54 protein-coding genes, 1 tRNA gene and 2 rRNA genes (2 of these 57 only partly in view) are annotated in these 55015 nt (G+C 64.6%); 29 read left to right on the plus strand and 28 right to left on the minus strand.

Annotated features, from left to right (window positions below; all coding sequences use genetic code 11):
* From J2X38_RS02515 to J2X38_RS02525, 3 genes are all read left to right on the plus strand, one after another.
* Nucleotides 1-2146, plus strand: a 23S ribosomal RNA gene (locus tag J2X38_RS02515) (it extends 647 nt beyond the left edge of the window).
* A 117-nt stretch (nucleotides 2147-2263) separates the two neighbouring features.
* Nucleotides 2264-2378: ribosomal RNA gene (gene rrf, locus J2X38_RS02520) — 5S ribosomal RNA — on the plus strand.
* 114 nt (nucleotides 2379-2492) lie between these two features.
* Nucleotides 2493-2569, plus strand: a tRNA-Met gene (locus J2X38_RS02525).
* Between the two features lie 245 nt (nucleotides 2570-2814).
* Here J2X38_RS02525 and J2X38_RS02530 read toward each other — a convergent pair.
* A complete protein-coding gene (locus tag J2X38_RS02530) occupies nucleotides 2815-4107 on the minus strand; it encodes an Hsp70 family protein (RefSeq protein WP_310250954.1) in 1293 nt (430 codons plus the stop codon).
* Between the two features lie 84 nt (nucleotides 4108-4191).
* A complete protein-coding gene (locus tag J2X38_RS02535) occupies nucleotides 4192-4824 on the minus strand; it encodes a TetR/AcrR family transcriptional regulator (RefSeq protein WP_231732677.1) in 633 nt (210 codons plus the stop codon).
* Nucleotides 4825-4889: 65 nt separating this feature from the next.
* Here J2X38_RS02535 and J2X38_RS02540 point away from each other — a divergent pair, with 65 nt between their 5' ends.
* From J2X38_RS02540 to J2X38_RS02550, 3 genes are read left to right on the plus strand one after another with little or no spacing between them, the layout of a single operon-like run.
* Nucleotides 4890-6317 carry an efflux transporter outer membrane subunit gene (locus J2X38_RS02540; RefSeq protein ID WP_310250957.1) on the plus strand — a complete coding sequence of 476 codons (1428 nt, stop codon included), beginning with the start codon at nucleotides 4890-4892 and terminating at the stop codon, nucleotides 6315-6317.
* Nucleotides 6314-7474, plus strand: a complete 1161-nt coding sequence (locus J2X38_RS02545) for an HlyD family efflux transporter periplasmic adaptor subunit (RefSeq protein ID WP_310250961.1) — start codon at nucleotides 6314-6316, stop codon at nucleotides 7472-7474. Before J2X38_RS02540 ends, J2X38_RS02545 begins: the two co-directional genes overlap by 4 nt.
* Nucleotides 7475-7477: 3 nt before the next feature.
* Nucleotides 7478-9028 carry a DHA2 family efflux MFS transporter permease subunit gene (locus J2X38_RS02550; RefSeq protein WP_058538856.1) on the plus strand — a complete coding sequence of 517 codons (1551 nt, stop codon included), beginning with the start codon at nucleotides 7478-7480 and terminating at the stop codon, nucleotides 9026-9028.
* A 2-nt stretch (nucleotides 9029-9030) separates the two neighbouring features.
* Here J2X38_RS02550 and J2X38_RS02555 read toward each other — a convergent pair whose 3' ends face one another.
* Nucleotides 9031-9453 (minus strand): VOC family protein, encoded by a 423-nt coding sequence (locus tag J2X38_RS02555; RefSeq protein ID WP_310250964.1) that lies wholly within the window; start codon nucleotides 9451-9453, stop codon nucleotides 9031-9033.
* Nucleotides 9454-9533: 80 nt separating this feature from the next.
* Between J2X38_RS02555 and J2X38_RS02560 the strand changes: the two genes are divergently transcribed.
* The 3 genes from J2X38_RS02560 (at nucleotide 9534) to J2X38_RS02570 (ending at nucleotide 13211) form a co-directional block, all read left to right on the plus strand.
* On the plus strand, nucleotides 9534-11408 hold the full coding sequence (locus J2X38_RS02560) for an ABC-F family ATP-binding cassette domain-containing protein (RefSeq protein ID WP_310250967.1): 1875 nt from the start codon (nucleotides 9534-9536) through the stop codon (nucleotides 11406-11408).
* 172 nt (nucleotides 11409-11580) lie between these two features.
* Complete coding sequence (gene hppD, locus J2X38_RS02565) at nucleotides 11581-12669, plus strand: 4-hydroxyphenylpyruvate dioxygenase (RefSeq protein WP_310250970.1); 1089 nt, start codon at nucleotides 11581-11583, stop codon at nucleotides 12667-12669.
* Nucleotides 12666-13211 (plus strand): VOC family protein, encoded by a 546-nt coding sequence (locus J2X38_RS02570; protein ID WP_310250972.1) that lies wholly within the window; start codon nucleotides 12666-12668, stop codon nucleotides 13209-13211. The genes hppD and J2X38_RS02570 overlap by 4 nt, the downstream gene beginning before the upstream one ends.
* A gap of 128 nt (nucleotides 13212-13339) precedes the next feature.
* Here the strand turns inward: J2X38_RS02570 and J2X38_RS02575 are convergent, their stop codons facing one another.
* Nucleotides 13340-13993 (minus strand): YqaA family protein, encoded by a 654-nt coding sequence (locus J2X38_RS02575; protein WP_248458645.1) that lies wholly within the window; start codon nucleotides 13991-13993, stop codon nucleotides 13340-13342.
* Between the two features lie 205 nt (nucleotides 13994-14198).
* Complete coding sequence (locus tag J2X38_RS02580; RefSeq protein ID WP_082639605.1) at nucleotides 14199-14627, minus strand: UrcA family protein; 429 nt, start codon at nucleotides 14625-14627, stop codon at nucleotides 14199-14201.
* Between the two features lie 153 nt (nucleotides 14628-14780).
* Here J2X38_RS02580 and J2X38_RS02585 point away from each other — a divergent pair, with 153 nt between their 5' ends.
* The gene (locus tag J2X38_RS02585; protein ID WP_310250976.1) at nucleotides 14781-17156 is read left to right on the plus strand and encodes a BTAD domain-containing putative transcriptional regulator; all 2376 of its coding nucleotides are present in this window, start codon (nucleotides 14781-14783) and stop codon (nucleotides 17154-17156) included.
* Here J2X38_RS02585 and purH read toward each other — a convergent pair.
* Both purH and J2X38_RS02595 read right to left on the minus strand, forming a co-directional pair.
* Nucleotides 17128-18720, minus strand: a complete 1593-nt coding sequence (gene purH, locus J2X38_RS02590; protein WP_310250979.1) for a bifunctional phosphoribosylaminoimidazolecarboxamide formyltransferase/IMP cyclohydrolase — start codon at nucleotides 18718-18720, stop codon at nucleotides 17128-17130. The genes J2X38_RS02585 and purH overlap by 29 nt on opposite strands.
* Nucleotides 18721-18875: 155 nt before the next feature.
* Complete coding sequence (locus J2X38_RS02595) at nucleotides 18876-19898, minus strand: phytase (protein WP_310250982.1); 1023 nt, start codon at nucleotides 19896-19898, stop codon at nucleotides 18876-18878.
* 184 nt (nucleotides 19899-20082) lie between these two features.
* On the opposite strand from J2X38_RS02595, the gene J2X38_RS02600 reads away from it, so the two are divergent.
* On the plus strand, nucleotides 20083-22431 hold the full coding sequence (locus J2X38_RS02600; RefSeq protein WP_310250985.1) for a TonB-dependent receptor domain-containing protein: 2349 nt from the start codon (nucleotides 20083-20085) through the stop codon (nucleotides 22429-22431).
* 42 nt (nucleotides 22432-22473) lie between these two features.
* Here J2X38_RS02600 and J2X38_RS02605 read toward each other — a convergent pair whose 3' ends face one another.
* The 5 genes from J2X38_RS02605 to J2X38_RS02625 all read right to left on the minus strand — a co-directional run bounded on the left by J2X38_RS02605 (nucleotide 22474) and on the right by J2X38_RS02625 (nucleotide 26464).
* Nucleotides 22474-24240, minus strand: coding sequence for a heparinase II/III family protein (locus tag J2X38_RS02605; RefSeq protein WP_310250989.1), 1767 nt, complete (start codon nucleotides 24238-24240; stop codon nucleotides 22474-22476).
* A 2-nt stretch (nucleotides 24241-24242) separates the two neighbouring features.
* Nucleotides 24243-24917 (minus strand): ribulose-phosphate 3-epimerase, encoded by a 675-nt coding sequence (rpe, locus tag J2X38_RS02610; protein ID WP_037516851.1) that lies wholly within the window; start codon nucleotides 24915-24917, stop codon nucleotides 24243-24245.
* An 87-nt stretch (nucleotides 24918-25004) separates the two neighbouring features.
* A complete protein-coding gene (locus J2X38_RS02615; protein ID WP_137889060.1) occupies nucleotides 25005-25247 on the minus strand; it encodes a hypothetical protein in 243 nt (80 codons plus the stop codon).
* 2 nt (nucleotides 25248-25249) lie between these two features.
* Nucleotides 25250-25453: a hypothetical protein gene (locus J2X38_RS02620; RefSeq protein WP_058538868.1), complete on the minus strand. Its 204-nt coding sequence runs from the start codon at nucleotides 25451-25453 to the stop codon at nucleotides 25250-25252.
* 108 nt (nucleotides 25454-25561) lie between these two features.
* Nucleotides 25562-26464, minus strand: coding sequence for an SPFH domain-containing protein (locus J2X38_RS02625; protein WP_310251000.1), 903 nt, complete (start codon nucleotides 26462-26464; stop codon nucleotides 25562-25564).
* Between the two features lie 263 nt (nucleotides 26465-26727).
* On the opposite strand from J2X38_RS02625, the gene J2X38_RS02630 reads away from it, so the two are divergent.
* On the plus strand, nucleotides 26728-27498 hold the full coding sequence (locus J2X38_RS02630; RefSeq protein ID WP_310251002.1) for a class I SAM-dependent methyltransferase: 771 nt from the start codon (nucleotides 26728-26730) through the stop codon (nucleotides 27496-27498).
* A 51-nt stretch (nucleotides 27499-27549) separates the two neighbouring features.
* Here the strand turns inward: J2X38_RS02630 and J2X38_RS02635 are convergent, their stop codons facing one another.
* Both J2X38_RS02635 and J2X38_RS02640 read right to left on the minus strand, forming a co-directional pair.
* Nucleotides 27550-29739 carry a M3 family metallopeptidase gene (locus J2X38_RS02635; RefSeq protein WP_310251003.1) on the minus strand — a complete coding sequence of 730 codons (2190 nt, stop codon included), beginning with the start codon at nucleotides 29737-29739 and terminating at the stop codon, nucleotides 27550-27552.
* Nucleotides 29740-29825: 86 nt separating this feature from the next.
* Complete coding sequence (locus J2X38_RS02640) at nucleotides 29826-30695, minus strand: SMP-30/gluconolactonase/LRE family protein (RefSeq protein ID WP_310251004.1); 870 nt, start codon at nucleotides 30693-30695, stop codon at nucleotides 29826-29828.
* Between the two features lie 239 nt (nucleotides 30696-30934).
* On the opposite strand from J2X38_RS02640, the gene J2X38_RS02645 reads away from it, so the two are divergent.
* From J2X38_RS02645 to J2X38_RS02660, 4 genes are all read left to right on the plus strand, one after another.
* Complete coding sequence (locus J2X38_RS02645) at nucleotides 30935-32089, plus strand: acyl-CoA dehydrogenase family protein (RefSeq protein WP_058538873.1); 1155 nt, start codon at nucleotides 30935-30937, stop codon at nucleotides 32087-32089.
* 189 nt (nucleotides 32090-32278) lie between these two features.
* On the plus strand, nucleotides 32279-33448 hold the full coding sequence (locus tag J2X38_RS02650; protein WP_310251007.1) for an acetyl-CoA C-acetyltransferase: 1170 nt from the start codon (nucleotides 32279-32281) through the stop codon (nucleotides 33446-33448).
* A gap of 107 nt (nucleotides 33449-33555) precedes the next feature.
* The gene (locus J2X38_RS02655) at nucleotides 33556-34338 is read left to right on the plus strand and encodes an SDR family NAD(P)-dependent oxidoreductase (protein WP_037516562.1); all 783 of its coding nucleotides are present in this window, start codon (nucleotides 33556-33558) and stop codon (nucleotides 34336-34338) included.
* A 1-nt stretch (nucleotide 34339) separates the two neighbouring features.
* A complete protein-coding gene (locus tag J2X38_RS02660; protein WP_310251011.1) occupies nucleotides 34340-34777 on the plus strand; it encodes an acyl-CoA thioesterase in 438 nt (145 codons plus the stop codon).
* Nucleotides 34778-34890: 113 nt separating this feature from the next.
* Here the strand turns inward: J2X38_RS02660 and gmk are convergent, their stop codons facing one another.
* Nucleotides 34891-35553, minus strand: a complete 663-nt coding sequence (gmk, locus tag J2X38_RS02665) for a guanylate kinase (RefSeq protein WP_310251014.1) — start codon at nucleotides 35551-35553, stop codon at nucleotides 34891-34893.
* Between the two features lie 80 nt (nucleotides 35554-35633).
* Between gmk and J2X38_RS02670 the strand changes: the two genes are divergently transcribed.
* Nucleotides 35634-36197, plus strand: coding sequence for a DUF2585 domain-containing protein (locus J2X38_RS02670; RefSeq protein ID WP_310251017.1), 564 nt, complete (start codon nucleotides 35634-35636; stop codon nucleotides 36195-36197).
* Nucleotides 36198-36302: 105 nt separating this feature from the next.
* On the opposite strand, the gene J2X38_RS02675 is transcribed toward J2X38_RS02670, so the two are convergent.
* Genes J2X38_RS02675 through J2X38_RS02690 form a run of 4 tightly spaced genes read right to left on the minus strand, consistent with a single transcriptional unit; the run spans nucleotide 36303 to nucleotide 38900 of the window.
* Nucleotides 36303-36671, minus strand: a complete 369-nt coding sequence (locus J2X38_RS02675) for a hypothetical protein (RefSeq protein ID WP_310251021.1) — start codon at nucleotides 36669-36671, stop codon at nucleotides 36303-36305.
* 39 nt (nucleotides 36672-36710) lie between these two features.
* Entirely contained in the window at nucleotides 36711-38105 is a 1395-nt protein-coding gene (gene fumC / locus J2X38_RS02680) for a class II fumarate hydratase (protein WP_310251023.1), read from the minus strand.
* The gene (locus J2X38_RS02685) at nucleotides 38102-38416 is read right to left on the minus strand and encodes a hypothetical protein (RefSeq protein WP_310251026.1); all 315 of its coding nucleotides are present in this window, start codon (nucleotides 38414-38416) and stop codon (nucleotides 38102-38104) included. Before J2X38_RS02685 ends, fumC begins: the two co-directional genes overlap by 4 nt.
* 1 nt (nucleotide 38417) lies before the next feature.
* Nucleotides 38418-38900: an SspB family protein gene (locus tag J2X38_RS02690; RefSeq protein WP_037516578.1), complete on the minus strand. Its 483-nt coding sequence runs from the start codon at nucleotides 38898-38900 to the stop codon at nucleotides 38418-38420.
* Between the two features lie 86 nt (nucleotides 38901-38986).
* Between J2X38_RS02690 and hisB the strand changes: the two genes are divergently transcribed.
* The 5 genes from hisB to J2X38_RS02715 all read left to right on the plus strand — a co-directional run bounded on the left by hisB (nucleotide 38987) and on the right by J2X38_RS02715 (nucleotide 42913).
* The gene (hisB, locus tag J2X38_RS02695) at nucleotides 38987-39574 is read left to right on the plus strand and encodes an imidazoleglycerol-phosphate dehydratase HisB (protein ID WP_310251036.1); all 588 of its coding nucleotides are present in this window, start codon (nucleotides 38987-38989) and stop codon (nucleotides 39572-39574) included.
* A gap of 9 nt (nucleotides 39575-39583) precedes the next feature.
* Nucleotides 39584-40192 carry an imidazole glycerol phosphate synthase subunit HisH gene (gene hisH / locus J2X38_RS02700; RefSeq protein WP_310251040.1) on the plus strand — a complete coding sequence of 203 codons (609 nt, stop codon included), beginning with the start codon at nucleotides 39584-39586 and terminating at the stop codon, nucleotides 40190-40192.
* Entirely contained in the window at nucleotides 40180-40935 is a 756-nt protein-coding gene (gene hisA / locus J2X38_RS02705) for a 1-(5-phosphoribosyl)-5-[(5-phosphoribosylamino)methylideneamino]imidazole-4-carboxamide isomerase (RefSeq protein ID WP_310251044.1), read from the plus strand. The genes hisH and hisA overlap by 13 nt, the downstream gene beginning before the upstream one ends.
* A 76-nt stretch (nucleotides 40936-41011) precedes the next feature.
* Complete coding sequence (hisF, locus tag J2X38_RS02710) at nucleotides 41012-41776, plus strand: imidazole glycerol phosphate synthase subunit HisF (protein ID WP_058538883.1); 765 nt, start codon at nucleotides 41012-41014, stop codon at nucleotides 41774-41776.
* A gap of 48 nt (nucleotides 41777-41824) precedes the next feature.
* On the plus strand, nucleotides 41825-42913 hold the full coding sequence (locus J2X38_RS02715; protein ID WP_310251048.1) for an ionic transporter y4hA: 1089 nt from the start codon (nucleotides 41825-41827) through the stop codon (nucleotides 42911-42913).
* On the opposite strand, the gene J2X38_RS02720 is transcribed toward J2X38_RS02715, so the two are convergent.
* Entirely contained in the window at nucleotides 42910-44046 is a 1137-nt protein-coding gene (locus J2X38_RS02720; RefSeq protein WP_310251051.1) for a beta-ketoacyl-ACP synthase III, read from the minus strand. The two genes, J2X38_RS02715 and J2X38_RS02720, sit on opposite strands and share 4 nt — an antisense overlap.
* Before the next feature lie 190 nt (nucleotides 44047-44236).
* Here J2X38_RS02720 and J2X38_RS02725 point away from each other — a divergent pair, with 190 nt between their 5' ends.
* Nucleotides 44237-44788: a hypothetical protein gene (locus J2X38_RS02725; RefSeq protein WP_058538886.1), complete on the plus strand. Its 552-nt coding sequence runs from the start codon at nucleotides 44237-44239 to the stop codon at nucleotides 44786-44788.
* Between the two features lie 35 nt (nucleotides 44789-44823).
* On the opposite strand, the gene J2X38_RS02730 is transcribed toward J2X38_RS02725, so the two are convergent.
* Together J2X38_RS02730 and J2X38_RS02735 are read right to left on the minus strand one after the other, a co-directional pair.
* Nucleotides 44824-45591: a sulfite exporter TauE/SafE family protein gene (locus J2X38_RS02730; protein WP_058538887.1), complete on the minus strand. Its 768-nt coding sequence runs from the start codon at nucleotides 45589-45591 to the stop codon at nucleotides 44824-44826.
* A gap of 124 nt (nucleotides 45592-45715) precedes the next feature.
* Nucleotides 45716-46642, minus strand: a complete 927-nt coding sequence (locus J2X38_RS02735) for a LysR family transcriptional regulator (protein WP_310251058.1) — start codon at nucleotides 46640-46642, stop codon at nucleotides 45716-45718.
* 83 nt (nucleotides 46643-46725) lie between these two features.
* On the opposite strand from J2X38_RS02735, the gene J2X38_RS02740 reads away from it, so the two are divergent.
* Together J2X38_RS02740 and J2X38_RS02745 are read left to right on the plus strand one after the other, a co-directional pair.
* Nucleotides 46726-47061 carry a hypothetical protein gene (locus J2X38_RS02740; RefSeq protein ID WP_058538889.1) on the plus strand — a complete coding sequence of 112 codons (336 nt, stop codon included), beginning with the start codon at nucleotides 46726-46728 and terminating at the stop codon, nucleotides 47059-47061.
* A 120-nt stretch (nucleotides 47062-47181) separates the two neighbouring features.
* The gene (locus J2X38_RS02745) at nucleotides 47182-47337 is read left to right on the plus strand and encodes a hypothetical protein (RefSeq protein WP_310251062.1); all 156 of its coding nucleotides are present in this window, start codon (nucleotides 47182-47184) and stop codon (nucleotides 47335-47337) included.
* Between the two features lie 12 nt (nucleotides 47338-47349).
* Here the strand turns inward: J2X38_RS02745 and J2X38_RS02750 are convergent, their stop codons facing one another.
* From J2X38_RS02750 to napE, 6 genes are read right to left on the minus strand one after another with little or no spacing between them, the layout of a single operon-like run.
* The gene (locus tag J2X38_RS02750) at nucleotides 47350-47973 is read right to left on the minus strand and encodes a NapC/NirT family cytochrome c (protein WP_310251065.1); all 624 of its coding nucleotides are present in this window, start codon (nucleotides 47971-47973) and stop codon (nucleotides 47350-47352) included.
* A complete protein-coding gene (locus J2X38_RS02755) occupies nucleotides 47970-48485 on the minus strand; it encodes a nitrate reductase cytochrome c-type subunit (protein WP_310251068.1) in 516 nt (171 codons plus the stop codon). Before J2X38_RS02755 ends, J2X38_RS02750 begins: the two co-directional genes overlap by 4 nt.
* Nucleotides 48482-50974 (minus strand): periplasmic nitrate reductase subunit alpha, encoded by a 2493-nt coding sequence (gene napA, locus J2X38_RS02760; protein ID WP_310251071.1) that lies wholly within the window; start codon nucleotides 50972-50974, stop codon nucleotides 48482-48484. Before napA ends, J2X38_RS02755 begins: the two co-directional genes overlap by 4 nt.
* On the minus strand, nucleotides 50971-51264 hold the full coding sequence (locus J2X38_RS02765) for a chaperone NapD (RefSeq protein ID WP_310251073.1): 294 nt from the start codon (nucleotides 51262-51264) through the stop codon (nucleotides 50971-50973). The genes napA and J2X38_RS02765 overlap by 4 nt, the downstream gene beginning before the upstream one ends.
* Nucleotides 51257-51763, minus strand: coding sequence for a ferredoxin-type protein NapF (gene napF / locus J2X38_RS02770; protein WP_310251076.1), 507 nt, complete (start codon nucleotides 51761-51763; stop codon nucleotides 51257-51259). The genes J2X38_RS02765 and napF overlap by 8 nt, the downstream gene beginning before the upstream one ends.
* Entirely contained in the window at nucleotides 51760-51918 is a 159-nt protein-coding gene (gene napE, locus J2X38_RS02775; protein WP_082639611.1) for a periplasmic nitrate reductase, NapE protein, read from the minus strand. Before napE ends, napF begins: the two co-directional genes overlap by 4 nt.
* A 334-nt stretch (nucleotides 51919-52252) precedes the next feature.
* On the opposite strand from napE, the gene J2X38_RS02780 reads away from it, so the two are divergent.
* From J2X38_RS02780 to J2X38_RS02795, 4 genes are all read left to right on the plus strand, one after another.
* Nucleotides 52253-52651, plus strand: a complete 399-nt coding sequence (locus J2X38_RS02780) for a hypothetical protein (RefSeq protein WP_310251079.1) — start codon at nucleotides 52253-52255, stop codon at nucleotides 52649-52651.
* A gap of 216 nt (nucleotides 52652-52867) precedes the next feature.
* Nucleotides 52868-53002 carry a hypothetical protein gene (locus J2X38_RS02785; RefSeq protein WP_310251081.1) on the plus strand — a complete coding sequence of 45 codons (135 nt, stop codon included), beginning with the start codon at nucleotides 52868-52870 and terminating at the stop codon, nucleotides 53000-53002.
* Nucleotides 52999-53601, plus strand: coding sequence for a hypothetical protein (locus J2X38_RS02790; protein ID WP_310251083.1), 603 nt, complete (start codon nucleotides 52999-53001; stop codon nucleotides 53599-53601). The genes J2X38_RS02785 and J2X38_RS02790 overlap by 4 nt, the downstream gene beginning before the upstream one ends.
* Nucleotides 53602-53947: 346 nt before the next feature.
* Nucleotides 53948-55015 carry the 5' portion of a TonB-dependent siderophore receptor gene (locus tag J2X38_RS02795; RefSeq protein WP_310251085.1) on the plus strand. 954 nt of this gene lie beyond the right edge of the window, so 1068 of the gene's 2022 nt are visible here — the first part of the coding sequence; it begins with the start codon at nucleotides 53948-53950; its stop codon lies off the right edge, out of view.

Here is a 55015-nt window from a genome sequence, read left to right on the forward strand (position 1 = left end):
TGTAGGCGCAGCGAAAGCGAGTCTGAATAGGGCGAATGAGTTTGTTGCATTAGACCCGAAACCCGGTGATCTAGGCATGACCAGGCTGAAGGTGCGGTAACACGCACTGGAGGGCCGAACCGTTCAATGTTGAAAAATTGTCGGATGAGTTGTGTTTAGGGGTGAAAGGCCAATCAAACCGGGAAATAGCTGGTTCTCCGCGAAATCTATTGAGGTAGAGCGTCAGACGAATACCATGGGGGGTAGAGCACTGGATGGATGCGGGGGTCGCGAGATCTACCAATTCTAACCAAACTCCGAATACCCATGAGTAATATCTGGCAGACAGACGGCGGGTGCTAAGGTCCGTCGTCAAAAGGGAAACAGCCCTGACCTACAGCTAAGGTCCCCAAGTCACGTCTAAGTGGTAAAGCATGTGGGAATCCCAAAACAACCAGGAGGTTGGCTTAGAAGCAGCCATCCTTTAAAGAAAGCGTAACAGCTCACTGGTCTAAATAAGGGTTCCTGCGGCGAAAATGTAACGGGGCTCAAGACGTGCACCGAAGCTTAGGGTGTGTAGTTTACTACACGCGGTAGCGGAGCGTTCCGTAGGCTGATGAAGCGATCTGGTAATGGGTCGTGGAGGTATCGGAAGTGCGAATGCTGACATGAGTAGCGATAAACAGGGTGAGATGCCCTGTCGCCGAAATCCCAAGGGTTCCTGCTTAAAGCTAATCTGAGCAGGGTAAGCCGGCCCCTAAGACGAGCCCGAAGGGGGTAGTCGATGGGAACCACGTTAATATTCGTGGGCCTGGAGGTGTGTGACGGATCTCGTAAATTGTCTGCTCTTATTGGATTGAGCAGGCTTTGAAGAGGTTCCAGGAAATAGCCCCTCCATTATAGACCGTACCCTAAACCGACACAGGTGGGATGGTAGAGTATACCAAGGCGCTTGAGAGAAGTCTCCTGAAGGAACTCGGCAAATTGCCTCCGTACCTTCGGAAGAAGGAGGCCCTCATTCCGGGCAACCGGTTTGAGGGGGCACAGGCCAGGGGGTAGCGACTGTTTAGCAAAAACACAGGGCTCTGCTAAGTCGGCTTCAAGACGACGTATAGGGCCTGACGCCTGCCCGGTGCCTGAAGGTTAAGTGGAGTGGTGCAAGCTGCGAAATGAAGCCCAGGTAAACGGCGGCCGTAACTATAACGGTCCTAAGGTAGCGAAATTCCTTGTCGGGTAAGTTCCGACCTGCACGAATGGCGTAACGACTTCCCCACTGTCTCCAGGAGATGCTCAGCGAAATTGAATTCTCCGTGAAGATGCGGAGTACCCGCGGTTAGACGGAAAGACCCCGTGCACCTTTACTGCAGCTTCAGAGTGGCATTAGGAAAGAACTGTGTAGCATAGGTGGGAGGCTTTGAAGCATCGGCGCCAGCTGATGTGGAGCCATAGGTGAAATACCACCCTGTTGTTTTCTGATGTCTAACCTCGATCCATGAAACTGGATCAGGGACCCTCTGTGGCGGGTAGTTTGACTGGGGCGGTCGCCTCCTAAAGAGTAACGGAGGCGCGCGATGGTAGGCTCAGGACGGTTGGAAACCGTCTGCAAGAGTGCAATGGCATAAGCCTGCCTGACTGCGAGACTGACGAGTCGAGCAGAGACGAAAGTCGGTCATAGTGATCCGGTGGTCCCGAGTGGAAGGGCCATCGCTCAACGGATAAAAGGTACGCCGGGGATAACAGGCTGATGATTCCCAAGAGCTCATATCGACGGAATCGTTTGGCACCTCGATGTCGGCTCATCACATCCTGGGGCTGGAGCAGGTCCCAAGGGTTTGGCTGTTCGCCAATTAAAGTGGTACGTGAGCTGGGTTCAGAACGTCGTGAGACAGTTTGGTCCCTATCTGCCGTGGGCGTCGAAATTTGAGAGGAGTTGACCCTAGTACGAGAGGACCGGGTTGAACATACCTCTGGTGTACCTGTCGTGGCGCCAGCCGCGCAGCAGGGTAGCTATGTATGGACGGGATAACCGCTGAAAGCATCTAAGCGGGAAGCCTCCCTCAAGATAAGATTTCTTAGAGCCGTGGAAGACCACCACGTTGATAGATCGGATGTAGAAGCGCGGTAACGCGTGGAGCTAACCGATACTAATTGCTCTATTCGCACTTAAGAGTCCCGCCATCAACGACAAGCCTGACTGGTTTGTCCGCGATATGTGGATGATTGATCAGACAAATATTGCACGGACATCGATTGAAACCCTTTTTGACCCACGCCGGCTTCATTGCTTGGTGACCATGGCGTCAGTGACCCACCCGATCCCATCTCGAACTCGGCCGTGAAACCTGACAGCGCCGATGGTACTGTGACTTAAGTCCCGGAAGAGTAGGACGTCGCCAGGCATTGTAGTCGGCGTAAGGTCGAAAAGAGGAAAACCCATTCACAAAGTTAAAGGCCGGCAGCGATGCCGGCCTTTTGCTGTTTTGCCGGTCCCCAGGGACCCGCAAGCTGGTTGACGCGGGATGGAGCAGCCCGGTAGCTCGTCAGGCTCATAACCTGAAGGTCGTAGGTTCAAATCCTACTCCCGCAACCATCAAAAAGCCCGCCTTCCTTCTGGGATGGCGGGCTTTTTGCGTTTTGGCGCGTGCGGGCGTCGGCGAGGCGGACAAGCGGATTCGTCGCTCGACGATCGTGCTTCGGTCGTCCTGCAGTGGACCTCGACGACGACGGTCCTCGCGGCCAGCAGCGCATAGGGCGCGAGGACCGCCACATTCGCGAGGATGATACCGCTCGCCAGTCCAGGTATGACCACCCACCCGTCCGTGTTCGATCTCCCGATCAGGCAGCCCATTCGGCCGGGTCGGATTCCTCGCCGATCAGCGCGAGGCCGTGCGCGATCGAGGTGAGCTCGCCGCCGGTCGCAATGCGATTTTCGCCGAAACGGCGGTCGAACATCGCGCGGATCGCCGGGATCAACGACGAGCCGCCGGTGAGGAAGACGCGATCGATCGCCGCGGGCACGACGCCCGCGCGGGCGAGCGCCTGATCCATCGCCGCCTCGATGCGGCGAAGATCGTCGGCGATCCATTGCTCGAAATCGGCGCGCCGCACGTCGGCCCCGATCTCGATCCCGCCGCCGGCGAAATGAAATTCAGCGTGATCGTTGCTGGAAAGCGCACGCTTGAGCTTGCCCACCGCATCATAGAGCGGGAAGCCCTGCTCATGCTCGATCAGCGCGATCATGCGGCCGATCAGGTCGGGCCGCTCGGCGTCGCGTTGCAGGCGGCGGATTTCCTCGATCGTGCGGCGGTTGCGCATCATCGCGAGCCGCGACCAGTCGCCGAAATCGGCGAAATAGCCGCCGGGGATTTCGAGCAGCTTGTCGAACGAGCGATATTGGCTGCCCTTGCCGAGCAGCGGCAGCACCAGCCGATCAACGATACGGTAATCGAAACGGTCGCCCGCGATACCGATCCCCGACGAGGCGAGCGGCACGCAGCGACGCGGGCTCCCGGGCTCGGCGACGCGGACGATCGAAAAGTCGGTGGTGCCGCCGCCGAAGTCGGCGACGAGGATTGTCGCGGGCTCGGTCAGGCGCGAGGCATAGCTGTGCGCGGCGCCGAGCGGTTCGTGGACATAATAGATTTCGGTGCCGAACGCCGCGAGCATCGCGTCGTAACGCTGGCGCGCGAGTTCGGGATCGGGGCGCGCGCCAGCATATTCGACCGGACGGCCGACGATGATGCGGCGTGGCCGTTCGTCGAGCGCGCCGCCGGCATGCGCGACAAGGCGCTGGAGGAACAGGCGCCCCATATCCTCGAAGCGGAACGGCTTGTTGAAGATCATCGCGCGCTCGAACAACGGGCTCGCGGCGACGCTCTTGAACGACTGGATGAACCGGCTGTCGAGCGGCGACTGGAGATATTCGTCGATCGCCCACGGGCCCGCCTCGTGCGCGATGCCGTTCCAGCCGCGTTCCTCTTCCCAGAAGCAGAGCGCCGAGCGGAACACCGCATCGCCCGCGTCGCCGAACGCGACCAGCTCGGTGCCGCCCTGGCCATCGGCGAGCGCGACGACGCTGTTCGTCGTGCCGAAATCGAGGCCGAGCGCGCTCGCGGCCGCCTTGTCCATACATGCTCCTGTAGCTGGGGATTCCCGGTTGGGGGCGGCGCCTATTGCACAGGAGGGTGGGGGGAGCAAGTTTCCGCGGGGAGCTCAGTCGTCGGAGCTCCACGCGCGACAGAAGGTGTCGACCGCGGCGTCGACATCGTCCCGAAGGCGATCGAGGTCGCGGCTTTCGGGAAGGTTGAGCATCGCGAATTGATAGATGCCTGATTGGCAAAGGCCGGTGAATTGCTGCACCGCGCGCATCGGGTCGCCCATCCGGATCTCGCCGCGCACCATTTTTTCGCCCACCCAGACGGCGGCGCGCGCCTTTCCTCGGCGCGGGCCGCGCTCGTAAAATGTCTCGGCGAGGTGCGGGAAACGCTCGGCTTCGCCGACGACGAGGCGAAAGAGCGACAGGATCGGCGTCGCGGTCAGCTTGGTCATCAGCAGATTGCCGAATACCCGCAAGACATCGGGCACCGGCTCGTCAAGCGGCAGGTCGATCGCGAGCGCGTCGCCATATTGCGCGACGATGTCGTCGACGACCGCGGCGAAAAGCTCCTCCTTCGACGGGAAATAGGTCCAGAGCGTCGTCTTCGATCCGCCGACTTTGCTCGCGATCGACGACATCGTCGTCCCGGCATAGCCATTCGCAAAGAACAGCTCGCGCGCGGCATCGACAAACGCCTTGCGGCGTATCGCCGCGGCGTCGTCGAGGGCAGGCGTACTATCTGGTATCATTTCGATTGACAACGCTTCCTCCGAAGTTCATCTGCGCATGATACCAGCTAGTATCGTTGGAAGCCATGCCCCGGACAATTTTTCTCTCCACCGCTGTTTTCGGCCTGCTCGCGGGCTGCGCGAGCGTTCCCGACCTTGGACCCAAGCCCGTTCCGGCGGCGGCCGAGTCGCTGGAATCGCACGCGACATTCGCCCGCGCTGAGGGCGAGTGGCCCGCCGAAGGCTGGTGGCAGGGCTTGGGCGACGTCCAACTCAATACGCTGATCGCAGAGGGTTTGAAGGGCTCGCCCGACGTTGCGATCGCCGCCGCGCGTGTCCGCGCGGCCGAGGCGATGGCGCAGCAGGCGGGTGCTGCCCTTCTGCCGCGGATCGGCGCCGAGGCGAGCGCGGGCGGTGTCCAGCAAAGCCAGAACATGGGCATCCCGCCTGGCTTCGTGCCCGACGGCATTCAGGACACCGGTCATATCGCCGCGACCTTCAGCTTCGACCTCGACCTGTGGGGCCGTAACCGTGCGGCGCTCGCCGCCGCGACGTCGGAGGCCGAGGCGGCGCGCGTCGACGCGGCGCAGGCGCGGCTGATGCTCACCACCGGGATCGCCGCCGCCTACGCCGATCTAGCCGGCTATTATCACGCAATCGACGTCGCCAATGACGCTGTGCGCGTCCGCACCGCGAGCGCCGACCTGTCGGGCGAGCGCGCGCGTGCGGGGATCGAAAATCAGGCGAGCCAGCGGCAGGCCGAAAGCCGCGCCGCGTCGGCACGTGCCGACGTCGTCGCGCTCGAAGAAGCGATCGCGACGACGCGTAACCGGATCGCCGCGCTGATCGGTGGCGGACCCGACCGCGGCCTGTCGATCGCGCGCCCCCAGATGGCGCGCCCGTCGCGCGGACTGCCGGGCAATGCGGGGATCGACCTGATCGGGCGGCGTCCCGATATCGTCGCGGCGCGGCTGCGGTCCGAAGCCGCCGCAAAACGCATCGATGTCGCGCGCGCCGATTTCTATCCGAATATCAGCCTGTCGGCGCTCGTCGGGCTCCAGTCGCTCGGCCTCTCCAACCTGTTCAAATCGGGGTCCGAATATGGCAATGGCGGCGCCGCGATCAGCCTGCCGATCTTCGAGGGCGGGCGCCTCCAAGGGCGTTATCGTGGATCGCGCGCCGATTATGATGTGGCGGTCGCGACCTATGACCGCACGCTGATCGGTGCGCTGCGCGATGTCGCCGATATCGTCGCGAGCCGCGTCGCAACCGAACGCCAGCTCGTCGGTAGGCGCGAAGCGCTGACCGCCGCCGCCGAAGCGTCAAAGCTCGCCGAACTGCGCTATCGCGCCGGCCTCTCGAACCAGATCGTCCAGCTCACCGCCGAGGACAGCATGGTCGCCTTGAGCCGCGCCGTCGCCGACCTCGAAGCGCGCCAGCTCTCGCTCGACATCGCCCTGATCCGCGCGCTTGGCGGCGGATATCGGGCCGCTAATTCAACAGGAGACGAATGATGGCCGACGAAACGGCTGCAGCCGCAAACCCCGCTCCCGAGACTCCCGAAGCCCCCCCCGAAGCCAATGGCGCCAAGCGGAAGAAGCTCTTGCGCATCCTCGCGATCGTCGTCGTGACGGTCGCGATCCTGTGGGGCCTCTGGTATTTTCTGACGCAGGCCGGACGCGTTCATACCGATAACGCCTATGTCGGTGCCGACTCGGCGCAGGTGACCGCGCTCGTCTCGGGACCCGTCAAGGAAGTCCGCGTCAGCGGCACGCAGGCGGTGAAGAAGGGCGACATCCTCGTGATCCTCGACGACGCCGACCAGCGCATCGCGGTTGCCGATGCCGAAGCGGCGCTGCGCCTCGCGCGCCAGCGCTATGGACAGGCCGACGCGACCGCCGATGCGGCGCGGGCGCGCGTCGCGGCGCGCGGCGCCGATATCGCGCAGGCCCGCGCGCGGCTGCGCGACGCCAATGCGACGGTCGAGCGCGCACGCGCCGAACTCGCGCGGCGCGAAAGCATTGCCGGCACCGGCGCCGTGTCGGGCGAAGAGCTGACTTCGGCGCGCGCGGCGCTCGCTTCGGCTTCGGCGGCGCGCGATCTCGCTGCGGCGGGCATCGCCTCGGCCGAGGCGACGCGCGGCTCGGCGAGCGGCGATTTGGGCGCCGCCGAGGCCGTGGTGCGCGGGACGACGATCGACACCGCGCCCGACGTCGCGGCCGCCGAAGCGCGGCTCGAAAAGGCGCGTCTCGACCTCGCGCGCACCGTGCTGCGCGCGCCGGTCGACGGCATCGTCACCAACCGGCAGGTGCAGGTGGGGCAGCGGATCGCCGCGGGCGCGCCGATCATGGTGCTCGTCCCCATCAGCACCGCCTATGTCGACGCCAATTTCAAGGAAAGCCAGTTTGAGGATATCCGCATCGGCCAGCCGGTCGAACTGGTGTCGGACTATTATGGCGGCGACGTCGTCTATCGCGGTAAGGTGATCGGCATCGCCGGCGGCACCGGCGCGGCCTTCTCGCTGATCCCCGCACAGAATGCCACGGGCAATTGGGTGAAGGTGGTGCAGCGCCTGCCGGTGCGCATCGCGCTCGACCCGAAGCAGCTCAAGGAACATCCGCTGCGCGTCGGGCTGTCGATGGAAGCCACGATCGATACGCGCGGTCGCTGACAAATGGCCAGCGCCGCCCTCCCTGCATCCGCCATCCCCGCCGAACCGCAGCCGCTGACCGGCGCGCGGCTGATCGTCGCCGCCTTCGCGCTGGCGCTCGCCAATTTCGTCGTGGTGCTCGACACCACGATCGCCAATGTGTCGGTGCCGCATATCGCGGGCGGGCTCGCGGTGTCGCCGACGCAAGGGACGTGGGTGATTACCAGCTATGCGGTCGCCGACGCGATCAGCGTGCCGCTCACCGGCTGGCTCGCGATGCGCTTCGGCACGGTGCGCTGGTTCATGATCTCGATCATCGGCTTCGGTATTTTCTCTTTCCTCTGCGGCGTTTCGCGCACGCTCGATGCGCTCGTGCTCTTCCGCGTGCTGCAGGGGCTCGCGGGCGGCCCGCTGATGCCGCTGTCACAGATATTGCTGCTGCGTATCTTTCCCAAGGAAAAGGCCGGGATCGGCCTTGCGATCTGGGCGATGACGACGACAACCGCGCCGATCCTCGGCCCGATCCTCGGCGGCACGATCAGCGACAACTGGACGTGGCCGTGGATCTTTTTCATCAACCTGCCCGTCGTCGCGATCTGTGCGTTCGGCGTCTTCACGTTGCTGACGCCGTTCGAGACCAAGCGCGCCAAGGCGCGGATCGACGTCGTTGGCCTGATCCTGCTTGTCGTGTCGGTCGGCGCGTTCCAGATCATGCTCGACACCGGGCGCGAACATGACTGGTTCGGATCGACGTGGATCGTCGGGCTCGCGGTCGTCTCTGCAATCAGCTTTGCGGCTTTCGTGATCTGGGAGCTGACCGACGCCAATCCGGTCGTGAACCTGCGCATCTTCCGTTTCCGCGGCTTCACCTTCGCCACGATGGCGATATCCTTGGGCTTCGGCGCCTTCTTTGCGCAGGTCGTACTGACGCCCTTATGGTTGCAGCAGGTCGCGGGTTATACCGCGACGCAGACGGGGTTCATCGTCGCGTGGCTCGGGGTGTTCGCCGTCCTCCTGTCGCCCGTCGCGGCGGGGCTGATGACCAAGGTCGACGTGCGCATCACCATCTCGGGCGGTATCCTGTGGATGGCGGTGATGTCGGTGCTGCGCGCGAGCTGGAACGCCGATGTCGGCTATTGGACTCTCGCGCTGCCGCATATCCTGCAGGGGATCGGCATGCCCTTCTTCTTCGTCGGGCTCACCGCGCTCGCGCTGAGTTCGGTGCCCGCGCAGCACCAGACGTCGGCGGCGGGGCTGATGAGCTTCCTGCGGACGCTGTGCGGGGCGATCGGCACCGCGGTCGCGACGACCGCGTGGGACGATGCCAGCCGGACGTCGCGGTCCGAGCTCGTCTCGTCGCTCAATAACCCCGAAGCGACGATGACCTCGCTGCAAAATGCCGGCTTCACGCTCGAACAGGCGCGCGCGGCGATCGAGCGGCTGGTCGAGGTGCAGGCGTCGACATTAGGCGTGCTGCACCTGTTCCTCGCGTCGGGCGTCGTGTTCGTGCTTGCCGCTATATCGGTGTGGTTCGCGCCGCGGCCGAAACAGATTTCGATGGGCGGCGGGCATTAACGTTATTTGGCGAACAGCTGATCCAGGTCCGCGAACGCCTTGAACTCGAGCGCGTTGCCCGCCGGATCGTAAAAGAACATCGTTGACTGCTCGCCGGGCTGGCCGGGAAAGCGCGTGTGCGGTTCGATTACGAATGTCGTGCCCGCGGCCTTCAGCCGGTCGGCGAGCGCCTGCCATTCGGCGGGCGACAGCACGACGCCGAAGTGCGGCACCGGCACCGCATGGCCGTCGACCGGATTATGCGCGGCCGATGCGCGCGGCGTATCGACGCGGTGCGCGACGATCTGATGCCCATAGAGGTTGAAGTCGATCCAGTCGGGATCGCTGCGCCCCTCGGGGCAGCCGAGGATAGTGCCATAGAAATGGCGCGCGGCGTCCAGATCGTCGACGGGAAAGGCGATGTGAAAGGGGGCGAGGCCGGTCATGCTCCCCATTTGCCGCACCGACGCACGGAAAGCCAGTCCGGGACTTGGGTTGTGCGCCGCAACATGCTAGGCGCGCGCCCATGCTGACGATCAACGGAATCACTGTACGCCTTGGCGGGCGCGCCATCCTCGAACGCGCCACTGCGAGCCTGCCGGCAAAAAGCCGCGTCGGGCTGATCGGGCGCAACGGCGCGGGCAAATCGACGCTGATGAAGGTGATGATCGGCCAGCTCGAAGCCGACGAGGGCAGCATCGACATGCCGCGCAAGACGCGCGTCGGCTATATCGCGCAGGAAGCGCCGAGTGGAACGTCGACTCCGTTCGATACCGTGCTCGCCGCCGACACCGAACGCGCCGAATTGCTCACGGCATCGGAGACCGAGCAGGACCCCGACAAGCTCGGCGACATCCACGAACGGCTGATCGCCATCGACGCCTACACCGCGCCCGCGCGCGCCGCGCGCATCCTGATCGGGCTCGGCTTCGACGAGGAGATGCAGGGGCAGCCGCTCGACAGCTTCTCGGGCGGGTGGAAGATGCGCGTCGCGCTCGCGGCACTGCTGTTCTCCGAACCCGATCTGCTGCTGCTCGACGAACCGTCGAACCACCTCGACCTCGAAGCGACCTTGTGGCTCGAGAATTTCCTGCGCGCCTATCCGGGGCAGCTCGTCGTGATCAGCCACGAGCGCGACCTGCTCAACAATGTCGTCGACAATATCCTCCATCTCGAAGGCGGCAAGGTCACGCTCTACACCGGCGGCTATGACTCGTTCGAACGTCAACGCGCCGAACGTGCGGCGCAACTCGCCGCGGCCAAGGCATCGCAGGACGCCCAGCGCGCCAAGCTCCAGGATTATGTCGCGCGCAACAGCGCCCGCGCCTCGACCGCGAAACAGGCGCAGTCGCGCGCCAAGATGCTCGCGCGGATGCAGCCGATCGCCGCGCTCGCCGAGGATCAGACGCTGGCGTTCGATTTCCCGAGCCCCGACGAGCTGAAGCCGCCGTTGATCACGCTCGACCTCGCGAGCGTCGGTTACGCGGAACGCCCGGTGCTGCAGCGGCTCAACCTGCGCATCGATCCCGACGACCGGATCGCGCTGCTCGGCCGCAACGGCAACGGCAAGACGACGCTCGCGCGCCTGCTCGCGGCGCAGCTGACGCCGATGGCGGGCGCGATGGCGGCATCGGGCAAGATGCGCGTCGGCTATTTCACCCAATATCAGGTCGAGGAACTCGACGGCAGCGACACCCCGCTCGCGCATATGACGCGCGTGATGGAAGGCAAGACGCAGGGCGCGGTGCGCGCGCAGCTCGGCCGCTTCGGCTTTTCGGGCAACAAGGCGGTGACGCAGGTCGCGAAGCTGTCGGGCGGCGAACGCGCGCGGCTGGCGCTGGCGCTGATTACCCGCGACGCACCGCATTTGCTGATCCTCGACGAACCAACCAATCACCTCGACGTCGACGCGCGCGAGGCGCTCGTACAGGCGCTGAACGGTTTCGACGGCGCGGTGGTGCTGGTCAGTCACGACCGCCACATGCTCGAACTCACCGCCGACCGGCTCGTGCTCGTCGATGACGGCACCGCGCGCGAATATGACGGCAGCATGGACGATTATGTCGACATGATCCTCGGCAAGGGTCCGCAGAAGGACCGCGTGTCGAAAGCTGACAAGAAGGAAGACCGCAAGGCCGCGGCCGCCGCGCGCGAAGCGGCGGCGAAGATCAAGAAGGACGTCAGCGACGCCGAGGCCGATCTCGCCAAATATGAGGTCGTGCTCTCGGCCATCGACCGCGCGATGTTCGATCCGCAGGGTGCTGCGAGCGAATATAAGGGACTGACGATGAGTGAATTGTCGCAGCGGCGCGGCAAGATCGTCGCTGCGCAGGAAGCCGCCGAGGCGCGCTGGGTGACGGCGAGCGAAGCGCTGGAGGCGTTTGAGAGCGCGGCCGCCTAGGTTATCTGTTCCTACTTCGTCACCCCGGACTTGATCCGGGGTCCAGACACCCAAAGCTGCCATGGATGCCGGATCACGTCCGGCATGACGAATTGTTGTGGGCTCACCCGCATTGACTCCGCCACCCCAATCCATCATAATAGTTTCAATTGAAACTAGATGGGAATGCGACATGGCCGACCTTTTCGATAATCCGCTGGGCCTCGACGGCTTTGAATTCGTCGAATTTTCGGCGCCCGAAAAGGGCATTCTCGAACCCGTGTTCGAGGCGATGGGCTTCACGCTGATCGCGCGCCATCGCTCGAAGGACGTCCAGCTGTGGCGCCAGGGCGGCATCAATTTGATCGCCAATTACGAACCCAAATCGCCCGCTGCTTATTTCGCCGCCGAGCACGGCCCGTCGGCGTGCGGGATGGGCTGGCGCGTCCGCGATGCGGCGAAGGCGTACAGCGAAGCCGTCGCGCGCGGCGCCGAACCCGTCGAGGTCAACCCCGGCCCGATGGAACTGCGCCTGCCCGCGATCCGCGGCATCGGCGGCTCGATCATCTATCTGATCGATCGCTATGGCGACGACCTCAGCATCTACGACATCGATTTCGTCTATGAAGAGGGCGTCGATCGCCACCCGGTCGGCGCGGGCATGCAGCTGATCGATCATCTGACGCACAATGTCTACGGCGGCCGCATGGCGCATTGGGCGGCGTTTTACGAGCGCATCGCGGGCTTCCGCGAAATCCGCTATTTCGACATCAAGGGCGAATATACCGGGCTGACGTCGAAGGCGATGACCGCCCCCGACGGCAAGATCCGCATCCCGCTCAATGAAGAGGGCGCGGGCGGCAAGGGGCAGATCGAGGAATATCTGCGCGCCTATAATGGCGAGGGCATCCAGCATATCGCGTTCAGCTGCGATGACTTGTACGCCGCGTGGGACAAGCTGAAAGCGCTCGGCAACCCCTTCGCTCCCGCCCCGCCGGCGACCTATTATGAGATGCTCGAAGAGCGGCTTCCGGGCCACGGCGAGTCGGTCGAGGGCCTCCAGTCGCGCGGCATCCTGCTCGACGGCTCGACGACCGAAGGCGACCCGCGCCTGCTGCTCCAGATTTTCGGCCAGACCGTGATCGGTCCGGTCTTCTTCGAATTCATCCAGCGCAAGAAGGACGAAGGCTTTGGCGAGGGCAATTTTACGGCGCTGTTCAAATCGATGGAAATGGACCAGATTCGCCGCGGAGCCCTGACCGTCGAGGAACCCGCCGAATGACGAGCCCGATCAAATTGGGCGGTGTCCACCACGCCGCCTATCGCTGCAAGGATGCGAAGGAAACGGTCGACTGGTACGAGCGCATGCTCGGCATGACCTACACGACCGCTTTCGCCGAGGATCATGTGCCGTCGACCGGCGAATATGACCCCTATATGCACGTCTTCCTCGAGGCGGGGAACGGCAACATCCTCGCTTTCTTCGAGCTGCCCAACCAGCCCGACATGGGGCGCGACGAGAATACGCCCAAATGGGTCCAGCATCTCGCGTTCAAGGTCGGCAGCTATGACGAGCTGGTCGCCGCGAAGGCGCATCTGACGGCGAACGGCGTCGACGTGCTCGGCCCGACGCACCACGGCATCTTCAAGTCGATCTATTTCTTCGACCCCAACGGTCACCGCGTCGAGCTGGCCTGCGACATCGGCACCGACGAGCAATATGCCGAGCTGAAACGCGTCGCACCGCTGATGCTCGAGGAATGGAGCCAGACCAAGAAGGCCCCGCGCCACGCCGACTGGCTGCACCAGGCGGCGAACGAGTAGGCATCGCGCATCCTTCTATCGTCATCCCGGACTTGATCCGGGATCCGCCGCAGCGCTTGAAGTCGTGGACCCCGGATCACGTCCGGGGTGACGATAAATTGAGGGGTGTTGTCCGCCCCTTCGTTGAACTATTTCCGGTCCAGCCCGATGCTCTCGAGCGTCGCGCCGCTGCACTTGTCGGCTTCCTTGCTCTTGCCGTCGCCCGACAGCGCGCCGATCGCGAGGAATCCTGCGACCACGGCGACGAGGAACGCGCCGGTGACCCAGATCAGATATTTGTCGATGAACGCCTTGATCGGCGCCCCGAATAGCCGGAACAATATGCCGACGAGCATGAAGGAAAAGGCCCGGCTGGCGAGGCTCGCCCACAGAAAGGTCCAGAAACTCATGTGGATGAAGCCGGCGGTGATCGTCAGCAGCTTGAACGGGATCGGCGTCGCGCCCTTGATCAGGATGATCTCGGCGCCGAACTCGCGCAGGTAACAGGCGGCCGACGGGAAGGCGTCGGTGAGCCCGAGCGCGCCAAGCAGCGCGAGCCCGACGCTTTCATAGAGGAAGAAGCCGATCAAATAGCCGAGCATGCCGCCCGCGACCGACGCGAGCGTGCAGATGATCGCATAGCGCACCGCCTTTTTCGGGTTCGCAAGGCACATCAGCCCCAGCATCGGGTGCGGCGGAATCGGGAAGAAGCTCGCCTCGACGAAGGAAACCAGTGCCAGCCAGTATTCGGCGTGCGGATGCGCGGATTTCTCCATGGTCCAGTTATAAAGCCTCTGGATCATGGACTTGTTACGCGGTGTGGCGGTCATGCTGGTCCTTGCGGTGGCGACGTCGGCCCTCCTATGCCGCCCGCGCCGTGCGAAGTCGAGCCGAAGCCTGGCATGCCGTGACCGAAAAACGCCGGAACCGTCGGGGAACGGTTCCGGCGTTGCTCCCACCAGAGACGGGAGCAAGGGACCTCGTAGCGTCCGCGCTATCGGCGAAGGGTCACCGCCGCGAGATCATGATCGCGCTGGCCAGCGTCATCGGCGTGCCGGTCCGTTGGGCGGCAATGATCTCCTTGCCGGCTTCGCGGCCTCTCGAAAGCGCGCTCCGGAAGCAATGGCCGGTGGCCATTTCCCGCACGGTCGATTCGAATTCGGGCCGGACGTCACATACCGATCGCGCCGCGGCGCGCAGGCGGCTGTCGAGCCGCGCCCAGCCGGCATCGGTGTCGAGATTGAGGTCGGCATAGCTGACTTTGACCACCTCGATTTCACCTGCCGGTGCAGTCGCTACGATGGGCTGAGAAAATGCGGGTGCTGCGCCGAGCAGCAACAGGGGCAGAGCCATGAAGATACGCATCGAGTTACTCCCTTTCACCATGTCCCAGCCGAACGGCAGGCTGCGGATGCGACGGGAGTAGCGGGCGCGCATGTCGGCGGCCGTGAGAAGAGCGTCAATCCGGTATTAAAAATACGTCAAAATCCAGAATGTTGAAATTTACCGTTCGTCTGCCCGTCAAAAAAATGTTATTCCGTCTTCGGGAAAAACATACGGCCGCAATCCCTCGACCAAGGAGGTCGCGCCGTGAATTCTGCATTCGCAAAAAACGAGCGGCATATCGCCGCCGTGCCGCCAGTATTGCGGCTCCTTGGTGACTTTGCCGTCGAGCCGCCCGCCCTGTCCCCCACCAGCCGCAAGGCCCGCGCCCTTCTTGCCCGGCTCGTGCTTGCCGACGCGCCGCTTGCGCGCGACCGGCTGAGCGCGCTTCTCTGGAGCCGCCGCCCCGATGCACAGGCGCATGCCAGCCTCAGGCAATGTCTCGTCGAACTGAAGCCCTGGACGCGCGCATTGCCGCCGCTGCTGCACGCCGATCGCGAAACCGTCGCCATCGACCGCACACAAGTCATCGACGATATTTCGCTGCTTCACGCCGCGTGCGCGGTGGACGATGTCGCCGTGGTCCTGAACCGGCTGCCCGCGCACGATGTCGGGTTGCTGGCCGATCTCGACGGTATCGACGAAGCATGGGACGACTGGCTCGCGGTCGAGCGCACGCGTCAGGGCGAAGCGATCGTCCGCGAAGTGCTCGCGGTGGCGGAAAGGCGGCTGCAGGCGGGCGATGTCGAAGGGGCCCTCGCGGTGGCGGATAAGGTGACGCGCTTCGATCCGTGCAGCGAACATGCCGCGCGGCTGGTGATGAGCGCGCGCTGGGAAGCGGGCGACGGCGATGGCGTGCGCCACGCCTGGCAGCGGATCGAAGACGCGCTCGCACGCGGAATCGACGGCAAACCCTCGGTCGAAACCGCCGAACTATATCGACGCCTGGCGGCCCGGCCCTGTCCCCCTGACCTTCACCCGGTCGCCCACCCGGTCGCCCACCCGGTCGCAGCGCCCGCGATGGCAGCCAATCCAACCGCCAGCCTGTCGCCGCGGCGCGCGCTGTTCCTCGGCGTGGCCGCGCTGGCGCTCGCGCTGACGGGCGCGGATGCGCCGCGGTCGCGATCCGCGGTCGCTGCATTCGATACGCCGGTGGTCCGCGTCGAACCGATCGAGCAGCGCGGCAATGATCCGGTCGAGGACCGTTTTGCCGATGCGCTGGCCGGCGATTTCGCGCGCTTTGCCAAGGCGTCGGGGGGCGCGGTCCGGGTGCTCGACGGAAAGGTGGCGGGACGCGCGGGCGATTTCATCGTCCGCATCGCGATCGAGCGCGACGGGAGTCAGTTCGTCAGCGAGTCGCGGATTGTCGACAGTTTGAACGGATCGATCCTGTGGTCCAGCCGTTTCGCGGCGCCCGTCGACGACCTCAGCCGGCTGCGCGAACGGACCGCGCTCGCGGTTGCCGGACTGGTCAACTGCGCGCTGACGCTGAACGGCCGGAAAGACCTGTTGGCGGCCGATGCGGATCGACGATCGCTGATCTTTGCGGTCTGCGACGCGGACACGGCTTTCGATGGACCCCGCGCAATCCGGTTGATGGAGGAGCTGGTTCAGCGCTGGCCGGGGGATGCCGACACGCTGGGATTGCTGGCGCAGGTCCGCATCAAGCATCTCTCGCACGAGATGGATCCCGCCAAATGGAACGTGGGGCGCGCAAAAGCGATCGATGCGGCGCGCCGGGCGCTTGCGATCGATCCCGACAATGTCCCCGCGCTGACCGCGCTGTCGCAGACGGGCGGGAGCGAATTGTTCATGGTCGAGGCCCTGCCTCTCGTTGACCGCGCGCTTGCGATCGATCCCGAATATCCGGCCGCATTGATGACGAATGCGGTGGGACTGTTCCAGGCCGGCTATGTTCAAGCCGGTGTCGGCCCGGCGCAGCGCGCCGCGCGCGCGGACCCGACGTCGATCTACAAGGCATTGGGGGTGGTCCGGCGTTATGGGGCGGCCGGGAAGATGCAGGATGCGATGAAGCAGTTCGCCGAAGTGGAGGCAATCTGGCCGGGGCATCCCGATCTTGCCGAACATCGCCGCCGTCTCGCGGTCGAACGCGGCCGGGACGCGGCGGCCGAAGTCTATCGCGGCGCAACGGCCGGGGAGCAGCGTGAATTCGATATGCTGCTCCTCCATCAATTTGCCGACCCTTCGATCGGATCGCGCGAGGTCGACGCCGCCGCCGAAGCCGAATTCGCGCGCTACCCTTCGTCGGCCTATGCACTGGCTGCGCATTTTGCGCGGCTCGGCGACCAGCCGAAGGCGCTTTCGTGGCTCGCGCGCGCGCCGATACGCAAAACCGACGGCCAATGGTCGCTTCTCTATTGGCCATCGGTCGCTCCGCTCCGGCGCGATCCGCAGTTTTTTGCCAAGCTGGCGCGGATCGGGCTGGTCGATTTCTGGCGGCGCCAGGGGCGCTGGCCCGACTTCTGCAACGAGCCCGGACTGCGTTACGATTGCAAAAGCGAAGCCGAGCGGCTGGTGCGCCTCGGCCGCGCCGTCAGTGGCGGAAGTGGCGCATCCCGGTGAACACCATCGCGAGGCCGGCCTCGTTCGCCGCCGCGATCACTTCGTCGTCGCGGATCGAGCCGCCCGGCTGAATCACGCAGGTCGCGCCCGCCTCGACCGCGGCGAGCAGGCCGTCGGCGAAGGGGAAGAAGGCGTCGCTCGCGACCGCGCTGCCGACGGTGCGCGGGGTCGCCCAGCCGTGGCTCTCGGCGGCTTCGCGTGCCTTCACCGCGGCGATGCGCGCGCTGTCGCGGCGGTTCATCTGCCCCGCGCCAATGCCCGCGGTCGACCCGCCCTTGGCATAGACGATCGCATTCGACTTCACATGTTTGGCGATCGTCCACGCGAACAGCGCGTCAGCGAGTTCTTCGTCGGTCGGCGCGCGGTCGGTGACGATCTTCAGGTCGGCGCGGGTGATGCGGCCATTGTCGCGGCTCTGCGCGAGCCAGCCGCCCGCGATCGTCTTGAGCATCAGCCCGCCGCGCGCCGGATCGGGCAGCTCGCCCGTCAGCAGCAGGCGGAGGTTCTTCTTTTTCGCGAACACCGCGCGCGCGTCGGCGTCGGCGTCGGGGGCGCAGACGACTTCGGTAAAGATGCCGCTGATCGCTTCGGCGGTCGCGCCGTCGAGCGGCCGGTTCACCGCGATGATGCCGCCGAACGCCGAGACATCGTCGCACTTCAGCGCCGCGTCATAGGCTTCGGCGATCGTCGCGGCGGTGGCAACGCCGCACGGGTTGGCGTGCTTGACGATGACGCAGGTCGGATCGGCCTCGCGGAATTCGGCGACGAGTTCGAGCGCGGCGTCGGCGTCGTTGATATTATTGTAGCTGAGTTCCTTGCCCTGCACCTGTTCGGCCTGCGCGATGCCGCGTGCAGCGGGGCCGGCGGGCAGGTAAAGCGCCGCCTTCTGGTGCGGATTCTCGCCATAGCGCAATTCGGCTGAGAGCTTGGCGGTCAGCGGCAGCGTATCGGGGAAGAATTTGCCCTGGTCGGCAAAGGCGAACCATTGCGCGATCATGCTGTCATAGGTCGCGGTGTGCGCGAAGGCGGTCGCGGCGAGGCGCTTGCGCAAGCCGAGGGTGGTCGCGCCGCCGTTGGCGTCCATCTCTTCGATGACTGCGGCATAATCTTCAGGCTCGGTGACGATGCCGACGAAGGCGTGGTTCTTTGCCGACGAGCGCACCATCGCGGGGCCGCCGATGTCGATATTCTCGATGATCGTATCGCGGTCGGCGCCGCTCATCACGGTCTGGAGGAAGGGGTAGAGGTTGACGACGACGAGGTCGATCGCGCCGATGCCATGTTCCTCCATCGACGCGACATGCGCCGCGTCGTCGCGCACCGCGAGGATGCCGCCGTGGACGGTCGGATGCAGCGTCTTGACGCGGCCGTCCATCATCTCGGGAAAGCCGGTGAGGTCGGAGACGTCGAGGACATTGTGCCCCGCTTCGCGCAATGCCTTCGCGGTGCCGCCGGTCGATACGAGTTCGACGCCGTGACGGACGAGCGCGGCGGCAAGGTCGGCGAGCCCCGCCTTGTCGCTGACGGACAGGAGGGCGCGGCGGACGGGAATCAGGTCGGTCATGGGGGAGGGCCTCGGCTGGCGATGGGATGACGCGGCCCCCCTAGGCGCGTCGTCCCTTAAGAGCAAGTACACGTCGCCCCCGCGAAGGCGGGGGCCGCTGGCAGCCTTGTGCAAGGCCGATGGCGGCCCCCGCCTTCGCGGGGGCGACGATTATCTTACAGCCCCAGCGCGGTCGCAATCTGGTCCCAGCGCACCAGTTTGAAATTCTGCGCCTTCGGGGCGTTGTCGCCGTCTTGCGCGAGGAAGATACCGTCGGGGTAGGCCGGACCGAAATTCCCCGCGACCGCCTCGATCCCGTCGGTCTCGCTCGTCGCTCCGAACGCGCCCGCAGCCACGGCAAAGCGGCCGACATATTCTATCCCGGGCAGGCGGAAGACCGCATAGGCATTATCGCCCTGGCTCGACACGAGCAGGTAGCGCTGGCCCTTGTGATCGATCGTCGCGAGGCCCTCGACGTCGGCGACGAGGCGCTGGTTGTCGACCGGCGCGACCATGCGGGCGGTGGCCGTCTTGCCATTGGGCTTCAACTCCCACACGCCGGCGTCTTCCTCACCGACATAGAGCGTATCGCCGTCGAAGACGCAGCCTTCGGACTGGGTCGGGATCTTATATTCCCATTCGGTTGCAAAGCTCGGCGTGCCGTCGACCGTTAGCGTGCCGACGCGCACCGTGCCGTCCTTGACGATCAGCGCCGCGGTGATCGGTGCGCCGGGCGCGGTCTTCTTGAGGCACAGGCCATAGGCTTCGCCGGTGCCCGCCGCGGCGCGGCCGAGCGCGACGATCGCCGGCTTGTCGGCGTCGAGGCGGAACACCGCGAGATGCGCGTTCACCCCATCGTTGCGATCGCTCGCGACGATGATGTTGCCCGCGACATCGACATTGTTGACGAGGCCCGCCTGGGTGAAGGCGATATCCTTGCCGGTCAGGTCATAGACATGCAGCCCCGCCTTCTTGTCGGTCGCGACGATCAGCGCGCGGTTCGGATTGACGGGGTCGACCCAGATCGCCGGGTCGTCGGCGGCGTCGGCCTTGCCCGTGCCGACGGGCGCGGTTTCGCCGCTCGCGGTCACCTGTACCGGGGGCAGGCCAGTGATGACGGGCGCGCTCGCGGCGCAACCGCCGAGCGCCGATGCAAAAGCCAGCGAAGTCAGCAGCTTTCCTTTGCCGATGGTGGCCATGATGATTCCCCCGTTCCCGATTGCGCAAAAGTGCGTCTCGCGCGCCCCGTCCCAGCAAAGTTGGGTGGCGTCAATATGACAATATTTCCGTCACTTAACTGTCATCGACACGTCACACGGCTCGCCGCAAACTGTCACACGCCCCCCCTAGAGGCCCGGCAACCACAAAGGGGGGGCTGTTACCATGATTCGAACTTTCAGCCTGCATTCCGCCGCCGCGCTCGCGCTTGCCACGGCTCTCCTCTCCGCTCCGGCGGCCGCGCAGGATGCCCCGATCCCGGCCGAAGACCGCGGCGATGGCGCGATCACCACGTCGCAGGACATCGTCGTCCTCGGCAGCGTCGGCTATCGGGGGCGCAGCGACGAGGCCGAACCCGTGCTGTCGTACGACAGCGAATTCTTTCAGCGCTTCGAACCGCTGACCGCGGGCGACGCGCTGAAGCGCGTGCCGTCGGTGACTTTCCTGTCGGACGTCATCGAAAGCGATGGCGCGCGCCTCCGCGGCCTGCCGCCGGGTTATACGCAAATCCTGATCAACGGCGAAAAGGTGCCGGGGTCGAATGCCGACCGCAGCTTCTTCCTCGATCGTATCCCCGCCGAGCTGATCGACCGCGTCGAAATCGTTCGTTCGTCTTCGGCGCGCCGCACCGGCGACGCGGTCGCGGGCACGCTCAACATCAAGCTGCGCGACGGTTATGAACTCGACGGCGGCTATTTGCGCGCGGGCGGCCTCTATTATGACGACAAGGAACTCGAACCGAGCGTCGGCGGCGTGTTCGGCGGCGCGCTCGGGTCGGGCCGCTTCCTGATCGGGGGCAATTTCCAGGGCCGCCACAACCCGAAGAAGAAATATTCGCTGCGCTACAGCGACTCGCCGGAGCATAACCCCGACTTCGCGACCGACGATTTCGAAAATCGCGAGGACCAGCGCGACACCCGCGACGGCAAGGATTATTCGTTCAACGCGACCTATGACATCAAAGGCGACACGACCGATTTCTCGGTCAACGGCTTCTATGTCCACACCGATCGTACCGAGGATGAGCGCAGCTTCGAATATAATCATCCGACGAATATCAACGGCCCGATCCGTGCGACACCGCCGGGCAATCTGACCGTCGACAACGCCAATGTCGCCAAGATCAATCAGGATAATTACAGCGTCAACGGCAAGCTCGCGCACCGCTGGTCGGCGGGCGAGACCAGCCTGAAGATCGGCTATGCCTATTTCGACGAAGACCGGTTCGAAACCGAATATGAGGTCGAGTTCGATCGCGCGCTGCCGCGCTTCACCGGCGATCAGACGCGCACCGCCATCACCGACAAGGAATTTTCGGTGCGGCTCGAGCATGAGGTCGACCTCGGCGAAACCGCCAAGCTGGTGTTCGGCGGCCTGTGGCAGGACAAGGATCGTGATTCCTCGATCACGGAGGCGCCGCGTGACCGGTTCAATCTGACCGCCGCAAACCGCCAGGGCTATGATCAGTTCACGCGCAACCCGACCGAGTTCGTCCGCACCTTCGGCGCCTTCGTGCCCGCGCTCGGCGGAATCAATACAATCCAGGAAAAGCGCCTCGACGGCTTCGTGCTGGTCGAGGGCGACATGCCCGGGGTAAAGTGGGAAGCCGGTGTCCGTTATGAAACGACCGATCTCACGATCGACGATTTTACCGTGCCTGCCGCGCTGCAGCGCACGACGAACAATTATGAGAAGCTGCTCCCTTCGGCGTCGATCAAGGTCGACGTCGGCGCGCGCGGCCGCATCACCGCCTCGACGGCGCGTACCAGCCGCCGCCCCGAGTTCAACTATCTCTCGCCGGTGACTTTGACGGAGGAGCTCGGCGACAACAGCCTCGTCGGCAATCCGCTGCTCGACCCCGAAACCTCCTGGGGCTTTGATCTCGGCTATGAACAGCGTGTTGGCCGCTCGGGTATCGTGGGGGTCAACCTCTTCTACCGCAAGGTCAACGACCTGATCGAGCTAGCCAACATCGGCGCAATTCCGGGCAGCTCGACCACTTTCCTTTACCAGCCGCAGAATATCGGCGACGGCAAGGTCTGGGGCGTCGAGTTCGACCTGTCGAGCGACCTTGGTTTTATCGGGCTGCCCGACACCGGCGTCTTCGGCAACGTGTCGTGGCTCGACAGCAAGATCGACGACGAATTCGGCGAGCGCCGCTTCAACGGGCAGAGCAAGTTTGTATACAACTTCGGCGTGATTCAGGACATTCCGTCGGTCGGCGCGGCGTTCGGCGCGACCTATCGCAAGCAGGGCGGCGCGTTCAGCCGCACCGTCGGCGAGGAAGTCTTCACCTCCTATGGCGCCGACCTCGAAGTCTTTGTCGAAAAGCGTTTCGGCAAGAGCTTCACGATCCGCGCGGTGGGGTCGAACCTGCTCAACGGTGCGAAGCGCGAGACGTTCAACAAATTTGCGGAGACCGGTGACCAGATCACCCGCGATTTCGACGAATATGAAGTCGAAAGCGAAAAGGCGGGTCCCGTCTTCCAGCTGATGGCGCGTTACGCCTTTTAACGCGCTGGGTTGCGGCGGCGGGCAGTCCCTTGCCCGCCGCCGTCAGCCGATATGCTTGAAGATCCACCCAATGCTCGCCCCGCCCGCGGGCGCGGTGCCGGTGACGACGAGCTGCTCGGTCGGGTGCGGCCGGCCTTCACCGTCGACCCACAGGCTTTGTTCGATATCGAGCCCGCCTTCGGACGTGCGGAATTGCCATAGCGGACCGCCATTGATGCGCAGCAGCGCCCCCAATTTGTCGGCGGTCAGGCTCGCCGAAATATGCGCGCCGAGGTGGAAGCGCAGCGTGAACCCCTTGTCGCCCTTGCGCCGCGTGCGCGGGGCGGGGAGGAGCATGTCCTCGCCGCGCAATTCGCGTCCGTTGGGCGACAGGATCAAGAGGCGGCGGTGGATCAGCCCGTGGCGCCGCGCATAGCCGTCGTGGCTCATCTCGACGCGGCTGCCCTGCGGCGTCTCGCGGCGGTCGAGTTCGACTTCGGTCACGCCTTTGCCGAGCGAGCCGTTGGCCAGGATCGCGGTCGAATTGCTGTCGCCCAGCGTCAGCGTCGAATGCGCCGCGGTGGTACGCAGCCCGCGCGCGAGGTCGGCGGGGATCGTCGCGCCGGTCAGCGCCGCGCCGCCGCAATTGACGACGATCCGCTCGGCGCCGTCGCTGAGTTCGAAGGCGAGGGTCGAGGCGCAGCCCGCTTCGGTCACGCGGGCAATGGGGGGAGGCGCCGCGTCGGCGAGCAGCACGACCTTGTTCGCGACGAGCCGCTGATAGCCCCAGTCGCGCGCCTGCTTCAGCGGCCGCGTGCGCACGCCGCTGGCGTCGACGATCGCCTGGATGGTGGCGGCCGATGTCGCGCCGCTGCCCTGCCAGCTGCCCATGCCGCCGTCGCTGTGGGTGAGGCCGAGCAGCGCCGGGACCGCGCGCGCGAGCACTTCCTGGATGAAGGGCGGCACCTCCATGCGGCGCATGTCGTATATTTTCGCGAGCATCGACAATGCCATGACCGCGTCGAGCTGCGCCTGCGGCGAGCGCGAGATATTGCCGCCGTCGGCGTAGAAGCTCGTCTCGAGCACCTTGCGCAGCCCGGCCTCGCCGAATATTTGCCGCGGCTCGCCGCCGGGCATCAGCAGCGACGCGGCGACGATCCCGACCCACGCGACCATCTGGCCGGTGCCGGGCCGCGTCTTGTCGGCAACGCGGTCGAGGTGGCGCGCCGCGCGCGCGAGATGGTTGAGCACCGCCGAGCGATAGACGAGGTCGCTCGACGAGAGGATCAGCGGCGCGTGCGCGGCCCAGAACAGGATGCGCCAGGCGCTGTTGTCGGCTTTCCACGCGGGCTCGCTCACGGTCTCGCCGTGGGTGCCGAGCCAGTGGCGGACGACCGCCTCGGCGATCGGCGCGCCGTCGGCGCGCGAGCCGGTGGCGGCGAGGTCGCGCAGCCAGGCGAAGCTGTGGAGATAATCGGCAAAGGTCGGCGCGACGTTCAGCGCGGCGAAGTCGAGTTCGCCGAGCGGCAGCTTGAGCCCGCGGTGGAGGAAATGGCCGGCACGGATCGCGGTGCCCGCGCGCGTGTCGCCCGGCACCGGATCGACCGGCACGCCGAGCAGCTTGAGCGGAAAGCGCCCCTTCAGGCGGAACGCGTGGAGCGGTGTGCGCCAGGTCAGGCGCGTGATCGCATTGGCGACGCGGTCGCCGAGCGAAAGGCCCTTGTCGGCAGGAAGGCGGATCAGGCGCTTGCCGGGTTCGATCGTGTCGTCGATGGCGTCGGCGGCGGCGCCCTCCGGTTCATCTTCTGGAGCGGTCACCGGTCTTGCCATGGTCAGGCGCCGCCGCGCAGCCGCCGGATATTGTCGGCATAGGCGTCGGGGCCGCCCTTGAAGGTCGCGGTGCCCGCAACGAGCACGTCGGCGCCCGCGGCGATCGCGAGCGGGGCGGTGCCCGCATCGATTCCGCCATCAACCTCCAGCCGGATGTCGCGGCCCGATTTGTCGATCATCTTGCGGACCGCCTCGATCTTCCTCAGCTGGCTCGAAATGAAGCTCTGGCCGCCGAAGCCCGGATTGACGCTCATGATCAGCACCAGGTCGATGTCGTCGATCAGATAATCGAGCATCTTCGCCGGGGTCGCGGGATTGAGCGACACGCCCGCCTGCTTGCCGAGCGACTTGATGTGCTGGACGGTGCGGTGGATGTGCGGCCCGGCCTCGGGATGGACGGTGATGATGTCGGCGCCCGCCGCGGCGAAGGCGTCGAGGAAATGGTCGACCGGCGAGATCATGAGGTGGACGTCGAAGGGCAAAGTCGAGTGCGGGCGCAGCGCCTTCACCACCGCCGGGCCGATCGTCAGGTTCGGCACATAATGGCCGTCCATCACGTCGATATGGACCCAGTCGGCACCCGCGGTCTCGATCGCGCGCACTTCCTCGCCCAGCCGCGCGAAATCGGCGCTGAGGATCGACGGGGCAATGCGGACGGGCGTGGTGGCGGCGGTCATAGAAACCGGCCTTAACCATCTAGCGAGTCGGGGGCAAGCGGGGCGGGGCGGCTATTGGCAGCTATCCCCAAATAATGTCGCGCGACGCTATCGCCAGCGCCAGCCGCCCTCGGTCTTGGCGCGATAGATCGGCATCGGGGCGAGCCCCGCGAGGACGACGAGGATGGTCATCAGAACGGGCCTGTCGCGGAAGAGCCAGGCGAGGCCGGCGATCATCGCGATATGAAGCGCGAGGAAGAACCAGCCTTCCCACACGAACGGCAGCCCGGTGCCATAGCCGTGGCGCTTGGCGCGAAACCAGGGGCTCTTGCGCATGAACAGGTGGAGCATGATCAGCTTTCCTCTTTCGGCGGCCGTCCGCGTCTGGCGGGAACCGGCGGTTTTACCGTCATGCCGCGCCGCGCCAGCGCCTCGCGCAGCAGTATCTCGATTTCGGCATTGGCGCTGCGCAGTTCGTCCGCCGCCAGCCGCTCGATCGCCGCATAGAGCGCGGGATCGAGGCGGAGGGCAAAGGCTTTTTTGGACTGCGTCGGCATTGGAACAAACCTCTATCCCCGTTCGCATCGAGCGAAGTCGAGATGCCGGGAGGTCGTGTACCCACGATGGGTGTCTCGACTTCGCTCGACACGAACGGGATTTTTACGTCAGTAAAGCGAACCGGCATTCACGACCGGCTGCGTGTCGCGTTCGCCGCACAGCACAACCATCAGGTTCGACACCATCACCGCCTTGCGTTCGTCGTCGAGGTCGACGACGCCCTTTTCGGACAATTGGGTCAGCGCCATCTCGACCATCGTCACCGCGCCTTCGACCAGCTTCTTGCGCGCCGCGATCACCGCCTCGGCCTGCTGACGGCGGAGCATCGCGCCGGCGATTTCCTGCGCATAGGCGAGGTGCGTGAGGCCGCATTCGTCGACGGTGATCCCCGCGACGCTCAGCCGCTCGATCAGCGCCTTGCGCAGCTCGACCCCGACCTCGTCGTGGTTGCCGCGCAGCGTGACTTCCTGATGCTCGATGTCGTCATAGGGGTAGCGCGAGCCGATCGAGCGCACCGCGGCCTCGATCTGCGCCATCACGAATTCCTTGTAATCGTCGACGTCGAACAAAGCCTGCGCGGTGTCGGTGACGCGCCACACGACCTGCGCCGCCATCTCGATCGGATTGCCGCGGAGGTCGTTGACCTTGATCTTGTCCGAAATCACGTTGTTCGCGCGCACCGCGATCTTCTTGCGCGTCAGCCAGGGGAGCACCCAGCGCAGCCCTTCCTCGCGGTCGGTGCCCTTGTACGCGCCGAACAGCTGGATCGCCGCGGCCTCGTTCGGGTTGATGAGGTAGAAGCCGCACAGGATCAGCAGGCCCACGACCGCCGAGGCGACAACGATGATCCATTTCCACGCGACCATATATTCGGCGTTGGCGTTGGTGATCCCCGCCCAGGCGGCGACGCCCAGCAGCAGCAGCCAGATGAATAACATCAGATAGCCGCTCTGCGTAGCGGCGCGTGTCTCGCGGCTGCGGTTCAGCGCGGGAGTCCCTGTTTCGACCATTTTGCCCTCCGAATCATTCGATGTAAAGATGATATCATATTTATATCGAATCGGGTGGAGGTCAATCGGGATTCGAGCGAACAGACGCTCATGTCGGTTTCGCTGCGGCAAGCTGGCTCAACGGCCGGAGTTGGGTTCGATCGTGTTCAGACCGGGATGTGTGGCAATCGGTGTGGTTGCCCATGGCGGCCGGCTGCGGCAGCATCGAAGCATACTCAAGTTCGGACTTCAAAACTGACGCGCTCGTGCGCGAAGGAGGACAGATGCTCCAGGGCAAAAAACTGGTTCAATCCATGTTCGCGCGGAGCGGCTACAGGATTGTAAGATCAGAATCCGGCATGCGGTATCGGCCGACCGCAGCCGACGCGCGCCACTCTGCCAGCTTGCTCGATGAGATACTTCCCGTGGTGCAGCACAATGCGCTGACCGGAGAATGGCCGACGCCAGCATTTCTTGAGGACTATTTCGATGCCAGCCGCCTTGCGATGGCCCGCCTGCTGCTTGATCAATGCGATGCCGAAGATGTCGAAATCGCGGGCAAGCGCGTTCTGGACATCGGGTGCCACGCAGGGAGCCTGCTGCGCCTCATGCACGCCAGATACCCGGAAGCCTCGCTCTTCGGATGCGACATCAGCGATGTGAAGCTCGCGATGGCCAAACGCGCCTGTCCGGACGCCGAACTCTTCTTCAGCGCGCTTTCGGACCTTCCCCGGTCATCGCGCTACGATGTGGTGTTCCTGATGGAAGTGCTTGAGCACACGGTCGATCCCGAAGCCGTTGTCCGGCGCCTGCTCGATATTGTGTCCGCTGCCGGGACGCTCATATTGACAGTTCCCGATGGGCGGAAGGATCAATTCCCCGCCAAGGAATATCATGCGGAGTTTGATTCCTACGCGGGCCACATCAACTTCTGGAGTCCGGAGAGCTGGCGCTATTTCCTTATGCGGACCGCTCCCGAGTGGAAACTTCGTACAGGAACGCTGCCGACCGGACATTTGTTCGCAGCGCTAAGCATGAAGAATAAGGTGAATTAGGATAAACAAAGGGGGCGAAATCGCCCCCTTTGCCTCCCCGGTATCGTTCGCTTATTCGGTTGGGAAACCGCGCTTTTTCAGCAGCGCTTTCACGTCGGGATCGCGGCCGCGGAACGCGCGATACGCCTCGGCGCGGTCGGTTTCGTTGCCGGTCATCAGCAGGATGGTGCGGAACTTGTCGGCAACGCTGCGGTCCCACGGGCCGCCGGCTTCGGTGAAGGCGGCCCAGGTGTCCGCATCCATCGTTTCGGACCACAAATAGCTGTAATAGCCCGCCGAATAGGCGTCCGAGCTGAACAGATGACCGAACTGCGGCAGCCGGTGCCGCATGACGAGTTCCTTCGGCATGCCGATTTCGGCGAGCGTCTCGCGTTCGAACTTGTCGGCGTCGGTCGGCGGCGTCTTGCGGTCGTGCAGCTTCATGTCGACGATCGCGCTCGACAGATACTCGACCGTCGAAAAGCCCTGGTTGAACTTGTCGGAGGCGAGGATCTTGTCGACCAGCGCCTGCGGCATCGGCTCACCCGTCTTGTAGTGCGTCGCATATTTCGACAGCACTTCGGGGGTCATCAGCCAATTCTCGTTCACCTGGCTCGGATATTCGACGAAGTCGCGCGGCACCCCGGCGAGCGCGGGATAATAGATGTGCTGCAGCAGATAATGGATGCCGTGGCCGAATTCGTGGAACAGCGTCGTCGCATCGTCGAGGCTGATCAGCGTCGGCTCGCCCTTCGCGGCTTCGGTGAAATTATTGTTGTTCGACGCAAGGACGTTGCGCTCGCCGCCGAGCGTCTGCTGGCTGCGATAGGTCGTCATCCACGCGCCCGAGCGCTTCCCGTCGCGCGCGAAATTGTCGAGATAGAAGACCCCGACATTCTCGTTCGTCTTGAGGTTATAGACCTCGAAGGTGCGGACCTTGGGATCGAAGACGGGGATCGTGCCGGTGTTCTCGCGGAAGCCGAGGTCGTAGAGCTGGCCGGCCGACCAGAACATCGCATCGCGCAGTTTGTCGAGCTGGAGGTACGGCTTCACCTCGCTTTCATCGAGGTCGTATTTCGCCTTGCGGACCTTCTCCGAATAGAAGCGATAGTCCCACGGCTCGATGGTGAGCTTCGGACCCTTGCCGGCCTTGGCTTCGGCGTCGGCGATCGCCTGCATGTCGGCGACCTCTTCCTTCACGCGCGCGACCGCGGCGGGCCAGACCTTCATCATCAGCCCCATCGCGGCTTCGGGGGTCTTCGCCATCGTGTCGGCCATGCGGTAATGCGCATGCGTCGGGAAACCGAGCAGTTCGGCGCGCTGCTGGCGCAGCTTCAATATCTCGACGATCGTCGCATTGGTGTCGTTCGCGTCGCCATTGTCGCCGCGGCTGATAAACGCCTTGTAGACCTTCTCGCGAAGCGCGCGGTTGGTCGCGCCCTGCATCACCGGCTGCGCCGACGAGCGGGTGTTCTTGATCGCCCACTGGCCGGGCTTGCCATTGGCTTCGGCCGCCGCGGCGAGCGAGGCGACGAAGCCGGGCTCGAGACCCGCGAGCTCGGCCTTGTCGGTGACGAAGGTGTAGAGCTTTTCATCGCCGAGCAGCTTCGACGAGAAGGCCGAGAACAGCCCTTCGAGCTTCGAGTTCATCGCGACGAGCTTCGTCTTGTCGGCGGGCGACAGGTTCGCGCCGTCGCGGACCATCTCGTCGTAGCTGCGCTCGACGATGCGGATTTGCTGCGCGTTGAGGCCGCTGTTGTTCCGCTTGTCGTACACCGCCTTGTAGCGCGCGAAGAGTTTGGGATCGAGGAACAGCTCGGTGTAGAAGGTGGTGAGCTTGGGGCTCCACTCGGCGTCGATGTCCTCGACGCGGTCGTTCGACTTGTTCGACGTCTGCACGCCCCACAGCGCGAAGAGGCGGTCCATCGTATCGCCCGCGAGCATCATCGGGACATGCGTGTTCTCGAACGTCGGGACCTGCGGATTATCGATTACCGCCTGCACCTCCGCCTTGGTCTCGGCCATGCCCTTCACGAAGGCATCGGGGAACAACTCGGGGTCCATCTTGTCCCATGGCGGCAGCCCTTCGTAGGGGCCGGTCCACGGCGCGAGCATCGGGTTTTTGTCGGCCAGCGCGGTGGCGGGAGGCGGGACGATCGGTTGGGCGGTTGCGGTGGTCATCTGGCTATAACCCACGATCATCGCGGTGGATGCAAGCATGATCGACAAATGACGGGCAAAAGGGTGCGCGGTGCGCGACATCGATAAATCTCCCCGGAGGATAAGGTTTCGAACGAAACCATGTCGGGGGCCGTCTTAACCTTATATGACAGGGGGGTGCAAGCCGCCTAGGCGCCAAAATCCTGCTGGATCAGGCCGGGCACGTCGACGCCGAAGCTGAACACGCCGCCCGCATGCGGTTGCTTCGCGCGCTCCTCGTCGGTCAGATTCTTGCCCGCGCTGGTGACGAACGCGGTCTTGAGGTCGGGTCCGCCAAAGGCGATCATCGTCGGGCGCTGGACCGGCAGCTCGACCGTCTGGATCAACTCGCCTGCGGGTGAGAAGCGCACGACGCGCCAGCCGTCCCACAGCGCCGACCAGTAGCAGCCCTCGGCATCGACCGCCGCGCCGTCGGGACGGCCCTTGCCCAGCTCGAACTGGTGGAAGATGCGGCCTTTGCCGAGCGTGCCCGCGGCCGGGTCGACATCATAGGCGCGGATCGCATGCGTCGGCGTGTCGGCGTGGTAGAAGGTGCGGCCGTCGGGGCTGAAGGCTGCGCCGTTGCTCGTCGTCAGCCGTCCGAAGATTTCGGTCAGCGAGCCATCGGGATCGAGCCGGTAAAGCGTGGCCGCGGGGTTCGCCTTGTCGCTCGTCAGGCTGCCGACCCACAGCCGCCCCGCGGCGTCGACACGGCCGTCGTTGAAGCGCTGTTCGGGTTTGTCGGCGAGCACCGCTGGCCCGAACGGACGCGGTGCGGCACCCCACGCGTCGATCAGCGCGCAGCCATTTTCGAGCGCCGCGACCAGCCCGCCGCGCGCGCGCGGCGCGATGCACCCGACCTGCTCGGTAAGCTCCATCACCTCGTCGGCGCCGCTTGCTGGATCGGTGCGATGGATTTTGCGGCCGTCGATATCGACCCAATAGAGGCGAGCTTCGGTGGCATGCCAGAAGGGCGATTCGCCAAGCAGCGCGCCGGCATCGAGAAGCAGTTGGACCATGGAGCGGGTCTTAGCGCGGCCCGCCGATGCTGCCCAGCGGCTGCAAACCTATTCGCTGTGCTGGATGCAGCCGCCGCGTAATTTTCCTTCGTCATCCCGGAGGAAAGGCAGGGCGACGAAAGAGTCTCAAGCCGTAGCGTCTTTCTACTTGACGTGGACGTAAACGTAAGGTCTTTTGAGCGGGAAAGATGCGGCCGACTCCCCGCTTGCGTTCGGCTGTTCTCAGGGAAAGGAACCATATGTCGCTCGATAATCTGTCGCGCTCCGCCTACTCCGAAGATCATGAGGCGTTTCGCGCCACGGTACGCCAGTTCCTCGAAAAGGAAGTCGCGCCCAATGCGGCGAAATGGGCCGAGGATGGCATCGTGCCCAAGGATATTTGGCCCAAGGCGGGCGAACTCGGCATGCTGTGCCCGACGGTGCCCGAGGCATATGGCGGGCTCGGCCTCGACTTCGGCTATAATGCGGTCGTCGACGAAGAAAGCGCCTATTATGGCCGCGCCACGACGGGCTTCTCGCTCCAGTCGGACATCGTCACCAGCTATATCGTCAAATATGGCAGCGAGGAGCAGAAGAAGCACTGGCTGCCCAAGATGGTGTCGGGCGAGGTGATCACCGCGATCGCGATGACCGAACCGGGCACCGGCAGCGACCTTCAGGGGATGCGCACGACCGCGAAAAAGGATGGCAATCATTATGTCATCAACGGGTCGAAGACGTACATCACCAACGGCCAGAACGCCGACCTCATCCTGGTGTGCGTCAAGACCGACACCGAGGTCCAGCCGGCGTGGAAGGGCGTTTCGATCGTCCTCGTCGAAGCCGACCGCGAAGGTTATGAGCGCGGGCGCAACCTCGACAAGATCGGGCAGGACGAGGCCGACACGTCGGAAATGTTCTTCAACGACGTGCGCGTGCCGATCACCAACTGCCTCGGCGAAGAGGGGCAAGGCTTCATTTATCTGATGAGCGAGCTTCCGCAGGAGCGTCTCTCGATCGCGGTGAGCGCGCAGGCATCGGCGCAGCGCGCGTTCGACGATACGGTCGAATTCACCCGCGACCGCAAGGCGTTCGGCAAGCCGATCCTCGACTTCCAGAACACGCGCTTCGTGCTCGCCGATCTCAAGGCCAAGCTGCAGGTCGGCTGGGCGCACCTCGACTGGGCGCTCAACCGTCACATGAAGAAGGAACTGACCCCCGAGGAAGGCGCCGCGGCGAAGCTGTGGCACACCGACCTTCAATGGGAAGTCATGGACAAATGCCTCCAGCTCCACGGCGGCGCGGGCTATATGAACGAATATCCGATCGCCCGTGCGTGGCGCGCCGCGCGCGTCACCCGCATCTTCGGCGGCACGAACGAGATTATGAAGGAACTGATCGGGCGCAAGCTCTGAAGAAATTTTCTCTCCCCTTGCGGGAGAGAAAGACTTGGCTTGGCGGCGTGCCGCCTAGCAAGTCTTGAGAGGGGGCCTTACCTCGGCGCCGTAACGCGATCCCTCTCCCAGCTCCGCCCCGGATCAAGTCCGGGGCTCCACATCCCTCTCCCGCAAGGGGAGAGGGAAGAAGGTGAAAGGAATTCTCCCATGGCTACTGCTTATATCGTCGACGCCGTCCGCACCGCGGGCGGCAAGCGCGGCGGCCGGCTCGCGGGCGTCCATCCCGTCGACCTCGGCGCCGCGGTGTTCGACGCGATCGCCGACCGCAATGATTTCGACCCCAAGGCGATCGACGACGTCATCACCGGCTGCGTCAGCCAGGGCGGCCAGCAGACGATGGATCTCGGCCGCAACGCCGTGCTCGCCTCGAACCTCCCCGACTCGATCCCCGCGGTCACCATCGACCGCCAGTGCGGCTCGTCGCAGCAGGCGATCCAGTTCGCCGCGCAGGCGGTGATGTCGGGAACGCAGGACATCGTGCTCGCGAGCGGCATCGAAAGCATGACGCGCGTACCGATGGGCACCGTCGCGACTTTGTTCATCAAGGAAGGGCTCGGCCATTATAAGTCCGAGCGGCTCGAGGAAAAATATCCCGGCATCATGTTCAGCCAGTTCATGGGCGCCGAAATGATCGTCAAGAAGCATGGCTTCACCAAGGACGACCTCGACGCCTATGCGCTCGAAAGCCATCGCCGCGGCGCCGCCGCCACCGAGGCAGGGCATTTCAAGCGCGAGATCGTCGGCGTCGAGATCGACACGCCCGAGGGCCGTCAGGTGCATCTGGTCGACGAAGGCATCCGCTTCGACGCGACGCTCGAGGGTATCGCCGGGGTCAAGCTGCTCCAGGAGGGCGGCGCGATCACCGCGGCATCGGCGAGCCAGATCTGCGATGGCGCCTCGGCGGCGCTTGTCGTGTCCGAGCAGGCGCTCAAGGATCACAATCTGACCCCGCGCGCGCGCATCCATCATATTTCGGTGACCGCGGGCGATCCGGTGATCATGCTCGAAGAGCCGTTGTTTGCGACCGAACGCGCGCTGAAGAAGGCGGGCATGAAGATCGGCGATATCGACGCCTACGAGGTCAACGAGGCGTTCGCCCCGGTGCCGCTCGCCTGGCTCAAATATCTCGGCGCCGATCCCGCGCGGATCAACCAGCATGGCGGCGCGATCGCGCTCGGCCACCCGCTCGGCGCCTCGGGCACCAAGCTGATGGCGACGCTGCTCGGCGTGCTCGACGCGACCGGCGGCAAATATGGCCTGCAAACGATGTGCGAAGGCGGTGGCCAGGCCAACGTCACGATCATCGAGCGGCTTTAAGCAATCCAGCGTCGCCCCAGCGAAAGCTGGGGCCGCTATCCACCCGGCGCACCGTCGCCAGCGATCCCAGCTTTCGCTGGGATGACGAAAATCAGAGAGGACAACCCATGAAACTCGACTCAACCGTATCCGCCGTCGTCACCGGCGGCGCCTCGGGCCTCGGCGCCGCCACCGCGCGCGCGCTTGCCGCGAAGGGCGTCAAGGTCGCGATCTTCGACCTGCAGGAAGAAAAGGGCCTCGCGATCGCGGCCGAACTCGGCGGCATTTTCTGCGAATGCAACGTCACCGACGACGCGTCGGTCGACGCCGCCTTCGCCAAGGCGCGCGAAGCGCATGGTCAGGAACGCATCCTTGTCAATTGCGCGGGCACCGGTAACGCGATCAAGACCGCGAGCCGCAGCAAGGAAGACGGCAGCATCAAGCATTTCCCGCTCGATGCGTTCAACTGGATCATCCAGATCAACCTCGTCGGCACCTTCCGCTGCATCGCCAAGTCGGCGGCGGGCATGCTGACGCTCGATCCGATGGAAGACGGCGAGCGGGGCGCGATCGTCAACACCGCTAGCGTAGCGGCCGAAGACGGCCAGATCGGCCAGGCGGCTTATTCGGCGTCGAAGGGCGGCGTTGTCGGCATGACGCTCCCCATCGCGCGCGACCTCGGCAACGAGAATATCCGCGTCAACACGATCCTGCCCGGCATCTTCGACACCCCGCTGCTCGCGGGCGCGCCGCAGCCGGTGCGCGACGCTTTGGGTGCGTCGGTGCTCAACCCGAAGCGCCTTGGCGTTCCCGCCGAATACGCCAATCTTGCGATGTGCATGATCGAGAATGGCTATTTCAACGGCGAGGACGTCCGCCTCGACGGCGGCATCCGCATGGCGCCGCGCTGATATGCCCAAACCGGAAAGCTGGCGGCTCGACGTCGCCAGCTACCCCGTCTGCATCGAATTGCAGACGCGTTTTCAGGACATGGACATCAACGGCCACCTCAACAATGTGGCCTTTGCCGCCTTGTTCGAGAGCGGCCGCGTGCTGCTCAACCGGCAAATTCGTCCATGGGACGAGCGTCCAGCGAACGAGCGGACGATGGTCGCGGCGGTCGAGATCAACTATCTCGCCGAGGGCAATTTCCCCGATCCCGTGCAGATCGCGACGGGCATCGGCCGGCTCGGCACCTCGAGTTGGACGATCGTGCAGGCGATGTTCCAGAACGGCCGCGCGATCGCGACGTGCGACACCGTCGTCGTGTGCCGCACCGACGGGCAGGCGAAACCGCTCCGCGCCGCAATGGTCATGGAGCTGGAGGCGAATCTGGTGAGTCCGGTTTAAAATCTGTGTGCACCCGCGAAGGCGGGTGCCCATCACCGAACGGCGCTATTTCGCACGGGCGGGAGATGGATCCCCGCCTTCGCGGGGAAGCACGCCTTTATGGGGTGTGTAGATTACAGATTCTTGTCGGCGTCGGGGACCGAGCGGATCAGGTCGCGCGCGAAACCGATCAACCCGATCTGGCGGCGGCGCTTCAGCCGTTCGGCGCGCAGGATGGCGCAGACCTCGTCGAAGCAGCCTTCGACGTTGTCGTTGATCAGCACATAATCATAGCCGTCCCAGTGGCTGATCTCGTTCGCGGCGCGTTCCATGCGCGCGGCGATCACCTCGTCGCTGTCGGTGTTGCGGCTGCGCAGACGGCGTTCGAGTTCCTCCATCGTCGGCGGCAGGACGAAGACGCGGACGACGTCGGGGCCGGCCTCCTGATAAAGCTGCTGCGCGCCCTGCCAGTCGATGTCAAACAGCACGTCCTTGCCCGCATCGAGCAGTTCGTCGACGCGCGCGCGCGGCGTCCCGTAACGGTGGCCGAAGACATGCGCCCATTCGAGGAACTCGCCGTCGGCCGCCATCTTCTTGAAGGTATCGGTGTCGACGAAATGATAATGGACGCCGTCGATTTCGCCGGGGCGCGGCGGGCGCGTCGTCGCGGAGATCGAGAGCGCGATATCCTTGTCGGCCTCGAGCATCATTCTCGAGATGGTGGTCTTGCCCGCGCCCGAGGGCGAGGAGAGGACGAACAACACGCCGCGGCGGTTCAGGTGGACGCTTTCAGCCATGGGCGCTATTCGCCAAAGCAGCCGCGCGGGTCAAGCGTCGTATGCGGGTTCCACGTCCGTGGAACAGGGGGGAGCGGGGCATGGCGGGAATTTCACGAACCGGATGGCTGGTGGCGGCGGCACTGGTCGCGCTGCTCGCGGCGATATTGCTCGGCATGGGCCGCCCGCCGATCTGTCCGTGCGGTACGATCAGCCTGTGGCACGGCAGCGTCCAGTCGAACCAGAACAGTCAGCAGATTTCGGACTGGTACAGCTTCAGCCATGTGATCCACGGCTTCATCTTCTATGGCGTGCTGCGCTGGATCCTGCCGCACCGGCCGCTGTGGGTGCCGCTCGCCATCGCGATCGGCGTCGAGGGCGCCTGGGAAATCCTCGAAAACTCGCCGATCATCATCGACCGCTATCGCGAAGTGACGATGGCGTTCGGCTATTCGGGCGATTCGGTGCTCAATTCGGTGAGCGATACGCTGTTCATGGTGCTGGGCTTCGTCGCCGCCAGCAAGATGCGCTGGTGGGTGACGGTGGCGTTAGCGATCGTCTTCGAGCTTTTCACATTGTGGACGATCCGCGACAATCTGACGCTCAACGTGCTCATGCTCGTCTCGCCGGTCGAGGCAATCAAGGAGTGGCAGGCGGGCGCCTAAGAAATAGCGTCGCCCCTGCGAAGGCAGGGGCCGCAAGCGGTCTAGAGCTGCTGCGAAGTGACAAGCCGACGGCGGCCCCCGCCTTCGCGGGGGCGACTGGTTCGCTTAATGGATCGCGGTGCTGCGCCCATTCGAGTCGACTGGGATCGCCGGCGGCAGGGCGTCGCCGATCGTCTGCCCGTCGGTCGGTATTTTGGCGGTGCCGGCATAGGTGTCGACCACGCCCGCCTTTGCGAGTTCGGGGTCGAGTGCATGCGCCTCGGCCGCCGCCTTGCGCGCTTCGGCGCGCTCGGCCCATTTCTTGGTAAGATAGCCCGCCGCGACCGTCGCCGCGAGTACGGCGTAACGCTGCGGGAACAGCCGCCGCGCCGCGAAGAGCGTGCCCGCGCCGATGACCGCTCCGGCCATGGGATGATTGCCCTTCTGGCGCCCAATGGCGCTTCCGAGAACGCCGCCAACGATCCGACCGATCATCTTCATCTCTCCTTCCCCTCATCAATTCCCGGAGTCGGGTTAGGGTTCCGAACCCAGCATCGTGCGCGGGTCGACGACGCGATCGAATGTCGCGGCATCGACATAGCCGAGATCGAGCGCGGCTTCCTTCAGCGTGCTGCCCGTTTCATGCGCGTGCTTTGCGATCTTCGCCGCCTTGTCATAGCCGATTTCGGGCGCGAGCGCGGTTACGAGCATCAGCGAGCGGTTCATCAACTCGTCGATGCGGGCGCGATTTGGCTCGATTCCGACAACGCAATGTTCGGTGAAGCCCGCCATGCCGATCGCGAGCAGTTCGATCGAGCGCAGCACATTCGATCCGATCAGCGGCTTGAACACGTTGAGTTCGAGATGGCCTTGGAGGCCCCCGACGGTCACCGCCTGATGGTTGCCGATGACCTGCGCGGCGACCATCGTCAGCATCTCGCACTGCGTCGGGTTGACCTTGCCCGGCATGATCGAGCTGCCCGGCTCGTTTGCCGGCAGGTCGAGTTCGCCCAACCCCGCGCGCGGGCCCGAGCCGAGCAGGCGGATGTCGTTCGCGATCTTGGTGAGCGCGACCGCCAGCGTGTTCAAAGCGCCCGAAAAGAAGACGAGCCCGTCGTTCGATGCCAGCGCCTCGAACTTGTTGGGTGCGGGTTCGAAGGCGATGCCGGTGCTTTTCGAAAGCTCCTCGGCGATCGCAGCGTCGAATCCGGCAGGCGCGTTCAGCCCTGTGCCGACCGCGGTGCCGCCCTGCGCGAGCTTGCAGATATCGTGCGCCAGCGCGCCCTCGATCCGAGCGCGGCACGCAATCAGCTGCTGGGCATAGCCCGAGAATTCCTGGCCCAGCGTCAGCGGGGTCGCGTCCTGCAAATGGGTGCGGCCGATCTTGACGATATCGCCCCACGCGTCCGCCTTGGCGGCGAGTGCGTCGGTCAGCTCGATCAGCGCCGGCAGCAGCCGCGCGGTCGTTTCGACCGCGACCGCGACATGCAGCGCGGTCGGGAAGCTGTCGTTCGACGACTGGCCCATGTTGACATGATCGTTCGGATGCACCGGCGACTTGCCGCCGCGCGTCCCGGCGAGTGCTTCGTTGGCGATGCCCGCGATCACTTCATTGGCATTCATGTTCGACTGGGTGCCGCTGCCCGTCTGCCAGATCGCGAGCGGAAACTGATCGTCATGGCGGCCGGCGACGACCGCCTCGGCCGCGGCGTCGATCGCGTCGGCGAGGCCCGCATCTAGCCCATGGCTGCGATTGACCCGCGCCGCCGCGCCCTTGATCCGCGCGAGCGCGTGGACGATCGGCAGCGGCATGCGCTCGTGCGCCGGGAAGGCGAAATTGTGCCGGCTGCGTTCGGTCTGCGCGCCCCAATAGGCGTCGGCCGCAACCTCGATTTCGCCGATACTGTCGCTTTCGATTCGCGTGCTCATGCCACCAGCATCCTCGTTACCAGAACCGATCCCGCCCAGATCATCGCGACAAGCCCCAGCATCTGCCAATATCCGCTCTCGCCGACGCGGCGGCGCAGCCATGCCGCGGCGAGCCACGCGAGCACGAGCGCGGGGGTCAGGATCAATACGCTAAAGCGCAGCAGCCCGTCGGCTATCTGTCCGCGCGGAATATCGCTTTGGGCCAGCGCATAGCCCTCAACCCCCCACCAGAAAGCGGCGGTGAGCACGACCATACCCGCGAGAGCCCAATATTGCCAAAAACGGCTGGGGGGCCAGTTGGGGCCCGCCATCTTAGCGCTTCTTGCCGAAATCCACCGTCACGACATTCGAACCGTCCTCGGTCGTTACCTCGGGGCGATCGTTGTCGGCTTCGTCATGCGGCTCGGGCTGGGTTTCGTCGTCGTCGCTGACCTGGAACTGCAGCCCGAAATCGACCGAAGGATCGACGAAGGCGGTGATCGCGGCGTAGGGGATGGTGAGGATCGACGGTGTCTGATTGAACGACAGGCCGACGCTGAAATGATCGTCCTCAACCTTCAGGTCCCAGAAGCGGTTCTGCAGCACGATCGTCATTTCGTCGGGAAATTTGGCGATCAGATGCGCCGGAATATCGACCCCGACCGCCTGCGTCTTGAAGGTGATATAGAAATGATGTTCGCCGGGCAGGCTGTCGTAACCGACGATCTGGCTGAGCACGCGGCCGACCACGGCGCGCAGCGCGTCCTGCACGATTTCGTCATAGGGAATCAGGCTGTCGCGTACATCGTCACTCATGGGGCGAGGGGATGAACGCGCGCCGCGCGGGGGTCAAGAGGGGAGAGTCGCCTTGCGCTGTGAAAAGTGGGTGCTATGGGGGCGCCATGCGTACCGCCACCGTCCAGCGCACGACCAAGGAAACGGATATCGCGATCGCCGTCAATCTCGACGGAACGGGCGAATATTCGGTGTCCACCGGCATCGGTTTCCTCGACCATATGGTCGAGCAATTGTCGCGCCATTCGCTGATCGACATCTCGATGCAGGTGCAGGGCGACCTTCATATCGACCAGCATCACACCGTCGAGGATTCGGCGCTCGCGCTCGGCGAAGCGGTGGCCAAGGCGCTCGGCGACAAGCGCGGCATCGCCCGCTACGGCGAGGCGCATGCGCCGATGGACGAAACGCTGACGCGCTGCGTGCTCGACATTTCGGGGCGCCCGCACTGCGTCTATAAATCGGCCTTCTCGCAGCCGCGGCTCGGCGAGATGGACACCGAGATGTTCCCGCACTGGTTCCACAGCTTCGCGCAGGCGGCGGGGATCACGCTGCACATCGAGATGCTCTATGGCGAGAATAACCATCACATCGCCGAGAGCATGTACAAAGCACTCGCGCGCGCTCTGCGGCAAGCGGTCGAAATCGATCCGCGCAAGGGCGATGCGATCCCCTCGACCAAGGGTGTCCTCTAGGGCCAGAAAATGAGCAGCATTGCCCTGATCGACTATGGCGCGGGCAATCTTCGCTCGGTGCATAATGCGCTCGTCGCTGCGGGCGCCGACAATGTTGCCGTCACCGCCGATCCTGATCTTGTCGCGAAGGCCGACCGCATCGTGCTGCCCGGCGTCGGGGCGTTCGCCGCGTGCATGAACGGACTGTCGGCGATCGACGGGCTGGTGGGCGCGATGGAACAGCGCGTGCGCGGCGAGGGTGCGCCCTTCCTCGGCATCTGCGTCGGCATGCAATTGCTCGCCGACGCGGGCGAAGAGCATGGTCGCCACGCGGGGCTCGGATGGATCGGCGGCACCGTGCGTGCGTTCGATCCGGCGCCGGGCCTGCGCATCCCGCACATGGGCTGGAACGACGTCGTGCCCGGCTTCGCGCATCCGGTGATCGCCGCGGGCGAGGCCTATTATCTTCACGGCTATCATTTCGCCGACGCGGTCGATGTCGCCGCGACCAGCAGCCATGGCGGATCCTTCGTCGCCGCGGTGGCGAAGGACAATATCGTCGGCGTTCAATATCATCCCGAAAAGAGCCAGGCCTATGGCCTCGCGACGCTCGAAAGGTTTCTCAATTGGCGGCCCTGACCATCTTCCCCGCGATCGATCTTAAGCGCGGACAGGTCGTGCGGCTCGCCGAGGGCGATATGGCGCGCGCTACCGTCTATGGCGACGATCCCGCGGCGCAGGCGCGGCTGTTTGCAGGCGCGGGCGCATCGCACCTCCATGTCGTCGACCTCGACGGCGCCTTCGCAGGTGAAAGCGTCAATGGCGCTGCGGTCGAGAGCATCATCGCGGCATTCCCGGGCAAGGTGCAGGTCGGCGGCGGAATCCGCGACCGCGCCGGGGTCGACCGCTGGCTGTCGCTCGGCGTCGAGCGCGTTATCATCGGCACCGCGGCATTGAAGGATCCCGAGTTCGTCAAATCGGCGGCGCGCGATTTGCCTGGTCGGATCGTCGTCGGCGTCGACGCCCGCGACGGCATGGTCGCGACCGAGGGCTGGGCCGATGTCTCGGACGTGCGCGTCGAGGATCTGGCGCGTCGCTTCGAGGACGCGGGCGTCGCGGCGCTGCTGTTCACCGACGTCGGCCGCGATGGGCTGCTCAAGGGCTGCAATGTCGAAGCGACGGTCGCGCTTGCGCAGGCGATCGCCATTCCGGTGATCGCGTCGGGCGGCGTTGCCGATATCGGCGATATCCACGCGTTGCGTCCGCATGTCGCAAGCGGAATCGAAGGCGTCATCACCGGACGCGCGCTCTACGACGGGCGGCTCGACTTGGCCGAAGCGATTGCGGCGGGAAATTCCCCTCCCGCTGGCGGGAGGGGCTAGGGGAGGGCATGTCGACAATGCTTCCCTCCCGAAACAAGCCCTCCCCCAACCCCTCCCATAAATGGGAGGGGAGCAAGTGACCGTCCGCGTCCGCGTCATCCCCTGCCTCGACGTCGCCGACGGGCGCGTCGTGAAGGGGGTCAATTTCGTTGACCTGCGCGATGCGGGCGACCCGGTCGAGGCCGCGCGCGCCTATGACGCCGCGGGCGCCGACGAGCTCTGTTTCCTCGATATCAGCGCCAGCCATCAGGGGCGCGGCACCTTGCTCGACATGGTCAGCCGCACCGCCGAAGTCTGCTTCATGCCGCTCACCGTCGGCGGCGGGGTGCGCAGCGCCGACGATGCGCGCGCCTTGCTGCTCGCGGGTGCCGACAAGGTCGCGGTGAACAGCGCCGCGGTTGCGCGGCCCGAACTCGTCGCCGACATCGCCGACCGCTTCGGCAGCCAGTGCGCGGTCGGCAGCATCGACGCGCGGCGGGTTGAAGAGGGGCGTTGGGAAATATTCACCCACGGCGGGCGCAAGCCGACCGGGATCGACGCGCTGGAACATGCCGTCCGGCTTGCCGAACTCGGCGCGGGCGAATTGCTCGTCACCAGCATGGACCGCGACGGCACCAAGGATGGTTACGACCTCACGCTCACGCGCGCGATCGCCGATGCGGTCAGCGTGCCGGTGATCGCATCGGGCGGCGTCGGCAATCTCGACCATCTCGTCGCGGGCGTGATCGAGGGCGGCGCCAGCGCGGTGCTCGCCGCGAGCATCTTCCACTTCGGCGAAGCGACCGTCGCCGAAGCGCACGCGCGGCTCGCCGCCGCCGGATTGCCCGTTCGCGCACATTAATCCGCGCGCGGGGTAGTCATGCGGGGAGGGGGCTGCAATAGAAGCGGCATGACCTCGAAACTGCGCCTCGCCGACCGCACCAACGACATCTTCCCGATTCTGGGTTTCGTTGCCGCGATGGCGAGCCTCGCGATGCCGCTCAATGCGTGGCTGGTCGCGTTCATTCTCGCGGGCGCGGTCATCGCGGCGGTTCATCATGCCGAGGTGATCGCGCACCGCGTCGGCGAACCGTTCGGCACGCTGATCCTAGCGCTCGCGGTGACGGTGATCGAGGTCGGGCTGATCCTGACGCTGATGCAGGCCGAACCCGAAAAGGCGCAGTCGCTCGCGCGCGATACGGTGTTCGCGGCGGTGATGGTGATCCTCAATCTCTTGATGGGCCTCTGCCTGCTCAGCGGGGCGATCCGCCATCACGAGCAGCGTTTCCAGCGGACCGGCATCGGCGCCGCGCTTGCTACGCTCACGGTGCTCACGGTCGTGACCTTGGTGCTCCCGAATTTCACCTCGAGTGTGCCGGGCCCCTTTTATTCGGCGACGCAGCTTGGCTTCGTCGCGGTCGTTTCGCTGATTCTCTATGGCACCTTTGCGCTGGTGCAGACGGTTCGCCACCGCGACTATTTCCTTCCCGACGGCGATGCCGACGGCGACGGTGAGCCCGACGCGCACGCCGCACCGCCGAGCATTCAGCGCACCGCGATTTCGGGCGCGCTGCTGCTCGCGAGTCTCGTCGCGGTCGTGCTGCTCGCGAAAAATCTGTCGCCGATCATGGGGGCGCTGCTCGCCGACTGGGGCGCGCCGCCCGCGGTGCTCGGCGTGCTGATCGCGGCGCTGATCCTTGCGCCCGAAGGTTTGGCAGCGGTGCGCGCGGCGAAGGCCGACCGTCTCCAGACCAGCCTCAATCTCGCGCTCGGCTCGGCGCTCGCGACGATCGGCCTCACCATCCCGGCGGTCGCGATCCTGTCGATCATGACCGACTTGCCGATCAGCCTCGGGCTCGACGCCAAGTCGACCGTGCTCTTGTTCCTGTCGCTGATCGTGTCGGTGCAGACGCTTGCGAACGGCCGTACCACGGTGCTGCAGGGGGTGATCCACCTGATGCTGTTCGCGATCTACCTGTTCACGACCTTTGTGCCCTAGGTCTTTCGAACGAACACCGTTCCCGCCGAATAGCCCGCGCCGAACGAACAGATCAGCCCGGTGTCGCCCGCCGTCATATCCTCATGATGCAGGTGAAAGGCGATGATCGAGCCCGCGCTTGACGTATTGCCATAGGTGTCGAGCACCGTCGGGCTCTCGTCGTCGCTCGCCTCATGCCCCAGCACGCGCTGCGCGATCAGGCGGTTCATGTTGGTGTTCGCCTGGTGCAGCCACAGGCGGCGCATATCGCTGCCGTGGAGGTTCAGCGCCTCCATCTGCTCGACGATCAGATTGGCGACCCACGGCACGACTTCCTTGAACACCTTGCGGCCTTCCTGGACGAAGAGCTTGTCGCTCTTTGGTCCCGACTGGTCGATCCCGCCATGGCCGCGGTTGAGGAAGCCAAAATTGTTGCGGATATTGTTGCTGAACTGGGTCTTGAGCTTGGTGCCGAGGATGTCCCAATGCCCCGCGGGCGCGATGGTCTTGTCCTCGACGAGGATCGCGGTCGCGACGTCGCCGAAGATGAAATGGCTGTCGCGGTCGCGCCAGTTCAAATGCCCCGAACAGATTTCGGGGTTCACGACGAGCACGCTTTTCGCGTGGCCCGCGCGAATATAATCGGCGGCGGTCTGGATGCCGAAGGTTGCCGACGAGCAGGCGACATTCATGTCGAACCCGAAGCCGTCGATGCCGAGCGCGTCCTGAATTTCGACCGCCATCGCGGGATAAGGGCGCTGCATGTTCGACGCGGCGCACAGCACCGCATCGACTTGCGAAGCATCGCGCCCCGCGCGCGCAAGCGCGTCCTTCGCGGCAAGGACGCCGATTTCGGCGAGGATCGACAGCTCGTCGTTGCTCCGTTCGGCGATCCGCGGCGCCATATGTTCGGGGTCGAGAATGCCCGCCTTGTCGACGACGAAACGCGATCCGATGCCGCTCGCCTTCTCGATAAATTCGACGCTCGATTCAGTAAGTTCGGCAATCTCACCCGCCGCGATGGCGGCTGCATTTTCTCTATTGTGCAACGCAACATACTGGTTAAAACTTGCGACAAGTTCTTCGTTGGAGATGCGTTCGGCGGGGGTGAAAAGGCCGGTGGAGGAAATGACCGGCTGCGGTGTATGCGACATGTGGCTCTCGTATGTCTTATCGTTTCAAGACACGCTGATTAGGCCTCGCCGCGGCATCGCGCAACGCCCCCAAATTGCCTGAACGATCGCTAACGTCATGGTTAACCCGCCACTAACCATTTTAGTGGCAGACTGTTTGATGCAGGCCTCCGGGGGGATGGCTCCCCGGGCGCCGTGCGGGAGCATGACCATGGCGACGCGTTCGGGACCGGCAGCAGGCGACCTGTCGATTGCGGAAATCAAGGAATTTGCGGGTTTTCCAGCGGCGACGCAGCGCTACATCCGCCGCTCGCTCGACATCGGGCTCGAACGCGACGACGCGATCGCCCGCTGGTCGCGCGACATGGTCGAGGAAACCGCGATCCGCGTGCAGGCGCGCGTCTATCAGCGTCTGCACGAAGTCCGCGGGCATATCCCCGACGACAGCGGGCTCGACGCGCTCGAACATTTCATGGCGCCGCTGATCGCGGTGTCGGCGTTCGACCTCGGGCAGGACCGGCTGCATGCCTTTGCCCCCTATCGCTTCCTCTACGAACGGCTGCTCGGCGCGCATGCGCGGCCGTGGTTGCCCGGCGCCTTTTGCGCCGCGGCGTCGCTGCCGCACCTGCACCCCGACAAGCGCAAGCTGCTGCTCCAGTCGATCAGCGAAGCCGCCGCGACCGCACCCGGCTGGTCGGCGCGCGAGCCGAGCTTCTATCCCGAATGGGTCGACAAGATCGACGAGACCCGGCCGGCGAACTAGGTCCTGACCCTGGTTTCCGGCGGCAGCCGGAAAGATCAGATCACCGCGCGATAGAGGCCAAAGGCGCTGGTCGCGGTCAGCACGACGCCGACCATCACAAGCATCACCTTCGGCGAGAAGCGCTTCGCCATCATCGCGCCAAGCGGGGCGGCCGCCACGCCGCCGATGATCAGGCCGAGCGTCGGGCCCAATATCTCGTTGATCCCGAGGTTCGCGATGAAAGCGATCGAGACCGCGACGGCGAGGAAGAATTCGACGCTGTTGACGGTGCCGACGACCTTGCGCGGTTCGCCGCCCTGGACGAGCAGGTTCGAGGTCACGACCGGACCCCAGCCGCCGCCGCCCGCCGCGTCGAGGAAGCCGCCGACGACCGCCAGGGGCGCGACGACTTTGGGCTTCGCGATCTTGGGCGGATAGAGCAGGCCGCGAATGAGCAGCCAGATGCCGATCAGCACCAGATATCCCAGCACGAAGGGCTTTACGACGTCGGCGTGCAGCGACGAAAGGACATAGGCGCCCAGGACGCCGCCGATCACGCCCGGGATCAGAAGCCGGAAGAACAGCGGCCAGTCGATGTTGCGATGGAATAAGTGGCTGAGTCCCGACGCGCCGGTCGTGAAGATTTCGACGACATGGATGCGCGCCGACGCCGTTGCGGGCGGAACGCCGAGAACCGCGACGAGCAATGTGTTGCAGATGACGCCGAACGCCATGCCCAGCGCGCCGTCGACGAGCTGCGCCGCGAAACCGATGAGGATGAACGGCAGGAGCGCGGTAAAGTCGATGGCCGCAAGATCAATCATATTTCATCCCAACCCTTTTGATTGACAACCTGCTGCCGGGATTTCCGCTCGCGCGCCAGCCCAAATTTTCTGCTGGCGACAAAGGGATTTGTTTCCGCGCCCGATCGAACCGCGGTAAACCGGGTCAGCCGGTCAGGTCATCGGGCAGGTTGTCGCGCACATAGTCGATGAAAGCGCGCAGCTTGGGCATCACCTGCTTGCGGCCGGGATAATAGAGGAAGAGGCCCGATGTCGATGCGGCATGGTCGGTGAGCACCAGTTCGAGCTCGCCCGATTCGACCATCGCCGTCGCCATCGGTTCGGCCATCATGCCCATCGCGACCCCGGCGCGCATCGCGACCAATGCGGCGATCCAGTCGTTGACGATAATCGGGCCGGTGACCGCGACGTCGAAATCGCGGTTACCGCGTTCAAAGGTCCACGGCATCAGCCCGCCGCTTGCAAGGCGGAAGCGGACGCAGCGGTGGTCGCGCAAATCCTCCGGCGTCTGCGGGCGGCCATGTTTGTCGAGATAAGCGGGCGCCGCGGCAACGACGAAGCGAAAGGAGCCGGTCAGGCGGACCGCGATCATGTCGGCGTCGAGCGCTTCGCCCATCCGTACCCCGGCGTCGAACCCGCCCGCGCTGAGGTCGGCGAGCGCGTCGTCGGCATAGATTTCGAGCTCGATCTCGGGATAGGTTTCGCAAAAGCCCGCGATGATCGGTTCGAACAGGGGCTGCACCGCACCGCGCATGAGGTTGATGCGGAGGCGCCCCGCGGGCCGGTTGCCAAGATTGCGCGCCGCTTCATAGGCATCGGCGAGCCCCGAATAAGCGGGAGCGGCGCGTTCGAGGAACATTTCGCCCGCTTGCGTGAGGCCCACGCTGCGCGTCGTGCGCATGAACAAGGGCGCGCCGACGCGCGCTTCGAGTGCTTTCACGGTCTGGCTGATCGCCGAGGGCGAGACACCGAGGTCGGCAGCGGCGGCGGAAAAGCTGCGCCTTTCCGCAACACGCAGGAAGGCTTCGATCCCGTCGAGCGCCCCTTGGGGGATTGTTAAATCCTGCTTCAAAGCACTTGCAGATTATAGAGGATTATCTATCTGCGCAACCGCGACTAAAAAGGTTGCACAAAGAAACGAAAGGAACCTCTCCCATGGCCTATCAGCTCTCCTCTTATCGCCGCTTTCCCGCCGCTTTCGCAATCGTCGCCGCTTCGGCGCTGGCCTTCACCGGCCTGATGGCGACCGCAAGCCCCGCTTACGCCCAGTCGGGTAGCGATTATCGCTGCGCCGGTCTGGCCGAACAGGCCCATGTCGCCGCCGGCGGCGTCGAAGGTGCCAAGCAGTCGAGCGCCAAGCGCTTTGTTTCGACCGGCAAGAAGCTGTGCGAAGCGGGCAACGAACGCGCCGCCGCCAAGCAGTTCCGAGCCGCGCTGAAGATCGCCGGCGTCGCCGAAGTCGAAACCGACAGCCAGATGGCGTCGCGCTAAGACAGACTGACACCAATCTCCGGACCGTCCTCTCCCTCTCCCCGACGGATCCACATAACTGGGGCGGCACTCGATACGAGGCCGCCCCATTTGTTTGTGCGCGGCGCATGGTTTAGGGTGATGTCCGTCATGTCCGGCAAGAAACCCCGCCGCGAAACGCCCGCCGATCGTTCGGCCGCCAAGGCTGCGATACCGCTATGCCGGTACGAAGAACTGGCGATGCGTGAGAATCGCCTGCGGCGCGCGAACGCCGCAAAGCGCGAAGTGGACCACTAGCTCGCGCGGGCGTCAGCCTTGCGGAATGCCCTTCATATTCGGCAGGTGATGCGCGATGCCCTTATGGCAATCGATGCAGGTTTTCTGGCCCGTACCGAGATAGAGCTGATGGATCTGTCCGGCGCGCGGTGACTGGCGGGTGAGGTCCATCGAATCATATTGATGGCAGTTGCGGCATTCGAGCGAGTCATTCGCCTTCAGCCGCGCCCATTCATGCTTGGCGAGCTCGAGCCTTTTGTCGAGGAACTTCTCGCGCGATTCGATCGATCCGAAAATCTTGCCCCACACCTCCTTCGACGCCTGCATCTTGCGGCCCATCTTGTCGGTCCAGTTATGCGGGACATGGCAGTCCGAACAGACCGCGCGCACGCCCGAGCGGTTGTTGTAGTGGATCGTCGTCTTCAGCTCGGCGAACACATTGTCGTTCATTTCGTGGCAGCTGGTGCAGAATTGCTCGGTATTGGTCGCCTCCATCGCGGTATTGAAACCGCCCCAGAATATGATGCCGGCAATGAAGCCGCCGAGCGTCAGGAACCCCATGCTGAAGTGGAGGCTCGGCCGCCACACCGTCGTCCAGAAGGGTTTGATCCAGCCCCAGACGCGCAGCCAAATCGTGCGAAGCCGCCCCCCGATCATGGCTTCTCCTCCTTCGCCAATGTGGTGTTGAGCCCCTCGTACCGGTTCCCGACCAAAGGTTCGGCGTCGGTCTGGACGACATGGCATTGAACGCAGAAATAGCGGCGCGACGAGATTTGCTCGAGGACCTTGCCGTCGCGCGTCAGATAATGCGCGTCGCTGACCGGCGGCGCCTGGAATTTTTTCGCGGCCGACCGCGTGTGGCAGAGCATGCAGCGGTTGGTGTTCACGGTGAGCTGATAATTGTCGATCGCGTGCGGGATCGTCGGTGGCTGCATCTCGTAGTTGACCGGGCGGATGCGGTCGAAATTCTCGACGCGCGCCATCGGCAGCGGCGAGGCTTCCTGGTCGATCGGGACGCCGCGGCGCATCGCGTCGATCTGTCCCGCCGCGGTGATGACGATCGGCGCGTCGGGCGCCTTGCGCGGCGTTTCCTCATGCTTCGATCCGCATGCGGCGAGGCTTGCGGCGGCGATCAGCGGCAGCAACGCGCGCAAGAGCAGCCCCTTCATGCCATTACCACCTTCACCGCGCATTTCTTGAAATCGGTCTGCTTGGAGATCGGGCAGGTCGCGTCGAGCGTCGTCTTGTTGATCAGCTGCGCGGCGTCGAACCAGGGGACGAAGACCAGCCCCACCGGCACCCGGTTGCGCCCGCGCGTCTCGACCCGGCTGCGCATCTCGCCGCGGCGCGAGATCACCTTCACTTCGTCGCCGCGTTTCAGCCCGCGCGCCTTGGCGTCGTCGGGGTTCATGAACACGACCGCCGAGGGGAAGGCCTTGTAGAGTTCGGGGACGCGCATCGTCATCGACCCCGAATGCCAATGTTCGAGCACGCGCCCGGTCGCGAGCCACAGATCATAGTTGGCGTCGGGCACCTCGGCGGGCGGTTCGTAGGGCAGCGCCCAGATCACCGCGCGCCCATCCTTGTTGCCATAGAATTGCCAGTCGGTTCCCGGCTTCACATAGGGATCGCTACCTTCCTTGTAGCGCCAGCGCGTCTCCTTGCCGTTCACCACCGGCCAGCGCAGTCCGCGTGCCTTGTGGTAATCGTCGAACGGCGCGAGATCGTGGCCGTGGCCGCGCCCGAACTCGGCATATTCCTCGAACAATCCCTTTTGGGGGTAGAAGCCGAAGGCCGCGGCCTCGTCATTGGCATAACCCGCCTCGACCTCGCCCGGTGCGAAGCGGTCGACCTTGCCGTTGCGATAGAGCACCTCGAACAAAGTCTTGCCCTTATACCCCGGGTTGGCGGCGAGCAGGTCGGCAGGCCAGCATTCGTCGGTGGTGAAGCGTTTGGAAAATTCCATGAGCTGCCACAGGTCCGACCGCGCCTCGCCCGGTGCCTTCACCAGCTGATGCCAGAACTGCGTGCGCCGCTCGGCATTGCCGTATGCGCCTTCCTTTTCGACCCACATCGCGGTCGGCAGGATCAGGTCGGCCGCCTGCGCGGTGACCGTCGGATAGGGGTCGGAGACGACGATGAAATTGTCGGGGTTGCGATAGCCCGGATAGCCCTCATTCTCGAGGTTCGCCGCCGCTTGCATATTGTTGTTCGCCATCACCCAATAGGCGTTGAGCTTGCCGTCCTTCAGCATCCGGTTCTGTTCGACGATATGATAGCCGACCTTGTCGACGATCAGCCCGTCGGGGAGTTTCCAGATTTCCTCGGCATGCTTGCGGTGCTCGGGGTCGGTGACGACCAGGTCGGCGGGCAGGCGGTGCGAGAAGGTGCCGACCTCGCGCGCGGTGCCGCACGCCGACGGCTGGCCGGTGAGCGAGAAGGGGCTGTTGCCCGGGGTCGCGATCTTTCCGGTCAAAAGGTGGATATTATAGACCATATTATTGGCCCAGGTGCCGCGCGTGTGCTGGTTGAAGCCCATCGTCCACAGCGACATCACCTTGACCTTGGGGTCGGCGTAAAGTTCGGCGAGGTGCTTGAGCCAGCCCTTCTCGACCCCGCTGAGTTCGGCGGCATAATCGAGCGTATAGGGTTCGACGAACGCCTTGAACGCATCGAAGTCGATCGGGGTGCTCCCCGTCGGGTCCTTCGCATTCTTGGCCTTCAATTCGAGCGGATTGTCGGGGCGGAGGCCATAGCCGATGTCGTCGTTGCCGCGCTTGAAGCTCACATGCTTGGCCACGAAATCCTCGTTGACGCGGCCGGTCTGGATGATGTGGTTCGCGATGTAATTGAGGATTGCGAGGTCGGTCTGCGGCTTGAAGATGATCGGGATGTCGGCAAGATCGAAGCTGCGATGTTCGAAGGTCGAAAGCACCGCGACCTTCACATGATCGTGCGACAGCCGCCGGTCGGTGACGCGCGTCCACAGGATCGGGTGCATCTCCGCCATGTTCGAGCCCCAGAGCACAAAGGCATCGGCGGCTTCGAAATCATCATAGCAGCCCATCGGCTCGTCCATGCCGAACGTCCGCATGAAGCCGGTGACCGCCGAGGCCATGCAGTGGCGCGCATTGGGATCGATATGGTTCGACCGGAACCCCGCCTTCATCAGCTTGTTCGCGGCATAGCCTTCCCAGATCGTCCACTGGCCCGATCCCGCCATGCCGATCCCGGTGCCGCCCTTCGCCTTCAGCACGCGCTTGAACTGCGCCGCCATCACGTCGAACGCCTCGTCCCAGCTCACGGGCTCGAAGTCGCCGTCCTTGGCGAACTGCCCGTCCTTCTTGCGCAGCAACGGCGTCGTCAGCCGGTCGTTGCCGTACATGATCTTGGAAAGGAAATAGCCCTTCACACAGTTAAGCCCGCGATTGACCTCGGCATCGGCGTCGCCGTGCGTCGCGACGACGCGCCCCGCCTGTACCGCGACCTGCACCCCGCACCCGGTGCCGCAGAAACGGCACGGCGCCTTCGACCATTTGACGCCGGTCGGCGCGGCGGTCGCCGCCGTTTCGGCAAAGCTGGCGGGAACCGCGATGCCGGCGGCCGATGCCGCGGCCCCCACCGCGCTGGCCCGGATGAAATCACGGCGCGTCGTCATAAACGGCTCCCCTGTTCGGCGCTGGGTTGGACGATGTCGCCGAGCGCGCTGCGCGGTTCGGCATGATGATAGACAAGGCTGACGCCGACGACGCCGGGGGTCGCCTGGACGGCATCCATGCAGGCGAGCAGTTCGCGGGTGCCGCCGCATTCGTGGAGCAGGATGCAGCGGCCCGCGTCGCGCGCGGCGATCTCGGCGCCGGGAGTTTCCGCGACGAGATGTTCGATTGCGGCGAGCGCATCGGAGCAGTGGTGGACGATGAAGCTCGCGATATGGACCTCGTCATCCATCGGCCGCCTCCGGCGCTGACAAAGTGATGGCCGAAACGGGGCACACGCCGACGCACGCGCCGCAACCGGTGCAGCGCGCGGCGTCGAGTTCGACGTGCGCGCCGCCCAGCACCGGGCGAAAACCGATCGCGGCCTCGCCGCAGGCGTCGCGGCAGCTGAAACAGGTGACGCCGCTCTTCGCGAGGCAGCTCGGCGCGATATCCGCATTGATCGTCCACGGCCCGGCAAGCGCGCCGTCGAGGGCGCCCGTGTCGCACGCTTCGACGCATTTCTCGCAAAACAGGCATTCGCCGCGCTGGGGGTCGAAAAGCGGGTATCCGCCGTCGCCGCGGTCCAGCACCTGTTCGGGGCAGGCGGCAATGCAATCGTCGCAGCTTGTGCAGAGATCGAGAAAAAGCGCTTCGGTGACGGCCCAGGGCGGCCGCAGCGGCGATGGCCGAGAAGGTTTCCCGCGCAGAAAGGCGCGGCGTTCGGGCGAGAATGTCGCCGTCCCCGTCATACCCCCGGCGGACCGTTCAGCAGCTGCCACATCCAGACCATGAAGCCATAGGCAGCCACCGTAATCACCGCGAGTACCGGAAACAGTACCACGGTCATAAAGAGGAAGAGACGCAGTTCCCTTTTTCTCGTCCCCGTATCAGCACCTTGCTTCATCGACGGTTCCCCCGTTCAATTGCGCCAGCTGTTCTATGGATTTAACAGACGATTACGCGTTTGACCATGCCGGTGCAGGTAAGCGGGGGCGTTTTTTGGTCCCCGCGTGCCGTCAGCACGATCTCGATCGACACTTGTTATGATCTGGAACGGATCGAGCGCGTTACGGAGGTTTTCGGACTGAAAGGGCAGGCCTCGGCGCCGTCGCTTTCGTAAAGATCATTTCGATGATAGTTTATGGAAGCCGCTCGCAAGTCTAAACCCTTGCCGATTGTGCGGGATAGGTCCGCAATGACCCGAGTTCGTGCCGGGCTCGGTCGAGGGAGCAAAGCCGATGATAAAGCCGCTGGTTGCTGCCGCCGTCCTGACGGCGTTCGCTGTCCCTTCGCTGGCACAGGCCCCGATCCGCACCGAACGCGTGCAGTTCGCCAAGGGAGCCTCCTCCAAGACGATCAAGGCGTCGATCAAGGGGTATCAGACGGTCGACTATGCGCTGGGCGTGCGGGCCGGCCAGACGATGACCGTCTCGCTGACGACGAGCAATGCCTCGGCCTATTTCAACATCATCGCGCCGGGTGCCGACGCCGCGCTCTTCACCGGCTCGATCGACGGCAATCGCGCCAGCGTCCAGATCCCGTCGAGCGGCGATTACAAGGTGCGCGTCTACCTCATGCGCAATGCCGCGCGCCGGAACGAGACCGCCAATTACACGCTGACCATCGGTGTGAGGTGATCGTCTTTCGCGCGCTCGCGGCGCCCTATGCGCTGCGGTGCCCGATCGCGCTGCTTCGCGTTTGAAAGCGAAATTATTGGCATTGCATCTCATTCCCTTTGGTTTTGTGACTTTGTCGCTGCTTCTTCCTGCGAGCGCATTTGCGCAGGGCGCCCGGTCGAGCTCGCCCGTCGAACTGGCGCGGCAGGCCGAGCGGCTGAAACCGGGCGAATGGGTATGGGCGCCGAAGCCTTTCGCAAGGCTGTGCTGGGCGCGATCGTGCCGGGGACGACGATGCTGGTGACACAGGCGTCGGTGCTGCCCGCGAACGGCGGCAAGCTGACCGTGCTGGCGAGCCAGGCGGCAAAATGACCCGTGCATCGCGCGTCGCCGGCGTCGTGCTGGCCTTGCTGGCGATGCAGCCCGTGCAGGCAGCGCCCGCGCCCGTGCCGCCACCGCCCGATCAGCCGGTGATCGATTGCGCGCGCCCCGTTTATGCGATCGACACGATGATCTGCGACGACCGCGACCTCGGCGCGGCAAATGCGGAAGTGGACGGCCTTTTGGCGGGGCTGTCGTTCGCGGGGCTCGATCCCGGCTGGATCGAGCCACAGGCGGACTGGGTGCGCCGCCGCGCGCTCTGCGCGTTCCAGCCCGACGGGCGCGCCTGCGTCGCCGATGCGTTTGCCGAACGCCTTGCCATATTGCGGGCGTTGCGCGGGGCGGGCGGGGCGACTGCAACATGGGCACGGTGCCGCAGCACGAACTTGCCCGAAGAGGTGGCGGTGGAGCGGCGCCCGCCCGCGGTCCTCTTGCGCGGCGCAGGCGGAGGCGTCCGTGTGGTCGCCGTGGCGCCGGGGATGTCGTCGTGGCGGCCCTTTGTCGCGATCGAACGCGACACCGGCCGGCAGCTTGTGATGAAAGCGAAGGCCGCGCGGATCAGCTGCAAAATCGCCGCGGCGGTACGATAGGCAAAGACGAGTTTTACCGCCCCTATTTTATGCGGGCCAATGTCCTGCGCCTATTTCGCGTCGGTCCGGCGGTAGCGGAACTACCCGAACTTATGTGCAGCCAGCTAAAATAGGCGGTCGGCTTGTGTGCGTGCGCGCGCGGCGCTTTGACGATTGCAGTCAATTTTGCAAACGCGATTCATTATCAATATAGTTGCGATCAATTCTCAATATCGTTAGGTGCGGCGCGAATCATCGAAAAGGGGTAAAGATGGCGCGTTCCGGTATCGGCCTTCCAGTCGCTATAGCTTTGTGTTTCCCGGCGGTTTCCGCCAGCGCGCAGGAGGCGGACGCGCAAGGTGCGTCGATGCGCCGCGCCGATATCGTCGTCACCGGAAACCGCGCCCACGACAGCGCGATCGCGTCGAAGGCCGACATCCCGGTGCTCGAAACATCGCAGGCGATCTCGATCCTGCCCGAGCAGCTGCTGGAGGATCAGGGCGTGCGCCGGCTGGGCGATGCGTTGTTCAACGTCGCCGGGGTGTCGCGCAACAACACCTACGGCTTTTTCGACGGCTTCAATATTCGTGGCTTCAACGCCTCGACGGGCGCGACCTATCTCGACGGGCTGCTCGACGACACCGGCTATGGGACATCGGAAATGGCAGCGCTCGAACGCGTCGAGGTGGTCAAGGGGCCGGCGTCGGGGCTGTTCGGGCAGGGTCCCTTGTCGGGCATCGTCAACCTCGTCAGCAAGCGGCCGCGCGACGAGGCGTTCCTCGACATGTCGATCGCCGGCGGATCCTATGAGCTGTTCGAAATGCAGGTCGACGGCAACGCGCCGCTCGTCGCCGACGGCAGCCTGCTCGCGCGGTTGACCGCAGTCTATCGCGACCAGGATTTCTTTGTCGACTATTCGGGGCAACGGCGGATTTTCCTCGCCCCCTCGCTGACGTGGAAGCCGGGCCCCGACACCAGCATCACCCTGCTCGGCCGTTACGTCGACGACAAGATCAACCCCTGGTCGCCGACGACCGCTTATGGCACCGCGCTACCCAATCCGAACGGGCCGGTTTCGATCAAGCGTTCGATCAATGACGGAAAATATCCGGCGGTGCAGGACAATGATTACTGGAGCGTCGGCTATGTCGCCGATCACAAGTTCAGCGATGCGATCGCGGTCCATCAGTCGCTGCGCTATCAGGATTTCCATAACAGCTGGGACAATTGGCTGTTCGTCAGCAGCATCTCGCCCGATTTCCGCTCGGTCGGCCGTTTCTATTACGGACCGTTCGAGGAGAATGGCGAATATTTCCGCGTCGACACCAACCTCAGCCTGCGTTTCGCGACCGGGCCGCTCAGCCATTATGTGCTGGCGGGGCTCGATTATGGGCATCGCGACAGCGACCAGACCAATCTCTTCGATCCGGGCCCC

This window comes from Sphingopyxis sp. BE235, assembly GCF_031457175.1.
Taxonomy (GTDB): Bacteria; Pseudomonadota; Alphaproteobacteria; order Sphingomonadales; family Sphingomonadaceae; genus Sphingopyxis.

Excerpts from the sequence above, each read along its gene's own strand:
- J2X38_RS02530 (WP_310250954.1), bottom strand. The coding sequence starts at position 4,107 with ATGGACAAGGCGGCCGCGAGCGCGCTCGGCCTCGATTTCGGCACGACG.
- J2X38_RS02535 (WP_231732677.1), bottom strand. The coding sequence starts at position 4,824 with ATGATACCAGATAGTACGCCTGCCCTCGACGACGCCGCGGCGATACGC.
- J2X38_RS02540 (WP_310250957.1), top strand. The coding sequence starts at position 4,890 with ATGCCCCGGACAATTTTTCTCTCCACCGCTGTTTTCGGCCTGCTCGCG.
- J2X38_RS02545 (WP_310250961.1), top strand. The coding sequence starts at position 6,314 with ATGATGGCCGACGAAACGGCTGCAGCCGCAAACCCCGCTCCCGAGACT.
- J2X38_RS02550 (WP_058538856.1), top strand. The coding sequence starts at position 7,478 with ATGGCCAGCGCCGCCCTCCCTGCATCCGCCATCCCCGCCGAACCGCAG.
- J2X38_RS02555 (WP_310250964.1), bottom strand. The coding sequence starts at position 9,453 with ATGACCGGCCTCGCCCCCTTTCACATCGCCTTTCCCGTCGACGATCTG.
- J2X38_RS02560 (WP_310250967.1), top strand. The coding sequence starts at position 9,534 with ATGCTGACGATCAACGGAATCACTGTACGCCTTGGCGGGCGCGCCATC.
- hppD (WP_310250970.1), top strand. The coding sequence starts at position 11,581 with ATGGCCGACCTTTTCGATAATCCGCTGGGCCTCGACGGCTTTGAATTC.
- J2X38_RS02570 (WP_310250972.1), top strand. The coding sequence starts at position 12,666 with ATGACGAGCCCGATCAAATTGGGCGGTGTCCACCACGCCGCCTATCGC.
- J2X38_RS02575 (WP_248458645.1), bottom strand. The coding sequence starts at position 13,993 with ATGATCCAGAGGCTTTATAACTGGACCATGGAGAAATCCGCGCATCCG.
- J2X38_RS02580 (WP_082639605.1), bottom strand. The coding sequence starts at position 14,627 with ATGCGCGCCCGCTACTCCCGTCGCATCCGCAGCCTGCCGTTCGGCTGG.
- purH (WP_310250979.1), bottom strand. The coding sequence starts at position 18,720 with ATGACCGACCTGATTCCCGTCCGCCGCGCCCTCCTGTCCGTCAGCGAC.
- J2X38_RS02595 (WP_310250982.1), bottom strand. The coding sequence starts at position 19,898 with ATGGCCACCATCGGCAAAGGAAAGCTGCTGACTTCGCTGGCTTTTGCA.
- J2X38_RS02600 (WP_310250985.1), top strand. The coding sequence starts at position 20,083 with ATGATTCGAACTTTCAGCCTGCATTCCGCCGCCGCGCTCGCGCTTGCC.
- J2X38_RS02605 (WP_310250989.1), bottom strand. The coding sequence starts at position 24,240 with ATGGCAAGACCGGTGACCGCTCCAGAAGATGAACCGGAGGGCGCCGCC.
- rpe (WP_037516851.1), bottom strand. The coding sequence starts at position 24,917 with ATGACCGCCGCCACCACGCCCGTCCGCATTGCCCCGTCGATCCTCAGC.
- J2X38_RS02615 (WP_137889060.1), bottom strand. The coding sequence starts at position 25,247 with ATGCTCCACCTGTTCATGCGCAAGAGCCCCTGGTTTCGCGCCAAGCGC.
- J2X38_RS02620 (WP_058538868.1), bottom strand. The coding sequence starts at position 25,453 with ATGCCGACGCAGTCCAAAAAAGCCTTTGCCCTCCGCCTCGATCCCGCG.
- J2X38_RS02625 (WP_310251000.1), bottom strand. The coding sequence starts at position 26,464 with ATGGTCGAAACAGGGACTCCCGCGCTGAACCGCAGCCGCGAGACACGC.
- J2X38_RS02630 (WP_310251002.1), top strand. The coding sequence starts at position 26,728 with ATGCTCCAGGGCAAAAAACTGGTTCAATCCATGTTCGCGCGGAGCGGC.
- J2X38_RS02635 (WP_310251003.1), bottom strand. The coding sequence starts at position 29,739 with ATGTCGCGCACCGCGCACCCTTTTGCCCGTCATTTGTCGATCATGCTT.
- J2X38_RS02640 (WP_310251004.1), bottom strand. The coding sequence starts at position 30,695 with ATGGTCCAACTGCTTCTCGATGCCGGCGCGCTGCTTGGCGAATCGCCC.
- J2X38_RS02645 (WP_058538873.1), top strand. The coding sequence starts at position 30,935 with ATGTCGCTCGATAATCTGTCGCGCTCCGCCTACTCCGAAGATCATGAG.
- J2X38_RS02650 (WP_310251007.1), top strand. The coding sequence starts at position 32,279 with ATGGCTACTGCTTATATCGTCGACGCCGTCCGCACCGCGGGCGGCAAG.
- J2X38_RS02655 (WP_037516562.1), top strand. The coding sequence starts at position 33,556 with ATGAAACTCGACTCAACCGTATCCGCCGTCGTCACCGGCGGCGCCTCG.
- J2X38_RS02660 (WP_310251011.1), top strand. The coding sequence starts at position 34,340 with ATGCCCAAACCGGAAAGCTGGCGGCTCGACGTCGCCAGCTACCCCGTC.
- gmk (WP_310251014.1), bottom strand. The coding sequence starts at position 35,553 with ATGGCTGAAAGCGTCCACCTGAACCGCCGCGGCGTGTTGTTCGTCCTC.
- J2X38_RS02670 (WP_310251017.1), top strand. The coding sequence starts at position 35,634 with ATGGCGGGAATTTCACGAACCGGATGGCTGGTGGCGGCGGCACTGGTC.
- J2X38_RS02675 (WP_310251021.1), bottom strand. The coding sequence starts at position 36,671 with ATGATCGGTCGGATCGTTGGCGGCGTTCTCGGAAGCGCCATTGGGCGC.
- fumC (WP_310251023.1), bottom strand. The coding sequence starts at position 38,105 with ATGAGCACGCGAATCGAAAGCGACAGTATCGGCGAAATCGAGGTTGCG.
- J2X38_RS02685 (WP_310251026.1), bottom strand. The coding sequence starts at position 38,416 with ATGGCGGGCCCCAACTGGCCCCCCAGCCGTTTTTGGCAATATTGGGCT.
- J2X38_RS02690 (WP_037516578.1), bottom strand. The coding sequence starts at position 38,900 with ATGAGTGACGATGTACGCGACAGCCTGATTCCCTATGACGAAATCGTG.
- hisB (WP_310251036.1), top strand. The coding sequence starts at position 38,987 with ATGCGTACCGCCACCGTCCAGCGCACGACCAAGGAAACGGATATCGCG.
- hisH (WP_310251040.1), top strand. The coding sequence starts at position 39,584 with ATGAGCAGCATTGCCCTGATCGACTATGGCGCGGGCAATCTTCGCTCG.
- J2X38_RS02715 (WP_310251048.1), top strand. The coding sequence starts at position 41,825 with ATGACCTCGAAACTGCGCCTCGCCGACCGCACCAACGACATCTTCCCG.
- J2X38_RS02720 (WP_310251051.1), bottom strand. The coding sequence starts at position 44,046 with ATGTCGCATACACCGCAGCCGGTCATTTCCTCCACCGGCCTTTTCACC.
- J2X38_RS02725 (WP_058538886.1), top strand. The coding sequence starts at position 44,237 with ATGGCGACGCGTTCGGGACCGGCAGCAGGCGACCTGTCGATTGCGGAA.
- J2X38_RS02730 (WP_058538887.1), bottom strand. The coding sequence starts at position 45,591 with ATGATTGATCTTGCGGCCATCGACTTTACCGCGCTCCTGCCGTTCATC.
- J2X38_RS02740 (WP_058538889.1), top strand. The coding sequence starts at position 46,726 with ATGGCCTATCAGCTCTCCTCTTATCGCCGCTTTCCCGCCGCTTTCGCA.
- J2X38_RS02745 (WP_310251062.1), top strand. The coding sequence starts at position 47,182 with ATGTCCGTCATGTCCGGCAAGAAACCCCGCCGCGAAACGCCCGCCGAT.
- J2X38_RS02750 (WP_310251065.1), bottom strand. The coding sequence starts at position 47,973 with ATGATCGGGGGGCGGCTTCGCACGATTTGGCTGCGCGTCTGGGGCTGG.
- J2X38_RS02755 (WP_310251068.1), bottom strand. The coding sequence starts at position 48,485 with ATGAAGGGGCTGCTCTTGCGCGCGTTGCTGCCGCTGATCGCCGCCGCA.
- napA (WP_310251071.1), bottom strand. The coding sequence starts at position 50,974 with ATGACGACGCGCCGTGATTTCATCCGGGCCAGCGCGGTGGGGGCCGCG.
- J2X38_RS02765 (WP_310251073.1), bottom strand. The coding sequence starts at position 51,264 with ATGGATGACGAGGTCCATATCGCGAGCTTCATCGTCCACCACTGCTCC.
- napF (WP_310251076.1), bottom strand. The coding sequence starts at position 51,763 with ATGACGGGGACGGCGACATTCTCGCCCGAACGCCGCGCCTTTCTGCGC.
- napE (WP_082639611.1), bottom strand. The coding sequence starts at position 51,918 with ATGAAGCAAGGTGCTGATACGGGGACGAGAAAAAGGGAACTGCGTCTC.
- J2X38_RS02780 (WP_310251079.1), top strand. The coding sequence starts at position 52,253 with ATGATAAAGCCGCTGGTTGCTGCCGCCGTCCTGACGGCGTTCGCTGTC.
- J2X38_RS02785 (WP_310251081.1), top strand. The coding sequence starts at position 52,868 with ATGGGCGCCGAAGCCTTTCGCAAGGCTGTGCTGGGCGCGATCGTGCCG.
- J2X38_RS02790 (WP_310251083.1), top strand. The coding sequence starts at position 52,999 with ATGACCCGTGCATCGCGCGTCGCCGGCGTCGTGCTGGCCTTGCTGGCG.